The 57,671-nt window shown below is 63.2% G+C and carries 38 protein-coding genes; 27 read left to right on the top strand and 11 right to left on the bottom strand.

Annotation, left to right across the window (positions count from 1 at the left end):
* The first annotated feature begins 212 nt into the window (after positions 1-212).
* Positions 213-1,370, top strand: a complete 1,158-nt coding sequence (gene proB / locus Q1U94_RS03105) for a glutamate 5-kinase (RefSeq protein ID WP_300541837.1) — start codon at positions 213-215, stop codon at positions 1,368-1,370.
* 289 nt (positions 1,371-1,659) lie between these two features.
* Positions 1,660-2,574 carry an acyl-CoA thioesterase II gene (locus Q1U94_RS03100; protein ID WP_300541835.1) on the top strand — a complete coding sequence of 305 codons (915 nt, stop codon included), beginning with the start codon at positions 1,660-1,662 and terminating at the stop codon, positions 2,572-2,574.
* Between the two features lie 67 nt (positions 2,575-2,641).
* Here Q1U94_RS03100 and Q1U94_RS03095 read toward each other — a convergent pair whose 3' ends face one another.
* Complete coding sequence (locus tag Q1U94_RS03095; protein WP_300541833.1) at positions 2,642-3,814, bottom strand: acetyl-CoA C-acyltransferase; 1,173 nt, start codon at positions 3,812-3,814, stop codon at positions 2,642-2,644.
* A 361-nt stretch (positions 3,815-4,175) separates the two neighbouring features.
* Here Q1U94_RS03095 and Q1U94_RS03090 point away from each other — a divergent pair, with 361 nt between their 5' ends.
* The 8 genes from Q1U94_RS03090 (at position 4,176) to Q1U94_RS03055 (ending at position 15,495) form a co-directional block, all read left to right on the top strand.
* On the top strand, positions 4,176-5,486 hold the full coding sequence (locus Q1U94_RS03090; RefSeq protein WP_300541831.1) for an acyl-CoA dehydrogenase family protein: 1,311 nt from the start codon (positions 4,176-4,178) through the stop codon (positions 5,484-5,486).
* Between the two features lie 136 nt (positions 5,487-5,622).
* Positions 5,623-7,143, top strand: coding sequence for an MFS transporter (locus tag Q1U94_RS03085; protein WP_300541829.1), 1,521 nt, complete (start codon positions 5,623-5,625; stop codon positions 7,141-7,143).
* 27 nt (positions 7,144-7,170) lie between these two features.
* Positions 7,171-8,328 (top strand): thiolase domain-containing protein, encoded by a 1,158-nt coding sequence (locus Q1U94_RS03080; RefSeq protein ID WP_300541827.1) that lies wholly within the window; start codon positions 7,171-7,173, stop codon positions 8,326-8,328.
* A complete protein-coding gene (locus Q1U94_RS03075) occupies positions 8,325-8,723 on the top strand; it encodes an OB-fold domain-containing protein (RefSeq protein WP_300541825.1) in 399 nt (132 codons plus the stop codon). Before Q1U94_RS03080 ends, Q1U94_RS03075 begins: the two co-directional genes overlap by 4 nt.
* 2 nt (positions 8,724-8,725) lie before the next feature.
* Entirely contained in the window at positions 8,726-9,934 is a 1,209-nt protein-coding gene (locus Q1U94_RS03070) for an acyl-CoA dehydrogenase family protein (protein ID WP_300541824.1), read from the top strand.
* 17 nt (positions 9,935-9,951) lie between these two features.
* Complete coding sequence (locus Q1U94_RS03065) at positions 9,952-11,067, top strand: acyl-CoA dehydrogenase family protein (RefSeq protein ID WP_300541822.1); 1,116 nt, start codon at positions 9,952-9,954, stop codon at positions 11,065-11,067.
* The gene (locus Q1U94_RS03060) at positions 11,064-12,422 is read left to right on the top strand and encodes an MFS transporter (RefSeq protein ID WP_300541820.1); all 1,359 of its coding nucleotides are present in this window, start codon (positions 11,064-11,066) and stop codon (positions 12,420-12,422) included. Before Q1U94_RS03065 ends, Q1U94_RS03060 begins: the two co-directional genes overlap by 4 nt.
* Positions 12,423-12,549: 127 nt before the next feature.
* Positions 12,550-15,495, top strand: a complete 2,946-nt coding sequence (locus Q1U94_RS03055; protein WP_300541818.1) for a TonB-dependent receptor — start codon at positions 12,550-12,552, stop codon at positions 15,493-15,495.
* Positions 15,496-15,558: 63 nt separating this feature from the next.
* Here the strand turns inward: Q1U94_RS03055 and Q1U94_RS03050 are convergent, their stop codons facing one another.
* Positions 15,559-16,815 (bottom strand): TetR/AcrR family transcriptional regulator, encoded by a 1,257-nt coding sequence (locus Q1U94_RS03050; RefSeq protein WP_300541816.1) that lies wholly within the window; start codon positions 16,813-16,815, stop codon positions 15,559-15,561.
* A 263-nt stretch (positions 16,816-17,078) separates the two neighbouring features.
* Between Q1U94_RS03050 and Q1U94_RS03045 the strand changes: the two genes are divergently transcribed.
* The 5 genes from Q1U94_RS03045 to Q1U94_RS03025 are packed head-to-tail and all read left to right on the top strand — an operon-like array spanning position 17,079 to position 20,923.
* Positions 17,079-18,131: a phosphotransferase family protein gene (locus Q1U94_RS03045; protein WP_300541814.1), complete on the top strand. Its 1,053-nt coding sequence runs from the start codon at positions 17,079-17,081 to the stop codon at positions 18,129-18,131.
* A 22-nt stretch (positions 18,132-18,153) separates the two neighbouring features.
* A complete protein-coding gene (locus tag Q1U94_RS03040; RefSeq protein WP_300541812.1) occupies positions 18,154-18,915 on the top strand; it encodes an SDR family NAD(P)-dependent oxidoreductase in 762 nt (253 codons plus the stop codon).
* Positions 18,912-19,199: a DUF1330 domain-containing protein gene (locus tag Q1U94_RS03035; protein WP_300541810.1), complete on the top strand. Its 288-nt coding sequence runs from the start codon at positions 18,912-18,914 to the stop codon at positions 19,197-19,199. Before Q1U94_RS03040 ends, Q1U94_RS03035 begins: the two co-directional genes overlap by 4 nt.
* 3 nt (positions 19,200-19,202) lie before the next feature.
* Positions 19,203-20,150 (top strand): aldo/keto reductase family protein, encoded by a 948-nt coding sequence (locus Q1U94_RS03030; protein WP_300541808.1) that lies wholly within the window; start codon positions 19,203-19,205, stop codon positions 20,148-20,150.
* The gene (locus Q1U94_RS03025; protein ID WP_300541806.1) at positions 20,147-20,923 is read left to right on the top strand and encodes a thioesterase family protein; all 777 of its coding nucleotides are present in this window, start codon (positions 20,147-20,149) and stop codon (positions 20,921-20,923) included. Before Q1U94_RS03030 ends, Q1U94_RS03025 begins: the two co-directional genes overlap by 4 nt.
* A 41-nt stretch (positions 20,924-20,964) precedes the next feature.
* Here Q1U94_RS03025 and Q1U94_RS03020 read toward each other — a convergent pair whose 3' ends face one another.
* Together Q1U94_RS03020 and Q1U94_RS03015 are read right to left on the bottom strand one after the other, a co-directional pair.
* Entirely contained in the window at positions 20,965-22,110 is a 1,146-nt protein-coding gene (locus tag Q1U94_RS03020) for a DUF3089 domain-containing protein (protein WP_300541804.1), read from the bottom strand.
* Positions 22,111-22,143: 33 nt separating this feature from the next.
* Positions 22,144-23,922, bottom strand: a complete 1,779-nt coding sequence (locus Q1U94_RS03015) for a class I adenylate-forming enzyme family protein (protein ID WP_300541802.1) — start codon at positions 23,920-23,922, stop codon at positions 22,144-22,146.
* A 219-nt stretch (positions 23,923-24,141) separates the two neighbouring features.
* Between Q1U94_RS03015 and Q1U94_RS03010 the strand changes: the two genes are divergently transcribed.
* Positions 24,142-26,199, top strand: coding sequence for a 3-hydroxyacyl-CoA dehydrogenase NAD-binding domain-containing protein (locus Q1U94_RS03010; RefSeq protein ID WP_300541800.1), 2,058 nt, complete (start codon positions 24,142-24,144; stop codon positions 26,197-26,199).
* On the opposite strand, the gene Q1U94_RS03005 is transcribed toward Q1U94_RS03010, so the two are convergent.
* Both Q1U94_RS03005 and Q1U94_RS03000 read right to left on the bottom strand, forming a co-directional pair.
* Positions 26,196-27,368 (bottom strand): CaiB/BaiF CoA-transferase family protein, encoded by a 1,173-nt coding sequence (locus Q1U94_RS03005; protein WP_300541798.1) that lies wholly within the window; start codon positions 27,366-27,368, stop codon positions 26,196-26,198. The genes Q1U94_RS03010 and Q1U94_RS03005 overlap by 4 nt on opposite strands.
* Positions 27,365-27,835, bottom strand: a complete 471-nt coding sequence (locus tag Q1U94_RS03000) for a MarR family transcriptional regulator (RefSeq protein ID WP_300541796.1) — start codon at positions 27,833-27,835, stop codon at positions 27,365-27,367. Before Q1U94_RS03000 ends, Q1U94_RS03005 begins: the two co-directional genes overlap by 4 nt.
* A 352-nt stretch (positions 27,836-28,187) precedes the next feature.
* On the opposite strand from Q1U94_RS03000, the gene Q1U94_RS02995 reads away from it, so the two are divergent.
* The 3 genes from Q1U94_RS02995 (at position 28,188) to Q1U94_RS02985 (ending at position 34,814) form a co-directional block, all read left to right on the top strand.
* On the top strand, positions 28,188-30,719 hold the full coding sequence (locus Q1U94_RS02995; protein WP_300541794.1) for a TonB-dependent receptor: 2,532 nt from the start codon (positions 28,188-28,190) through the stop codon (positions 30,717-30,719).
* A gap of 96 nt (positions 30,720-30,815) precedes the next feature.
* On the top strand, positions 30,816-32,819 hold the full coding sequence (locus Q1U94_RS02990; protein WP_300541792.1) for a tetratricopeptide repeat-containing sulfotransferase family protein: 2,004 nt from the start codon (positions 30,816-30,818) through the stop codon (positions 32,817-32,819).
* A gap of 30 nt (positions 32,820-32,849) precedes the next feature.
* Complete coding sequence (locus Q1U94_RS02985; RefSeq protein ID WP_300541790.1) at positions 32,850-34,814, top strand: BCCT family transporter; 1,965 nt, start codon at positions 32,850-32,852, stop codon at positions 34,812-34,814.
* 12 nt (positions 34,815-34,826) lie between these two features.
* On the opposite strand, the gene Q1U94_RS02980 is transcribed toward Q1U94_RS02985, so the two are convergent.
* The 4 genes from Q1U94_RS02980 to Q1U94_RS02965 all read right to left on the bottom strand — a co-directional run bounded on the left by Q1U94_RS02980 (position 34,827) and on the right by Q1U94_RS02965 (position 42,639).
* Entirely contained in the window at positions 34,827-35,804 is a 978-nt protein-coding gene (locus Q1U94_RS02980; RefSeq protein ID WP_300541788.1) for a zinc transporter ZntB, read from the bottom strand.
* Entirely contained in the window at positions 35,797-36,762 is a 966-nt protein-coding gene (locus tag Q1U94_RS02975; RefSeq protein ID WP_300541786.1) for a mechanosensitive ion channel domain-containing protein, read from the bottom strand. The genes Q1U94_RS02980 and Q1U94_RS02975 overlap by 8 nt, the downstream gene beginning before the upstream one ends.
* 102 nt (positions 36,763-36,864) lie before the next feature.
* The gene (locus tag Q1U94_RS02970; protein WP_300541784.1) at positions 36,865-40,926 is read right to left on the bottom strand and encodes a translocation/assembly module TamB domain-containing protein; all 4,062 of its coding nucleotides are present in this window, start codon (positions 40,924-40,926) and stop codon (positions 36,865-36,867) included.
* 3 nt (positions 40,927-40,929) lie between these two features.
* Positions 40,930-42,639: a BamA/TamA family outer membrane protein gene (locus Q1U94_RS02965; protein WP_300541782.1), complete on the bottom strand. Its 1,710-nt coding sequence runs from the start codon at positions 42,637-42,639 to the stop codon at positions 40,930-40,932.
* Between the two features lie 189 nt (positions 42,640-42,828).
* Between Q1U94_RS02965 and zwf the strand changes: the two genes are divergently transcribed.
* The 6 genes from zwf (at position 42,829) to Q1U94_RS02935 (ending at position 51,929) form a co-directional block, all read left to right on the top strand.
* Positions 42,829-44,307 carry a glucose-6-phosphate dehydrogenase gene (zwf, locus tag Q1U94_RS02960; RefSeq protein WP_300541780.1) on the top strand — a complete coding sequence of 493 codons (1,479 nt, stop codon included), beginning with the start codon at positions 42,829-42,831 and terminating at the stop codon, positions 44,305-44,307.
* Positions 44,291-45,016, top strand: coding sequence for a 6-phosphogluconolactonase (pgl, locus tag Q1U94_RS02955; RefSeq protein ID WP_300541778.1), 726 nt, complete (start codon positions 44,291-44,293; stop codon positions 45,014-45,016). Before zwf ends, pgl begins: the two co-directional genes overlap by 17 nt.
* Before the next feature lie 25 nt (positions 45,017-45,041).
* Positions 45,042-46,898, top strand: a complete 1,857-nt coding sequence (gene edd, locus Q1U94_RS02950) for a phosphogluconate dehydratase (protein WP_300541776.1) — start codon at positions 45,042-45,044, stop codon at positions 46,896-46,898.
* Between the two features lie 440 nt (positions 46,899-47,338).
* On the top strand, positions 47,339-49,378 hold the full coding sequence (locus Q1U94_RS02945) for a TIR domain-containing protein (protein ID WP_300541774.1): 2,040 nt from the start codon (positions 47,339-47,341) through the stop codon (positions 49,376-49,378).
* 96 nt (positions 49,379-49,474) lie between these two features.
* Complete coding sequence (locus Q1U94_RS02940; RefSeq protein WP_300541772.1) at positions 49,475-50,044, top strand: hypothetical protein; 570 nt, start codon at positions 49,475-49,477, stop codon at positions 50,042-50,044.
* Between the two features lie 43 nt (positions 50,045-50,087).
* The gene (locus Q1U94_RS02935; RefSeq protein WP_300541770.1) at positions 50,088-51,929 is read left to right on the top strand and encodes an adenylate/guanylate cyclase domain-containing protein; all 1,842 of its coding nucleotides are present in this window, start codon (positions 50,088-50,090) and stop codon (positions 51,927-51,929) included.
* Here the strand turns inward: Q1U94_RS02935 and Q1U94_RS02930 are convergent.
* Positions 51,903-52,589, bottom strand: coding sequence for a Crp/Fnr family transcriptional regulator (locus Q1U94_RS02930; protein ID WP_300541768.1), 687 nt, complete (start codon positions 52,587-52,589; stop codon positions 51,903-51,905). The genes Q1U94_RS02935 and Q1U94_RS02930 overlap by 27 nt on opposite strands.
* A gap of 306 nt (positions 52,590-52,895) precedes the next feature.
* On the opposite strand from Q1U94_RS02930, the gene Q1U94_RS02925 reads away from it, so the two are divergent.
* Complete coding sequence (locus Q1U94_RS02925) at positions 52,896-54,743, top strand: alkyl sulfatase dimerization domain-containing protein (protein ID WP_300541766.1); 1,848 nt, start codon at positions 52,896-52,898, stop codon at positions 54,741-54,743.
* Positions 54,744-54,818: 75 nt separating this feature from the next.
* Positions 54,819-57,482, top strand: a complete 2,664-nt coding sequence (locus tag Q1U94_RS02920; RefSeq protein WP_300541764.1) for a M14 family metallopeptidase — start codon at positions 54,819-54,821, stop codon at positions 57,480-57,482.
* The last annotated feature ends 189 nt before the right edge of the window (positions 57,483-57,671 follow it).

Here is a 57,671-nt window from a genome sequence, read left to right as displayed (position 1 = left end):
GATATATTTCGAATTCAAATGAGTTTTGCGGTTGCGAGAAAAATCGGGATGGCAAGCAATTGTTTAGCTCTGGGCCATAAAATATGATGACCCTGCAGCATTTTTGCAGTGCAGCATCCCATTTGTGGGGTTGAAAAAATTTGAATACAAAATATTTTGCGCCCATCGAATTTTGCGGAGCAGCATGGCGCCGCGTCAAACGGGAGCCTCGTGTGAGTGACAAGAAACGCATCGTCGTGAAGATCGGGTCCAGCCTTCTGGCCAATGATGGCCGGCTCACACTGAGATACGCCTTCATGCACGGGCTCCTGGCCGATATCGCGCAACTGCGCGAGGAAGGTCATGATGTCATCCTGGCCTCCTCGGGTTCTGTCGCGCTGGGACTGAACGCCATCAATGCCTCGCCGGAGGAGGCCGGCGTTCTCGACAAGCAGGCCGCAGCCGCTTGCGGGCAGCCGCTGTTGCTGAACGCGTACAAGCAGGTCGCCCACGAGCACGGTTTCGACATCGCCCAGATCCTCGTCACGCTGGACGACCTGGAGGACCGCCGCCGCTTCCTGAATACGAAGAACACGATCCAGCGCCTGTTCGAGCGTGGCATCATGCCGATCGTGAACGAGAACGATACGATCACCACCGAGGAAATCCGGGTGGGCGACAATGACCGTCTGGCCGCCAAGGTGGCGCAGATGATTCAGGCCGACCACCTGGTCCTGCTGACCAATATCGACGGTCTTTACGATCGCAATCCGGAAGATCCGGATGCCGAATTCATCGAGACGGTCGATGATGTCAGCGAATATCTCGAAGTGACCGGCGGCACGAGCTCGCTAGGCTCCGGCGGCATGCTGACCAAGATGCGCGCCGCCAACATGGCCCAGAATGCCGGTGTGACAACCCTGATCGGCCAGGGCGAGATCGAGCGTCCGGTCTCGGCGCTGCTGAAGAATGAGCGCCGACACACCACGTGTGTCGCCAAGGGTACACCGGCCTCTTCCTGGGCTGTCTGGCTGACCAATCGCCTGCACCGGGCCGGCGGCCTGGTCCTGCGCCAGGATGCCGCGACGGCGCTGCGCGAAAGCCGCACCGGCGTCAGCCACGAGGATATCGTCAAGATCCATGGCGATTTCCAGAAGGGCGATGTGTTGCACGTCTATGGTGAGGACGGCGAAGAGCTGGCCCGCGGACTGACCAATTTTTCCTCGGACGAGACCATGGTGCTGGCTCGCCATACCGACCAGGACGTCAAGGAATTGCTCGGTTATCACGCCCGTCCCGAAATCATAAATCGGGACAACATGGTGATGCTGGAAGACAATCACCTGCCCTGGGACGCGCCGACCCAGTCGCTCAAACTGGTCGCCTCCTGAATCTCGCGCACGATCTGTGCTGAAAACTGCCGGAACCGGACGGATTCCGGCAGTTTTTCCTGTCTTGACCGTCTGTGTATTGCCGGTAGCCGGTCCGGGCGGGACACCAGATATTGGGTCCCGGGGGGCTGTCCGGCCTGCCGGGTAGTGCGAGCTTTCGGGGTATTTCACCCCGATCGATCTTGCGAAGCGCAGAGACCCTGCGTTTCGCCGTACCGCAAGCTGGAAATTTCCGGATGACCGGTCCACACTTGCCGCAACGCAACAATGTGCAGGACACGAGTGTATCATGGATGGGGCTGAACGTCCGGACGGCAAGCCGAAGAAGGACCGCCGTCCGACACCGGATGAACTGGCGCAGGGGCTGGTGCGGCTGCTCGATGTCGAGGAACTCGACGTCGATCTTTATCGCGGCCACCGCAATCCCGGCGGCAAGGGGCGCGTTTTCGGCGGCCAGGTGATTGCCCAGGCGCTGATGTCGGCTGTCGGCTCGGTGGATGACGAGCGCGTCGCGCACTCCCTGCACGCCTATTTCATGCGTCCGGGCGACGAGGACTTCCCGATCATCTACCGTGTCGAGCGCGACTATGACGGGGGCAGTTTCTCCAACCGCCGCGTTATCGCCATGCAGCGCGGCAAGCCGATCCTGAACATGACCTGTTCCTTCCAGCGCCGGGAGAAGGGGCTGGAACACCAGGCAGACATGCCCGATGTTCCGGCGCCGGAAACGCTCAAGACCGAGATCGAGCATATCCGTCAGTACGAGGACAAGCTCGATCCGCGCCTGTTCAAGTTCCTCACCCGCGAGCGCCCGATCGAGATCCGGCCGGTTGAGCCCTGGTCGCATATCGATCCGGAAAAACGCGCGCCGGTGCGCAATATCTGGTTCAGGACGTCGGGCGATATCGGCGACGACCCGTTGATGCATCGCGCCGTCCTGGCCTTCGCCTCGGACATGGCGCTGCTGTCGACCTGCATGCAGCCGCACGGCGTCAGCTGGCTCAGCGGGAACATGCAGGCGGCCAGCCTTGATCACGCCGTGTGGTTCCACGACGATGTGCGCATGGACGAATGGCTGCTGTACGCCACCGACAGCCCGTGGTCGGGCGCCGGCCGCGGCTATAATCGCGGCAGCCTGTTCACGCGCGAGGGGAAGCTGGTCGCCTCGACGGTGCAGGAAGGCCTGATCCGGCTGCGGGATTGAGTGCGGTCTCCCGCAGCGGCTTGTGGCGAGGCGATAACCCCGCCCCAAGGCTGTCGCCGATGCCGGTCTAGAGAACCTCGAAGAGCCCGGCCGCGCCCATGCCGCCGCCGACGCACATCGTCACCACGACATATTTCGCGCCCTGGCGCTTGCCCTCGATCAGGGCGTGGCCAACCATGCGGGCGCCGGACATGCCGTAGGGATGGCCGATCGAAATGGCACCGCCATTGACGTTGAGCCTGTCATTCGGGATGCCCAGCTTGTCCCGGCAGTAGAGCACCTGAACGGCGAAGGCTTCGTTGAGCTCCCACAGGCCGATATCGTCCACCTTGAGGTCGAAACGCTCGAGCAGTTTCGGCACCGCGAAGACCGGGCCGATCCCCATCTCGTCCGGCTCCGTACCCGCCACGGCCATGCCCATATAACGGCCCAGCGGGGCGAGGCCGCGCCTGGCGGCAAGTCCGGCTTCCATCACAACGCAGGCCGAGGCGCCGTCGGAGAGCTGGGAGGCATTGCCGGCGGTGATGGTGCCGCCTTCGATGACGGTATTGAGGCCCTGCAGGCCCTCCAGATTGGTCGTGGGCCGGTTGCCCTCGTCCTTTTCCAGCGTCACCTTTTCCTGGGAGGTTTCGCCGGTTTCCTTGTTCACCACGATCTTGGTCGAGGCCATGGGCGCGATCTCGTCGTCGAACTTGCCGGCCTCCTGGGCAGCGGCGGTGCGCTGCTGGGACTGCAGACCGTACTCGTCCATACGCTCGCGGGAAATGCCGTAGCGCTTGGCGACCACTTCAGCGGTCTGCAGCATCGGCATGTAGATGTCCTTGTGCATGGCCAGCAATTCCGGGTCCGGCTGCACGCGCATCTCCTTGGTCTGGACCATGGAGATGGATTCCACCCCGCCCGCGACGACCACATCCATACGGTCGACGATGACCTGTTTGGCGGCGGTGGCGATGGTCATGAGGCCCGAAGAGCATTGCCGGTCCATCGACATGCCCGCCACGGTAACCGGAAGCCCGGCGCGAAGGGCGGCGGTGCGTCCGATCGTGTGCTGCACGCCCTGCTGCAGGGCGGCACCGACGATGCAGTCCTGGATTTCCGCCGGATCGACCTTCGAGCGTTCGACGGCGGACTTGATGGCGTGGCCGGCAAGGGTCGGCGAGGGCGTGGCGTTGAAGGCGCCGCGATAGGCCTTGCCGATCGGCGTGCGGGCGGTGGAGACGATGACGGCATCACGCATGGGAGTTCTCTCGTTCTTTGGCTGAGCGGTTGGGCGATGAAGTATCCGGCGTCGACCTGCGCCGGAGCGGCAGCGGGTGTTCCATCTTCGAAGACCGGGATTGGCCGGCGCGGCGATCGTGCGTTGTTTTTGTCATGGCGCTGCGTCCGGCCGTCTGTCGCTGGAGTGGAGACAAGGTTTTAGTCGGCCCAGCAGTGCACAGGCAAGCGAAAACCGGACCGCTTCTTCAAATTTGCGCACCTCGGCAGCGAAACACGTATCTCTGTCATGCGAAAACCGTTTTTGTCCGTGCCCTTGCCGGTTTTCAAAAAACAGGTATGCTCGTACCCAAGATACGAAAAATAGCAATCAAGGCGCCCTCATGGCTTGGGATTTCGAAACCGATCCGGAATTTCAGGAAAAGCTGGACTGGATGGACGGCTTCGTCAAAGACAAGGTCGAGCCTCTGGCGCATCTCGGCTTCCATCCGGCCGACGTAAAAAATCCCAAACGCAATGCGCTGATCCGCCCGCTCCAGGCGCAAGTGAAGGAGCGCGGGCTGTGGGCCTGCCATCTTGGCCCCGAACTGGGCGGGAAGGGCTATGGACAGGTCAGGCTGGGTCTGATGAACGAGATTCTCGGCCGTTCCCCGTTCGCCCCGACCGTGTTCGGCTGCCAGGCGCCGGATACCGGCAATGCCGAGATCATCGCCCATTTCGGAACCGGGGCGCAAAAGCGGAAATATCTCAAACCGCTCCTGAATAACGAGATCGTCTCGGCCTTCTCGATGACCGAGCCCCAGGGCGGCTCCGATCCGCTCCTCTTCACATGTTCCGCTGTCGAGGATGGTGATGAATGGGTGATCAATGGCGAGAAATGGTTCTCCACCAACGCCAAATGGTCGGAATTCCTGATCGTCATGGCGGTCACCGATCCCGACGCAGAACCTTATCGCCGCATGTCCATGTTCATCGTGCCGACCGGGACGAGGGGTGTGGAGATCGTGCGCAATGTCGCTGTCTACGGCCAGCAGGACGGTTCCGAAGGCCATGTGCGCTATACCGATGTGCGCGTGCCCAAGGATCATCTTCTCGGCGAACGCGGCGGTGCCTTCGTGATATCTCAGACACGCCTGGGCGGCGGCCGTATCCACCACGCCATGCGTACGGTCGGGGCGTGCAGGCGGGCGCTCGATCTCATGTGCCGCCGTGCCGTGAGCCGGCGCACACGCGACGGGGCGATCGCCGACAAGCAGGCGGTGCAGATGCAGATCGCCGACAGTTATATCGAGCTGGAACAGTTCCGGCTCTTCGTCCTGAAAACGGCGTGGATGATCGACAAGTACCGGGACTACAAGAAGGTGCGAAAGGATATCGCGGCCATCAAGGCGCTGATGCCCAAGGTCTATCGCGACATTGCCGGCCGCGCCCTGCACCTGCACGGCTCGCTGGGCGTATCGCCGGACATGCCTTTCGCGGCCCAGGTGATCGGATCCTATGTGATGGGTATCGCCGACGGTCCGACCGAGGTGCACAAGGTCACCGTGGCGCGCCAGCACCTTCGCAACTACCGCAACGTCGCCGACCCGGATTTCCCTGACTACGCCATGCCGCAGCTCAAGGAGGCCGCGCTGGAGAAATATGGCGATATCGCCGACACGGTCCGCGATCTCGAGGAGACGCTCGGGGCGTAGGCACAATACCGGGCCGGACGCTGGGCCGGTCCGTCGCGCGTGACGCCGAAAACGGCGCACGGAACATGGGGAGGAGGGCTGCGCCGATGCCGGGGCCGTTCGCGCATGTCCGCCACACATCGTCTGTGGAGGACGCATGACAGACACAGTATCGCCGACGGCTCCGCCGCCGCTGAAACGCCGGACCAAGTTCTTCTACGGCCTGGGCTCCATGGCCTACGGCATCAAGGACGTGGCCTTCCGGGTCTTTCTCCTGTGGTACTATAACTATGTGATTGGCGCGCCGGCGGCGCTGGTCTCGGCCGCCATCATGGTGGCGCTCGTCATCGACGCGATCTCCGATCCGGTCGTCGGCCAGATCTCCGATAGCCTGCGAACGAAATGGGGCCGCCGCCATCCGCTGATGTATCTGTCGGCGATCCCGGCTTCGGCCTCCTTCCTTTTCCTGTGGTTTCCTCCGCCGGGCCTGGAAGGTGCAGGACTGTTCATCTACCTCGTCCTGCTTGCATCGGCCGTGCGCACCTTCATAACGCTCTATGAAATCCCAAGCTCGGCACTGGCGCCGGAACTGGCTACCGATTACGACGAGCGCACAGCCATCGCCAGCTATCGCTATTTCTTCGGCTATATCGGCGGGATCGGGCTTTATTTCATTGCACTTCGTTATCTCCTGCCGCCGACCGAGGCCCACCCGCACGGCGTGACCAATCCGGACGGCTACATGGCCTTCGGGATTATCGGAGCGATCATCATGATCTCCTCCGTCCTGGTATCGACGGTCGGGACGCATCACCGGATCAAATATCTGCGGCAGCTGCCCGCGCCCGAAGCGCGCAATCCGCTGCAGACGTTGATGCTGATGGGGAAGACCTTCTCCCATCGCGGCTTCCTGGCGATCCTCTCCTTCGGCGTCCTGAAATACACCGCCATCGGCATGAGTTCGGCTCTGACCCTGTATTTCGGCTCTCTCTTCTGGGAGCTCGACAGCCGCCAGCTCTCCATCCTGGCGCTCGACGCGGCGCTGGCGGCCACGCTGGCCCTCATGGTGGCGCCGCGGGTGTCGAAATTCCTGGGCAAGCGCAATGCCGCCTTCGTCCTGGCGGTCACGGCGATCCTCTTTGCTATCGCGCCCTATGTCCTGCGGCTGTTGGGCAGTTTCATTCCCAATGGCAGCCCCTGGTTGTTGCCGGCCCTGTTCGTGCTGTTGTCGATCTACGCCATGTGCGGGATCTCGTCCGCCATCCTAGTCCACGCCATGATCGGCGATGTCATAGACGACAGTTCCCTGCGCACCGGACGTCGAGCCGAGGGCCTGTTCTACGCGGCCAACTCCTTCATGCAGAAATGCTCCTCAGGCCTGGGCGTCTTCGTCGCCGGTCTTCTCCTGACGGCGGTCGGCATGCCGGAAGGTGCGCGCACGGCCGGGGTCGATCCGCAGATCGTGACCAATCTGGTCCATGCCTACATCCCGGCGATCATCGTCATGTATCTCGGCGGCGCCTGCTTCCTTTATTTCTACCGCATCGACCGCAAGAGCCACGAGGCCAACCTGGCCTCGATCCGGGCGCGCGAATCCGGTGCCATTATCGGCGCGACGGCCCAGGAGAGCGTGGATGCCCCCGCGCGTCCCGGCGAACAGCCCGGAGCGCCGTCATGACCGCCGTTTGCATACCAGGGAGTCGCCATGTCGCTGCGTAACGCCGCCTATATCGCCGGCGCGTTCGAACACCCCACCCGTCTCGCACCGGATATCTCCACGCCGCAACTGCACGCCGAGTGTGCCGCCGGGGCACTGGCCGATGCCGGCCTGTCGCTGCAGGACGTGGACGGGTATTTCTGCGCCACCGACGCGCCGGGCTTCGGGCCGATCTCGATGATCGACTATCTCGGTCTCGATGTCCGCCACGCGGATTCCACCGAGATGGGCGGGTGTACCTATATCGCCCATGTCGCCCATGCGGCCCAGGCGATCGCCGCGGGCAAGTGCAAGGTGGCGCTGATCACCTTGGCCGGCCGCCCGCGCTCGGAAAGCGTCATGCGGTTCCGCCCCGGCGCACCGGAACAGGATTTCGAACAATGGGTGGGGCTGACCAATCACACCTCCTACGGCATGTGCGCGGTGCGGCATATGCATGAATTCGGCACGACGTCGGACCAGCTGGCCTGGATCAAGGTCGCGGCCTCCCATCATGCCCAGCACAATGAAAACGCCATGCTGCCCAAAGTGGTCACGGTGGAAGAGGTGCTGGAAAGCCCGATGATCGCCGATCCGCTGCACCGGCTCGATTGCTGCGTGACGACCGATGGCGGCGGGGCGCTGGTCGTGGTGGCGCCGGAGATCGCGAAGTCGCTGAGCCGTCCGCTCGTCGCCCTGCGCGGCGCCGGCGAGGCGACAAAAGGACCGTCCGGCGGGCTGGGGCTCGACCTGACGGTGTCCGCCGCGGCGCGGTCCGGTCCGGCGGCCTTTGCCGAGGCCGGCGTGAGGCCCGCCGATATCAAATACGCCTCCGTCTATGACAGCTTCACCATCACCGTGCTGATCCAGCTGGAGGATCTCGGTTTCTGCGCCAAGGGCGGGGGCGGCAAATTCGTCGCCGACGGAAACCTGATCTCCGGTACCGGCAAATTGCCCTTCAACACCGATGGCGGCGGGCTGTGTTCCAATCATCCCATGTTCCGCGGCGGCATCACCAAGGTGATCGAGGCTGTGCGGCAATTGCGCGGAGAAGCCCACCCGGCGGTGCAGGTGCCCAATTGCGATCTCGCCGTCGCCACCGGCATCGGCGGTTCCCTCGGCGCCCGGCATGGCGCGGCCACTGTCATCCTGGAGCGGCAATCATGAGCGAGCGCACACTCACCGCACCCCGGCCCAATCCCGAAACGCAAGCCTTCTGGGACGGCGCGTCGAACGGCGTGCTCAAGATCAAGTCGTGCGGCGCGTGTTCCAGACCGCATTATTACCCCCGCGCGCACTGTCCGCATTGCGGATCGCCCGATACGGGCTGGGTGGAGACCCGGGGCGAGGGCGAGATCCATTCTGTCTCGGTGATGCGCCGTGGCGAGGGCGCGCCCTTTGCCGTGGCCTATGTGACCCTCGCCGAGGGGCCCGCAATTCTGACCAATATCGTCGACTGCGATCCCGATACGCTGGCCGTCGGCCAGAAAGTGCGCGTCGTCTTCAAGCCGACCGAAGACGGCGCGCCGCCCGTTCCCATGTTCACACCGAGTGGAGACTGATCATGGCCACTGCCGAAATGACCAATCCTGCCGATGCTCTCGAAGACTTCCGCACGGAAGCGGCCGGCTGGCTCGCCGAAAACTTCCCCAAATCCCTGGTGGGCAAGGAGAACCTGCTTGCCACCGTGGAAGGCGGAGGCGACAGCGACCCCGAGGCCGTCGCCTGGAAAAAGGCGATGGGCGAAAAGGGATGGGGCACGCCGACCTGGCCGAAGGCCTATGGCGGCGGCGGGCTCTCCTATCGCGAAGCGCGGGTGCTGCAGGAAGAGATGGGCAAGATCGGCGCCTGGAATCCGATCGGCGGCATGGGCGTGATGATGCTCGGGCCGACCTTGCTGGAATTTGCTTCGGAAGAGCAGAAGAAGATCCATATCCCGCCGATCTGCCGCGGCGAGATCCGATGGTGCCAGGGCTATTCCGAGCCGGGCGCGGGATCCGATCTCGCCAGTTTGAAGACCAAATGCGAGGACAAGGGCGATCACTGGCTGGTCAACGGCCAGAAGACCTGGACGTCGGGCGGCCAGTGGGCCGACTGGTGTTTCGCCCTCGTGCGTACTGACACGACGAGGAAACACGAAGGCATCTCCTTCATCCTGCTGGACATGAAGACGCCGGGCGTGGAGGTGAAGCCGATCCGCATGATCTCGGGTACCTCGCCCTTCTGCGAGACTTTCTTCACCGATGTGAAAGTGCCCAAGGAAAACCTGGTCGGCGAGCCAGGCCAGGGCTGGACAATCGGGAAGCGCCTCCTGCAGCACGAGCGGACCAATCTGTCCGGCGGCGGCCGCATGAGCCGGCAGCACGGGCCGTCGCTCTCGGACATGGCCAAGCGCTATGTCGGTACGGATGATGAGGGCTGCATTGCCGATACCGATCTGCGCATGCGCATCGTGCGTCACGAGATGGCGGCCCGGGCCTTCCAGGCCACGGCTCGCCGGGTGATGCTGGAGTCGAAAGGCGGAAATATCTCGCTCGCCTCTTCCATCCTGAAGAATGTCGGCGCCCGTATCACCCAGGAACGCGCCGAGCTGACCCTGGAAATCATGGGCATGAATGGGCTGGGCTGGTCCGGCGACGGATTTTCCCAGGAGGAGCTTGGCGCGACGCGCGGCTGGCTTTGGGGCAAGGCGGTGTCGATCTATGGCGGCACGACCGAGATCCAGAACAATGTCATCGCCAAGCGCATCCTCGGGATGCTGGACCATCAATAGGGCAGGGGAGACACGATATGGCCGTCCTTAATGAAGAACAGACCATGCTGCGCGACATGGCGCGCGACTGGGCCAGGACGCAATCCCCCGTCACCGCCTTCCGGAAGGTGCGCGATGCCGGCGCGGCGATCGGATTTGATCCCGGGGCCTTCGCGGCCCAGGCCGAGATGGGCTGGACCGGTGTGATTATTCCGGAAAACTATGGCGGCTCGGATTTTGGCTATCTCAGCCTCGGTCTCGTGCTGGAGGAAACCGGCCGCACCCTGACTGCCAGCCCGCTGGGGACAACGACGCTGGCCGCCGCCAGCGCGTTGATCCTCGGTGGCGACGAGGCGCAGAAACAGGCCTGGCTGCCGAGAATCGCCTCCGGCGAAGCGATCGCGGCACTCGCGGTGGATGAGGGTGCGCGTCACGACCCCCGGGCCATCGCGGCGACGGCGTACAAGTCCGGCGATGGCTGGACGCTGTCCGGCACGAAGGTCTTCGTGGCCGAAGGCGATGCAGCGCACCTGTTCGTGGTGGCCGCGCAAACCGGACAGGGTATCGGGCTCTTCCTTGTGCCCGGTGATGCGCAGGGCGTCTCTCGCGTCTCGCGCAATATGGTGGATGCGCGCAGCCATGCGGAAATCGTCTTTGACAAGGTGGTGCTTGGCGCCGATGCCCTGATCGGGCCCGAGAATGGCGCAGGCCTGCTCGACCAGGTGCTTGACCGGGCCCGGGCCGGTGTGGCCGCGGAAATGCTGGGCCTGGCGGTCCAAGCGTTCGAGGACACGCTGGACTATCTGAAGACCCGCGAACAGTTCGGCGAGATCCTTTCGCGCTTCCAGGCCTTGCAGCACCGCATGGCCAACCAGTTTACCCAGATCGAGCTGATGCGCTCCGTCGTCGAGGGGGCGCTGGAAGCCATCGATGCCGGGCGCGACGATATTGCCGAGAAGGTATCCCTGGCCAAGGCAACGGCGTGCGAGACACTGCATCTGGTCTCGCGGGAAATGATCCAGCTGCATGGCGGGATCGGCATGACCGACGAGCACCATGCCGGCTTCTACATCAAGCGGGCCCGCATCCTGGAAAACGCCTGGGGCAATGCCGCCTTCCACCGGGAGCGCTTTGCGCGCCTGGCGGGGTATTGAGCGGCGACGCGGACCGTTCCGTTCCCGCCCCGTCCGCCAACCGCGTTCGCGCGGATGGCGGCGCGGGCCGGGAGCGGGCCTATGACCGCTTTGTCGAAGGCAATCTGAAGCGTAACTACCTCGCCCATTTCACCCACGGCATGCTGGGCATGACGGGGTTTCGCCTGATCTTCGCACCGACCTTCGTGCCGGCCTATCTCCATATGCTCACCGGCTCGCCCTTCATGGTCGGGCTCGGTCAGTCGCTGATCCAGGCCGGGGCTATCGCTTCGCCGATCATGGGAGCGGCCTCCATCGAGCACCGCCGTCACGTCATGCCCGCGGCGATGACCATCGGCGTTCTGATGCGGCTGCAATTGCTGGGGCTGGCCCTGGCCGGCTGGTTCCTGACCGGGTCGCTCCTCTTGCTGGCGACCTTCGTCTTCCTGTTCCTCTTCGGCTTCTTCCTGGGCTCCCAACGGGTCGCTTTCCAGGTTGTTCTGGCCAAGGTAATCCCGACCCGTCTGCGCGGGCGTCTGCAGGCCTGGCGAAACCTGGCCGGCGGCGCGATCGCGGCCGGGCTGTCCTGGTGGGCCGGGGTTTATCTCATCGACCCGAATGTCTTTGGCAACGGCTATGCGACAACCTTCATGGTCGCCTTCCTGCTGACCAGTGCGGGCCTGCTGGCGCTCTACCTTGTCATGCGCGAGCCCGGATCCCCGACGGTGAAAGCGCAGATGCCCGTGCTGGACCGGATTCGGGAATTCCCCATCCTGCTGGCCGATCGCGACTACCGGAATTTCCTGATCGCCCTGGTTTTTGCGACCATGGGGCGGATCGCCGTGCCGTTCTGCATCATTCACGCGGGCCGGCAGATGGAAGTCGACGGTGCCGTCATCGGATTGTTTTCGCTAGCCTTCCTGGGGGCCGATACCGTGACCAATCTGATCTGGGGCACACTGGGCGACCGGTATGGCTTCCGCTTCACCTTCATCGGCACGGTGGCTGTCTGGCTGATTTCCCTTGTGGCCATGATCTTTGCCATAGCGCCCTGGCATTTCCTGCTGGCCTTCTTCGGGCTCGGCGCGGCGATGTCGGGCAATATGATGAGCGTGACAACTCTGGTCCTCGAATTTGGCCATCGCGACGACATTCCCATGCGCCTGGCCCTGTCGACGACAGCCGAGACCACGGTCGCGACCCTGGGACCCCTGCTCGGAGGGCTGGTTGCCATGGCCTTCGGGTTGATTCCGGTTTTCTCCCTGGCGATCGCGAGCCTGGCTATCGCTTTGGCTGTTCTAGTGTGGGCAGTACGCGAACCGCGGCACCTGAATTTGGTTGACGTAAAGGAGAGCCACGGCGGCATTAGCCAATAATAACTCGCAAACGTCGTTTAAGTTTCTTGACTTGATCAAACCTCATTGTTCTAATCGAATATGCGGTATGTAAAAAAACCAAACAGCCGCATCAGTCTGGGAGGAGATTATGACTGTGAAGGGACTTATGCGTGCGAGCAGCGCGCTGACAGCCCTTGCGCTGACTGCGGGCTTGGGCGCCCAGGTGTCGGCGCAAGACGACGCCCGGGGGCGTCAGGCCGAGGATGTGATCATCGTCACCGGTTCCGTAATTCAGGGGACGCCCGAGGATGCGGCGCTTCCAGTCGACGTGCTGTCGGCGGAAGAACTCGCCCGGTTGGGCAATCCCTCGCCCGTGGAACTGATCAAGGCGCTGCCGGTATCCAGCGGCGTCATTGGGGACACCAACCAGTTCGACAGCCGCTCGCAGGCGACCGAGGGCATGGCGTCGGTGAACCTGCGCGGTCTTAGCCCGCAGCGCACCCTGGTCCTGCTCAACAATCGCCGGCTGGTGCCCGCGGGCACGGGGGTTCCCTTCGTCGACGTAAACCTGTTGCCGCACGCGGCCATCGGGCGCGTCGAGATTCTCAAGGACGGCGCGGCGGCGATCTACGGCTCCGACGCCGTCGGCGGTGTGGTCAACTTCATCACGCGCTCGGATCAGGAAGGTTTCCGTATCGGGGGAGACTACACCTTCATTTCCGACAGCGATGGCGACTACACCCTGCATGGCAGTTTCGGCCATCAGACCGACAATTTCCGCATGCTGCTGGCGGCGGGCTTCCAGCACCGTTCCGAACTCCTGGCCATGGACCGCGACTATGCGGTTCGGCCCTTCGAGGAAAATCCCGAGGGCGGCTGGACCGGCGGCGGCAATCCGGCGACCTTCCTGCCGCTCGGTGTCATTCCCGGTGTGGGTGTCGCGCCGATCGGCGGTCTGCGCGCCGACCCGGACTGCGAAGTGCTCGGCGGCTATGTCACGGCGGCGGGCTGGTGCCGGACGCAATACACCGGCTTCGACGCCCTGGTGGAAGACGAGGACCGCTACCAGCTCTTCGGCCAGTTCGAACTCGACCTGTCGGACACGGTGACCTGGGATCTCAGCCTGCTCTACGGCAATGATGAAGTCCCGCGCTATCGCAGCTCGCCGACCTATCTGCTGACCCAGCCGCCGTCGGCGTCGGTGGGTGGGTCGCCCAGCGGCTTTATCGTTCCGGGCAACAATCCGGGCTTCATCCAGATGGTCACCGAAAACCCGGGCATCGTTCCGGCCGGAACCGTCGCCACCCTGTTCCCCACCCTGTTGTTCCGGCCGATGCTGGCCGGTGGCAATCCGGCACTACGGGATGCCGGAAACGAGCTGGGTTCAGGCCTGGGGCGCCGCGAGAACGAGTCGTTCCGCGTCTCTACCGGGCTGAGTTTCGACATCAGCGATACCAGCCAGTTCAACATGGCGCTGACCTATCACAAGTTCGAACGCTATTTCGACGGCAAAGATTCGTTCGGCGACCGCGTTCAGCTGGCCCTGCATGGCTATGGCGGCCCGAATTGTACGCCGTTCGCCGGCGCGCCGGGCACCGGAGGCTGCATGTGGCTGAACCCGTTCGGCAACCAGGCCCCGCGCAATCCGGTCACCGGCGTGGAGCGTCCCGGCGACGAGCCGAACCAGAACAGTGCCGAACTGATCGACTGGTTCTTCGTCCAGTCCTGGTCCTTCCCGGAAACCGAACTGTTCGTGTTCGACGCCACCCTCAGCGGCGAAACCGGTTGGGAACTGGCCGGCGGACCGGTGCTCTATGGTCTCGGCGCGCAATACCGCCAGAATACGTTCGCGGCGACCTACGGCCCCAACAACAATATTGCCGTCAATCCGTGCCGCGACACGCCGGTCAACGGCAATACGACGTGTAACCCGGCCAATGGCGCCCTGGCTTTCCTGGGCACGAATGCCGATGCGGAAGCCGATAACGACGTCTATGCCATCTTCGGCGAGCTGCAATTGCCGGTGACGGACGATTTCAACGTCCAGCTGGCCGCTCGCTACGAGGATTATGGCGGGGGCACGGGCTCGACCTTCGACCCGAAGGTCACGGCCCGCTGGCAGCTCAACGACACCTTTGCCCTGCGCGGTTCGGTGGCGACTACCTTCCGCGGCCCGCCGGCCCAGCAGCTGGCTGACCGCAATGTGACCTCGCTGCAGGTGATCGCGTCGAGCTTCCGTCCCGTGGATGTATTCGGCAATCCGAATCTGGCACCGGAAACGGCCACCAACTACTCGGTCGGCCTGTTGATCGACAACGGTCCGTTCACGGCCAGCGTCGACTATTTCCGCTACGAGATCGAGGACACGATCACGTCGGAACCGCTGTCAGGCATGGTCGCTACCATGTTTGCCGATCCTTCGAACTGCACCGACCCATCCTTTGACGGCCTGCGCGAGCGTTTCCAGTTCAATGATGGCGGTGGCGTTCCGGGGGCGGGGACCTGCGCCGTGGGGAATATCTCCCGTGTGCGTACGGGCTGGGTCAATGGCGGCAGCCTGACCAGCTCGGGCATCGACTTCATCCTGAACTACGACTTCGGCGACTTCGCCGGCGGCGACCTCAATGGCGGTATCACTGCCACCTACATGCTCGGCAACGAGCTGGGTCCGGAAACCGTCGAGGGCATTCAGGTTCAGGACGGGTTCGACGGGGTTGGATTCCTGAATTTCCAGACTACGGCCTATCCGGTGCCGGAATGGAAGGCGCGGGGCTTTCTGGAATTCACGCGCGCCAGCTTCGATGCCCGTCTGACGGTGAACTATATCGACAGCTATCGCGATCAGCGGGCCGATGCAGGCACCGGTCCGTTCGCTCCCAACCCCTACATCGCCGGAAACCCGGTCCTGATGCAGGGTGCGACGATCGACAGCCAGGTCACCACGGACATCAACCTGCGCTACCACTTCGGCGAGGCCACGACCTTCACTGTCACGGCGCTCAACATCACCGATGAGGAACCGCCGCTGGCCCGTCTGGACTACAACTACGATCCCTTCACCGGAAATCCGCTTGGCCGGATGTTCCGCGTCGGCTTCAGTTCCGAGTTCTAGGCTGACGAGTGTACTCACGAGAAAGGCCCCGACCGCCGGTCGGGGCCTCTTTTTTGTGCCGGATCAGCCGAGATAGGGCCTGGGCGGGTCCGCGAACAGGCCATAGGCGAGTGTCGAGCCGTAGAAGGCAAAGGCCTTCTCCGGCGGCACGCGCTGGATCCAGTTGCGCAGGTCGTAGGCCGAGTTGAGGGCACCCATCAGGGCCTGCGAGGCGATCAGCGGGTCGATGGCCTTGATCGAGCCTTCGGTGATGCCGTCGATCATCATGCCGGCAAAGCGGCGGGCCATGCGGTTGGAGCGCTCGATGACATCGTCGCGCAGCTCGGTCGGCAGGGCTTGCAGGGCGGTTGTGCGCAGCAGCGGGAACTCGCTGTAGAGCTGGACGTTCAGGAGTGTGGCGATAGAGGAGCAAACCTGCTGCCACTGATTGCCGCCGGCCTTGGTCGCGGCGCGCTGGACCAGCGAGACCCGGCCATAGGCGCGGCGGAAGCACTCCAGAACCAGCTCGTCCTTGGCCTCGAGATGGTGATAGAAGCTGCCCTTGGTGACATTGAGTTCCGAGGCGATCTGCTCGACCGAAGCGCCGCGATAGCCGCGTTCATTGATCAGGAAGGTGGCCGCGCGGGCAAAATTGCCGGGCATGCCTTCGATGCCGACCTTGAGCGAGGATTCGTCGATTGGCAGAAGCTTCGGCGTCCAGGCCGCGCCCTTGGGCGCGAATCCGGTCTCGAACAGTTCGATCATGCGCCCGCAGACCCGGGGATAATCGCCGGCGGAATACTGGGTGATCCAGGCCGGCAGCCAGAACATGTTCTGCACCAGGACATGGGCCCGGATCGTGCCCAGCACTTTTTCGTCCTCATTGCGCGGAGCGTCGAAGAAGGTGCGAAGCTTGCGGAAGACCTGGACATAGCGGGCCGTCAGATCGCTGTTGTACGGCTCGTTGAGGGCGCGGATGTCCGAAAGCACCGCGATCGGGCGCTCGTCGTCCGAATTGATCGAGGCCTGAAGGTCGAAGGTCAACCGGATGTAGCGTTCGATCCGCTCCTGCGGGGTCCGGCCGCGCCCGGCCTCCTCGATCAGGGCCTCGATCCGCTCCAGCGAACGCTCGAGCACGGCCGCCGCCAGCAATTCCTTGCGCTTGAAATAATAGGTGATGCTGGTCGTGTTGAGATCGACCAACTGCGCCACGTCGACAAACGTCATGCCGCGCACGCCGTGCCGGTTGATCAGGGTCGCGGCGGCGTCGAGGATCATCTCGCGCTTTTGCTGGAACCGGCGCGTCTTGGCGCTGTCCATGGCTTTGGGAGTCGCATTCATATCATTCGCTTAGCAGAGTTCGCCGGTATCGTCACGCAAACGGCGAACTGATCTGCTTCTCCTTCCGTCTATGCATCATAGCAGAAACGGTATGGAAATAAGTGGTGAATCCGATATCCAGTAATATTGCCGTTAAATCAAACGGTTTGCGGATAAGTGTGTGGCTGGAACGCGCACGATATAAACATTTACCGAATATGTAGTATGTTGTAGCGTCCCGTCGAATCCGGCCGGACCGGTGCAACGGGGGTGGAAACGAGCCTATGGATGCGGATGCTCGAACCAAGGCGCGCAGCGAAGATTTCGATATGGACCGGCTGGAAGCCTGGCTCTCCGGCGCGATCGACGGGCTGGAAGGGCCGGTCTCGCTGCACAAATTCCCCGGCGGCCAGTCCAATCCGACCTACCGGCTCGACACCGCCCGCGGGTCCTATGTGTTGCGCCGCAAGCCCTTCGGTCCCGTGCTGCCATCCGCGCATGCGGTGGACCGCGAATACCGGCTGATCTCGGCTCTGCATCCCACCGGCTTCCCTGTCGCCCGGCCCTGTGCACTGTGCAAGGACGACAGTGTGATCGGCTCCATGTTCTATGTGATGGAATTCGTCGCTGGCCGTTCGCTGGCCGATGGCACGCTGCCGGAGGAAACGCCCGAAGCCCGCCGCTCGATGTATACGCAGCTCACGCAGACCCTTGCACGGCTGCACACTATAGAACCGGCCTCCGTCGGCCTTGCCGGCTATGGCCGGCCGGGGAATTATTTCGAACGCCAGGTCGGGCGCTGGACCAAGCAGTACAGGGCCTCGCAGACCGAGGCTATCCCGCAGGTCGAAAACCTGATCGACTATCTGCCGCGCACCGTGCCGGAGCAGACGCGGACGGCGATCATTCACGGCGATTACCGCATCGACAATGCCCTGTTCGAACCCGAAGGCCCGCGCATTCTGGCCGTGCTGGACTGGGAATTGTCGACCCTGGGCGACCCGCTGGCCGATTTCACCTACCTCGCCATGCAATGGGCGCTGCCGGCGGGAGGCGGAGGGTCCGGCCTGCTGGGTGTCGATTTCGCGGCCACCGGAATTCCCGGTCTTGATGAGACGGTCGGGCTCTATTGCGAACTGACCGGGCGCGACACGCTGCCCGGCCTGGACTGGTACTTCGCCTACAACCTGTTCCGGCTGGTGGGCATTCTTCAGGGTATCCGGAAACGCATCATCGACGGCAATGCCTCCAGCGACAAGGCGGAGGCGGCGGCCGCGCGCGTTGTGCCGCTGGCCGAAGCGGCCTGGGATTTCGCCCGCAAGGCGGGCGCGAAATAGCCAAGACAAGGAGAGGCGCGACATGTCCCTGTTCAGCCTGGAAGGGCGCACCGCCATCATTACCGGGTCCTCGCGGGGGATCGGCCGGGCGATCGCCGAGGAATATGCCGCCCATGGCGCCAATGTCGTGATCTCGAGCCGCAAGGCCCCGGCCTGCGAAGAGGTGGCCGAGACGATCAATGCGAAAGGCGCGGGCAAGGCGATCGCCATTCCGGCTTCGATCTCGGAGAAGGAGGAGCTGCAGGCGCTGGTGTCCAGGACAAGCGAACGCCTGGGTCCGGCCGACATCTGTGTGTGCAATGCCGCATCCAACCCCTATTACGGGCCGATCGGCGGTATTTCCGACGACCAGTTCCGCAAGATCCTGGACAACAACATCCTGTCCAATCACTGGCTGATGCAGATGGTTCTGCCCGACATGATCGAGCGCAGGCGGGGTGCGCTGATCGTGGTCTCCTCGATCGGCGGCCTGCGCGGCTCGCCGACGATCGGGGCCTACAACATCTCCAAGGCGGCCGACTTCCAGCTCGCCCGCAACTACGCCGTGGAGTACGGCCAGCACAATGTGCGCACCAATTGCATTGCGCCGGGCCTCATCCGCACCGATTTTGCCCGTGCACTGTGGGAAAACCCGGATGCTGAAAAGGCCTTCAACACCAGCCACCCGATGCGGCGCATGGGTGAGCCGCGCGATCTCGCCGGTGCGGCGGTTTTCCTGGCCTCCGATGCCGGAGCCTATGTCAACGGCCAGATGATCGTGGTCGATGGAGGATCGACGATATGACCGTCTATGTGATCGCCCAGGTCGAGTTTACCGACGAGACCCGCTATCGCGTCTACCAGAAGGCAGCCACGAAACTCTTCATGGAGCGCGGTATCCGCGTGCTCGCCGCCGACGAGGCGCCCGTGGTGCTGGGCGGGGACTGGTCGGGTGACAAGGTGGTGGTGCTGGCCTTCGAAAGCGCGCAGGAGGCCCGGGACTTCCTTGAAGGGCCCGAATACCGTGCCATATCGGCGGACAGGGAGGCAGGTGCCAAAACCGTCTCATTGATGATCAGGGGGTTGTGATCCATGCAATACCGGCAACTCGGTTCCAGCGACCTGAAGGTCTCGGAGATCGCCCTGGGCACCTGGCTCACCTTCGGCGTGGGCATCGAGCGTGAGAAAGCCGTCGCCAGCCTGGATGCGGCCTTCGACCTGGGCATCAATTTCATCGACACGGCGAATGTCTATGGCACGGGTGCGGCGGAAAGCCTGCTTGGCGCGGCCCTGAAGGACCGGCCGCGCGGCAGCTACATTCTGGGCACCAAGGTCTTTTTCCCGATGGAGGGGGGCGAGTACGGACTGTCGAAGGAGCAGATCGAGAAACAGCTCGATGCCTCGCTGAAACGCCTGAACACCGACTATGTCGATCTCTATCAGTGCCACCGCTACGACAAGAACACGCCGCTGGAAGAGACTATGGCGGCGCTGACTGCGGCGGTGAAGTCCGGCAAGGTGCGCTATATCGGGTTTTCCGAATGGTCGCCGCAGCACATCCAGGACGCGCTGGATCTGGCAGGGGTGGAGAAATTCATCTCCAGCCAGCCGCAATATTCACTGCTCTGGCGGCGCCCGGAAGGCAAGGTCATTCCGCTGTGTGCCGCCAACGGCATTTCCCAGGTGGTCTGGTCACCGCTGGCCCAGGGTGTGCTGAGCGGCAAATACCTGCCCGGGCAGGCGCCCCCGGCCGACAGCCGTGCGGCGCACGAGACCATGGGCGAACGCATCAACCACTGGACGCGGCCCGAAGTGATCGAGGCCGTGCACCGCATGCAGCCGCTGGCCGAGGAGGCCGGTGTGTCGATGGCGCAGTTCGCGCTGGCCTGGGTGTTGCGCGAGCCGAATGTGGCCGCCGCCATCGTCGGTGTCAGCCGGCCGGAACAATTGGCGGCCAATGCCGCGGCCTCCGGTCTGTCGATCGACCCGGCCCTGTTTGAAAAGGCGGAAGCCATAGCCTCGGAGATCCCGCCAGAGTGAGCCTTGTTGATATCCTGAAATCGGCCGAATGGGGGGAGAACACCCTCGCGGCGACCCTCCCCGATACCTGGATGCAGGGCCGTACCGCCTATGGCGGGCTCAGTGCGGCGCTGGCGCTGGAAGCAGCCATGCGCTGCGAGCCGGACCTGCCACCGCTTCGATCGGCGCAGATCGCCTTTATCGGTCCGCTGGCCGGCGAAGTGCAGGCCGAAACGCGCCTTTTGCGCCGGGGCCGCACGGCCGCCTATATCGAGGTCGAGGTGTTCGGAGGTGGAAAGCTGGGCCTTAAAGCCCTGTTCGTCTTCATGCTGGAGCTCGAGTCGAGCATCGACTATGCCGACGAGGCGCTGCCGGATGCGCCGCCCTATGCCGAGGCGGCGCCGGCCATGAACCATCCGGATCCGAAATTCTTCACCAACAATCTGGAATATCGCCATGCCTTGCCGGTCGGTGAGCGTGATACACCGGACTTCCTGCGCTGGGTGCGGCTGAAGCAGCGCGACGGCCTGCATCCCATGGTCGAGCTGATGGCCGTCGGCGACGCCCTGCCGCCGGCCGCCATGGCCCTGTTCGATGGCCCCGGTCCGATCAGTTCCATGACCTGGATGGTGAATCTCCTGATGCCTCAGCCCGCTACGTCCGACGGCTGGTGGCTCTCCCGCACCACGGCGGACTACGCCCGGGGCGGCTCGTCGAGCCAGAAAATGGCCCTGTGGAATGCCGATGGCAAACCGGTGCTCACGGGCATGCAGAGCGTCGCGATCTTCAAATAGGGCAGGGCTTTTCCTTACCAACGCACGTCGGGGAGAGCGGGCTAATCCCCGTAGGCTGCGGCTTGGCTTTCGACCAGGCCGATCAGCTCCGCCTGGGCGATGCCCACATCCAGCAGGTGCAGGCCCCAGTCGGGGAGGGTTTCACCATTGCTGACCACATCGCCCACAATGTCGTCGGTGCGCGGATCGGACGGATCGCCATGGACGGTCACGGAGAAGTAGTGGCCGGCATCGTCATGGATGCACTGGCCGGTCAAAAGCCCGGGCACGCGGACATAATCCGTTTCCACCTCGGGGCCGCCCTCCACCCAGGGTCCAGCCTCGGCGGACGATGTGAAGGCGCCGCGCGTGGCCAGATAGGCGCCGAGTGGGGCGTCCGAATTACCGGCGAGATCGGCCGGATTGGTGCACATCACGTCCAGACCGTCCTCGGCAACCTTGCCGAAGCGGGAATTCTCCGGCGGCGGGGCATCGGCGCGGAAGGTGACATACCCGATGACGCACCCCGTCTGGTCCGGGCCTTCGCAGGTCGGAATATGTTGGAAGGAACCGCCGGCAGTCTCGCCCTCGGGAGTAGTGAGATTGTAGCCGATCAGCATGGCCGAGAGCATGCGCTCCTGGACCGGCTGGCCGTCCACGACCCGCGCGACGAGCTGTTCCAGCATGCGTGCACCCTGGGAGTGGCCGATCAGCACGAAGGGGCGCCCGTCATTGTCACGATCCAGATAGTGCTGGAAGGCCGCCTGGACATCGAGATAGGCCAGGGCGCCGTTCTGCGGCAAGATCTGGCCTTCACCGGTCATCATGGCGCGCAGAGCCGTCAACGTGATCTGCCGGTACATCGGTGCAAAGGTGCGGCAGACCGAGCCGAAGCGGGCAAACTGGGCTGCGATGACCCGGTATTCCTCGTCGTTGGCAGCCAAGTCGCTGTTGACGCCCGGATCATTGGAAACCGTGGGATAGACATAAAAGCAATCTACCGCCGGATCCTCGGCCGCGACGAATGTCTCCGTTTCCGTCGATCCGTCGGCATGAACAATCGTGGTGTCGAGGTCGATATCGCAGGCATCTTCCCGCCCGGGCCGGCACAACCAGTTTTCCGCCGCGTCATAGTCTGGCGGCGTATATTCGCCTGGTTGGGCGAGGCCGCTCATGCCGGCCAGTATCAGAGTCGCGATCATGCTCATGACAGTCTTTCCCTCTTCCCGTGATGCGGCCGGTCAGGCCGTCTGTCTGTCGTCGGTCCATTCGGCGAATAGCGGTTTCAGTTCGTTCTTGAGGATCTTGCCGTTGGCATTGCGCGGCAGCGTGTCGTCGGAAAACAGGATTTTCACAGGCACTTTGAAGGCGGCAAGGTGCTGCCGTACCCAGTCCCGCAGTTCGGCTTCGGTAGCATTCCGGCTGGGCGCCAGGTGCACGACGGCCGCTGGCTGTTCGCCCAGCGTGCGGTGCGGAATGCCGATCAGGGCGGCATCTGTAACGGCCGGATGATCGTAGAGAATATTCTCCACCTCGCTGGAATAGATGTTCTCGCCGCCCCGGATGATGATGTCCTTGGCGCGGTCGACGATGTAGCAAAAACCCTCGTCGTCCAGTCGAGCGAGATCCCCGGTCCGGATCCACCCATCCATGAAAGTTTCGGCGGTGGCTTTCGGATTGTTCCAGTATTCTGCAACGATTTGAGGCCCTTTGGCCCAAAGCTCGCCCACCTCTCCGGCCGGCAGTTCCCGGCTCCCGTCCGGGCTCATGATCTTCAGATCGGAAACCGGAACCGGCGGGCCGCAACTGTCCGGCCGATTGAGATAATCCTCGGAAGAATGGCTGGTCACCGTTGCCGAGGTCTCGGTCATGCCCCAGCCATTGCCCGGAAGGGCGCCGAACACCGAATGGATCTTGCGTACCAGGTCCGGCGCCGACGGTGCACCGCCATAGGCAATCGCCTCCAGCGAGGACAGGTCGTACCGTTCCCGGTCGGGATGCTCGATCAGTTGCCAGGCGATGGTGGGAACGCCGCCGGTGACGTTGACCCGTTCCCTCTCAATGATCTGGAACGCTTTAACCGGGTCCCATTTGTGCATGAAAACCATGGTGTTGCCGGCAAAGACGGCGCCCATCAGGCCTGCATTGCAGGCGGTTACATGGAATAGCGGAATCACGGTCAGCATGGTCTTTGGCGTCGGCGCGGGCGGCAGCTCGCCGCGCCGTGCAAACGAGCGCGCCGCGCCATAGGCCGAGGACAGGATATTGGTGAGAATGTTGCGATGGGTTCCGAGCGCGCCCTTGGGATGACCCGTTGTGCCCGAGGTGTAGAAGATGGTTGCCGGATCCTCGGGCTGGATATCGATCTCCGGCAGGTCGGTGTCGCGCAAGGCGCTGTAATGCCTGGGATCGCCGATAATGTCTTCAAGGCGGTGGGCCGGGGCGGCCAGAGGGGTTTCCGACCGGCAGACCAGGGCATGTTCTAGCGAGGACAGCGTATCGAGGGACGGGCCGATGCGTTCCCAGCGTTCGGCGTCGCAAACGACGGCCCGGGCACCGGAATCCTTGAGCGCATAGGCCAGTTCCGGAGCGGTCCACCAGGCATTCAAGGGCACGACGATGGCGCCCAGGCTGGTCACAGCAAAGAACACCACCGGCCATTCCGGCAGATTGCGCATGGTCAGTGCGACGCGGTCGCCCTTGCGAATTCCCCGCGCCTGCAGATCGGCTGCGAGTGCCGCCGTGGCCCGGAGCCAGTCTTCATACGAGACCCGCTCGTCTTCATAGATGGTAAAAAGGCGGTCGCCATGGCTGCGCGCATGGCGCGCCAGATCCGGAAGGCTGGGCAGGGCGTTCTTCCACACACGTGTGGGAACACCCCTGATGTCAACCGTCTCCATCTCGAAACGTGCACCGGGTGCGCACAGCGCGGCCTGGATCTGGTCCAGCGACGCCTTGGGCCAGCCTTCGGGCAATTGGTATGCCACCGCCGCGTCCGGCGCCTTGCTTGTCTCTTCCATCCCCGGCAATCCTGTTTTCGGTTTGCGATTTTCTTTGTTCGTTGAACGATAGTGTTGATCCGCAAGGGGCACAAGGCATAAGCTTACCGCCCGCTCGGGCGCGATTGTTGCCAGTGATATAGAATACAGGGTATGCATCTCTGCGGGGCCGGTCCGGGCCATGGAAACAAGATATGACTGGGCTCGAACGAGCCGCAAACGGGACAAGGAGATAAGGGGATGTCCGTGATCACGAGCCGCAAGGATGGCGAGGTTCTCGTCGTTACGTCCAACAATCCGCCGGTCAACGCGCTGGGTCAGGCCGTGCGGGCCGGCCTCGCCGATGCCATGGCGGCGGCGGCCGCGGACGATGCGATCAAGGCGGTGGTGATTGCCTGCGAGGGCCGGACTTTCTTTGCCGGTGCCGACATCACCGAATTCGGAAAGCCGCCGGTCGGCCCCTCCCTGCCTGAAGTCATCGACATGATCGAAGCCAGTGCAAAACCGGTCGTTGCGGCCATTCATGGCACCGCCCTGGGGGGCGGTCTGGAGGTCGCGCTGGGTTGTCACTACCGGCTCGCCGTCGCCTCGGCCAAGCTGGGCCTGCCCGAAGTCAAGCTGGGCATCCTCCCCGGCGCGGGCGGTACTCAGCGGCTTCCCCGCGTTGTGGGGGTCGCTGAGGCGCTGCCGATGATCGTCACCGGCAACCCGATCCCGGCCGCCAGGGCCGAGAAGATCGGACTGGTCGACAAGCTGGTTGCCGAGGACGGCCTGGTCGAATCCGGCATCGCGCATGCGCGTGCGGTTATCGGCAATGCCGAACACCCTGTGTCGTCCAGGCGCACCGACCGGATCGGCGAGATCGCCTCGGACTCCGATTTCTTCGATGAGTTCCGCAAGGCCCAGATGCGCCGGCTGAAGGGGTTCGAGGCTCCGGAGGCGTGCATCGAAGCCGTCAAGGCGGCGATCGATCTGCCCTTTGAGGACGGTGTGAAGAAGGAACGCGAGCTCTTCTCCCGCCTGGTGTCGGGCTCCCAGTCCAAAGCCCTGCGCCATGTCTTCTTTGCCGAGCGGGCGGCGGCCAAGATCGACGACATCCCGAAGGACACGCCGGTATTGCCGGTCAGGAAGGTTGGGATTCTCGGTGCCGGCACGATGGGTGGCGGTATCGCGATGAATTTCCTGACCGCGGGCTATCCCGTCACCATTGTGGAGCGTGAGCAGGAAGCGCTGGACCGCGGTGTTTCGATTGTCCGCAAGAACTACGAGCGCTCCGCCGCCAAGGGCCGCTTTACCGATGCCCAGGTGAGGACCGCGATGAACCTGCTCACCCCCACACTCGATTACAATGACCTGGCCGATTGCGACCTTGTTATCGAGGCCGTGTTCGAGAACATGGATGTGAAGAAGGAGGTCTTCCGCACCCTGGACGGGATCGTGAAGGACGGGGCCATCCTCGCCTCCAACACCTCCTATCTCAATATCGACGAAATGGCGGCCGCGACGAGGCGGCCCGGTTCGGTATTGGGGCTGCACTTCTTTTCGCCGGCCAATGTCATGCGTCTGCTCGAGATCGTGCGGGCCGAGAAGACCGACCCCGCCGTCCTGAAGACCGCCATGGACCTGTCCAAGAAGATCGGCAAGGTCGCTGTCGTGGCCGGCGTGTGTTTCGGCTTCATCGGCAATCGTATGCTGTCGCCCCGCCAGCGTGCCGCCCAGTCCATCATCCTGCAGGGCGCCAAGCCCTGGGACGTGGACAAGGCGCTGACCGATTTCGGGATGCCCATGGGCCCCTTCCAGATGTCCGATCTGGCCGGGCTGGACCTGGGCTGGGACAAGGCCAATTCGAAGGGCGAGACCATTCGCGACGTCTTGTGCGAGCGCGATCGCCGCGGCCAGAAGACGGGCAAGGGCTATTACGATTACGACGAGAACCGCCGTCCCACGCCGTCGAAGGAGGTGGAGGCCGTGATCGCCGAGTTTGCGGCGAGGTCCGGCCTGGAGCAGCGCCAGTTCTCCCCGCAGGAAATCCGCGAGCGGCTGCTCTTCCCGATGATCAATGAGGGGGCGAAAATCCTCGAGGAGGGCATGGCTCAGCGCGCGTCCGATATCGATACGGTCTGGATCAACGGCTATGGCTGGCCGGCCTATACGGGCGGCCCGATGTTCTGGGCGGATACGATCGGCCTGGACAAGGTGGTCGAGGGCCTGAAGGTGCACGCCAGATCGGCGGGTGCCGAGCCCGACATATCCAGGCTGCTGGAAGACAGGGCCGCGAAGGGCGAAACCTTCAACTAGGCCCCGTTTTCGCCGGGGCGGGCGTCCAGCTCTGCCAGGATCTCCGCGGTGTGCTCGCCCAGGCCGGGCGACCGCCCGGTCTCTCCGACCGTGGCTCCCGACATGCGGATCGGAGAGCGGATGCCGGGAATGCCGTCGCGGTCGATGGTCAGGCCGCGATGGACGGCTTGCGGATCGGCCAGGGCTTCCTCGACCGTATTGATCGGACCGGCGGGAATGCCTTCGGCTTCGAGTGCGGCGAGCCAGCGGGCGCGGGTTTCCCGCCGCAGCACGCCGGCAATGCGCGGGGCCAGCGCTTCCCGGTTTTCAACCCGTTGCGCATTGGTGCGGTTGGCCGCGAGCTCGCTTTCGTCCAGGGCCAGCAACCGGGCCAGACGCTCGAACTGGGCGTCGTTGCCGCAGGCAATGATGATATGGCCATCGGCGCAGGGGAATTCCTGGTAGGGCACGATCGAAGGGTGGGCATTGCCGATGCGTCTCGGCGTCGTTCCCGTGGCAAGGAAATTCATTGCCTGATTTCCCAGAACGCCGATCATCGAGTCCAGAAGGGCCATGTCGATGTGCTGCCCCTTGCCTGTGCGTTCGCGCTGGGCGAGAGCCGCCTGGACGGCGATGGTTCCGTAAAGTCCGGTGAACACGTCGGCAAAGGCGACGCCGAGGCGCTGTGGCGGGCCGTCGGGTTCACCCGTCAGGTCCATAACCCCGCTCATCGCCTGGATGGCCAGGTCATAGCCGGCGCGCCTGGCATAGGGTCCGTCCTGGCCAAAGCCCGTGACCGAACAGTAGACGAGACGCGGATTGCGGGCTGCCACGCTGTCATAGTCCAGCCCGTAGCGGGCCAGCCCGCCGAGCTTGAAATTCTCGATGACCACATCGGCACGGTCGATCAAACGCTTCACCGTGTCCAGATCGCCCGGGTTGCGGAAATCGGCCACCATGGACCGCTTGCCGCGATTGCAGGAGTGGTAGTAGGCCGCCGCTCGCCCGCTGGGATGCTCGATCCAGGGCGGGCCCCAGCTGCGTGTATCGTCGCCCGACGGGCTTTCCACCTTGATCACGTCGGCGCCGAGATCGGCGAGCGTCTGGCCGATCCAGGGGCCGGCCAGGATCCGGGCCAGCTCCATGACGCGCAGGCCGGCGAGCGGGCCGGCCTTCCCGGTCGTTGTCATCGCCCGATCTCGCCGCTGTCGAGGAATGGCGCGGCGTCGAGTTCCTCCGCATCCATCAGCTCGGCGATGCGCTGAAGCGAGGCGATCAGCATGTTCTGTTCCCAGGGCTGGAGCTTTCGGAATGAGCGCAGGAAACCGGCCTGCAGCAATTCCGGAGAATTGTCGCTCGCCTGTTCGCCCCTTGCGGTCAGCCGGGCCAGGACGACGCGCTTGTCGGTCTCGCTCTTCACCCTTTCGACCAGGCCTGCCTGGGTCAGCCGGTCGAGAATGGATGTGATTGTCGCCTGGCTCAGGGAGACCCGGCGCGCAATAGCGCTTGGCGAAAGCTCGCCGGACTTGCGCAGGGTATCGATCACGACGAGCTGGGGCGCGGTGAGGCCGGTCGCCTTGACCAGTCGTTTCGACTGCAGATCGATGGCGCGCGTAATCCGGCGCAGGGCAATGAGAATTTCGTCGTGATCGCTCATTCTTCCAACCGTCGCGAAGGGCCGTTCGTTCGTTTATCGCTGCTTGCCCGGCATTCCAACACCTCCGGGCGAATTCGGTGCGATCTCGTTAGAGTGCATCGGATTACCACGAGTGAGCATTAATCGTACCGAAAACATGAATTGTCTCCGGAGTGTCACATCCATGTAACGGTTTCCGAAAAGTGCGGCAAAATCAACAGGAAGCGTGATGAGTTTCTTTAAGGGGGCAAAGCATTCCACTCAGGGTTAAAAATTTCAATTCAAAGCATGTATGGCCTTTCGGCCGCCGACCCATTAAACCGCAGCTCAATCCAGTTATTTCTGACAAAACAAGAGGGGCTGCTACCGCGTCATGCTGAAGCAACGTGCACTCACTACTACGATCCTGTCCGCCGCCGCGCTGTCCATCGCCGGCACCGCTCATGCCCAGGTCGACGTCATCACCGTCACGGCGACCAAGCGGGAGAGCTCCACTCAGGACATTCCGGTCGCTGTCAACGCGATGAACGAGCAGACGCTCGAAGAACTCGGTGTTGATGTCTTCACCGACTATCTCCAGCAGCTTCCCGGCGTCACCGCCGGCGGCAGCGGCCCGGGCCAGGCGACGATCTATATCCGCGGCCTCGCCTCGACCACGCCGAACCTGACGACGGCCGGCGTGGCGGGCCTGGCCCCGAATGTGGCGCTCTATCTCGATGAGCAGCCGGTCTCCCAGCCGGGACGTAATCTCGATGTCTACGCGGCCGACCTGGCGCGGGTCGAGGTGTTGCCGGGACCGCAGGGCACGCTCTACGGGGCCAGCTCGCAGGCCGGTACCGTCCGCCTGATCACCAACAAGCCGGACCCGACGGGCTTTGCCGCCTATTCCAACTTCGCCGTTTCCTTCACCGAGAACGGCGAAATGAGCAACAGTGTCGAGGCGGTCGTGAACATGCCCGTCGCGGACAATTTCGCGCTGCGCGGCGTGGTCTATGTCGACAATCAGGGCGGCTATATCGACAATGTGCCGGGCACGCGTGATGCGTCCGAGTCGGCGCGTTTCCGTCCGGAAGGCACGATGCGGGCCAATGGCGTGCCGGTGAGCGCCCAGCGCGCCGGTTTCCAGTCCACGGCCGATCTTTCGGGCGTCAACTTCCTCGAGGCGAACAATTCCGACCTGCTCGAGAAGGACTTCAACGACACGACCTATTCCGGTTTCCGTGTCAGCGCGCTGTACGACTTCAATACCGACTGGTCCCTGACCGTCATGCACATGCAGCAGCAGCTGGATTCGGAAGGTGTGTTCTTCGTCGATCCGGAGCTCGGCGATCTTGAGATCCAGCGCTTCGAGGAAGACGAGATCGAAGACTATTTCCACAACACCAGCTGGACGCTGGAGGGCCGTCTCGGTGCCCTGGAAGTGGTCTATACCGGGGCCTATACGGATCGCGAGACCGACCAGCGTGTCGATTATTCCGACTATCTCTTCGTCGGCCAGTATCTGCCCTACTATATTTGCGATGGCTCCGTGACCTATCCGGGCGCGGCCGATCCCTCGGGTACGTGCCAGGCGCCGAATCTGTTTGTGGACTCCGACACGCGCACGGAAGTCTTTACCCAGGAACTGCGCTTCAACACGCCGGTGGACCGTCGCTGGCGCGCGACGTTCGGCGGGTTCTACTCGGACATGCAGGTCGCCGAGCTCAACGATTTCACCTATCCGGGCTCGATGATGGCCGTCGCCTTCAACGGCAATGTCGGCTTTGGTCCGAACTACCCGCTGACCAACACGGCGGTGACGGGTGAGGTCGGCAATGCGTCGCCGGGCTATTTCTCCGATCCGGGGCCGTTCCCGCCGGGCGTGATCTTCCGCAATGACGTGCTGCGCACAGACGAGCAGTACGGCTTTTTCGGCGAGACGACCTTCGATCTTACCGAGCAATTCTCGATTACCCTGGGCGCCCGTTATTACGATATCGAGGTCGACCTGAAGGGCAGCGCGAACTCGTCCTTCTTCAATTTCGGCCAGACGACCGATGCCCAGGCCTTCGGTACGAATATTTCCGCGCAGTACGCGCCCAACAATCCGGGCGGCAATCCGGATGCGGCGCGCACCGACGGTTTCATTTTCAAGGGCACGCTGGAATGGCGCCCGACCGATACGGCGCTGTTCTATGCGACCGTGTCTGAAGGCTTCCGTCCGGGTCTTCTGAACCGTCCGGGTGGTGCTGCCGGCCCCGGCGGCTACACCGTGCCGTTCGCGCTTGATACCGACGATGTGACCAATTACGAGATCGGCTGGAAGACCGACCTGTTCGACAACCAGCTGCGTTTCAACGGCAATGCCTTCCTCGTCGAGATCGAGCGGCTGCAGACGACGATCTTTGACCCGTCGATCACCAACCTTTTCTTCTCGGATAACGCCGCGAACGCGGAAATCCAGGGTCTGGAAGGTGAGTTCACCTGGGCTCCGGCGGATATCGAAGGTCTTACGGTGGCCGGCGCCTTTTCTCTGCTCGACACCGAGATCACCGAGGTCATCACGCCGACAAACGACGTGCTCGTGGGATCGGAACTCGCCTTCGCTCCGAGCATGCAGGCCAATATCCGGGCCCGCTACGAGTGGTCGCTGGAGAACGGTCTCCTGGCGCACGTAATGCCGCAGATCGTTTATACCGACGACAGCGTCTCCGACGTCGTCGAGATCAACAAGGCGCCGGTGGACGGCTATACCACGCTGTCCTTCACGACCGGTCTGACCAGCGATCAATGGTCCGTCGAGCTGTTCGCCAACAACATCACTGATGAGCGTGGCGAGCTGTCGAACAATTTCGTGTTTGACCGAGAGCGCGTGACGATCATCCGCCCGCGCACGATCGGCGTGCGGGTTGGGGTGCAGTACTAGCCCCTGACAACACGGCCAAGCGTGGCCCAATATGGAAAGCGTCCCCACGCCGGGGACGCTTTCTTGCGTTCTTCGACCGGTGAGGAGTTAGCCCGCGTGTCACAGGATCCGGACTTGACCGTCCAGGCGCTGAAGACGGCGCAGACGCAGATGTATGAAGGCCGGTTCGACGCCGCGCTGGAAACCGTGCGTCCGATCCTCGACGGGAATCCGGATCATACTGACGCGCTCTATGTCAGTGCGGTTTGCGCCCGCTATCTCAAGCAATGGGATGAGGCCCAGGCCCACCTTGCGCGGATCAGGCGTACAGCACCGGAATTCGGCCGGGCGCATCAGGAAGAAGGTCATCTCCTGCGCGATCGTGGCGAGACGGCCCGGGCCCTTCTGGCTTATCAGCGCGCCTGCCAGTTCAACCCGGCCCTTCTGGCCAGCTGGCGGGCCCAGGCGGAGCTACTGGCGGCCGAGGGCCGGCAGGCGGAAGCCCGCCAGGCGCGCGGGCAGGCCGATCGCATTGCCGCCCTGCCCCAGGAACTCGTTGCGGTCACCCACCTGCTCTATGAGGGCAAGCTCCTGAAGGCGGAACAGTTGTGCCGCGCCTTCCTGCAGAAGACACCGCACCATATCGAGGCCATGCGGCTGCTCGCAGAGATCGGAACGCGTTTCGGCGTGCTCGAGGATGCGGACTTTCTGCTGGAAAGTGCCATCGAGTTCGAGCCTGACAATACCCAGCTGCGTCTCGATTATATCCAGGTTCTGCGCAAGCGGCAGAAGTTCGAGGCCGCCCTGGAACAGGCGCGCCACCTCTACGAGTCCGACCCCGCAAATCCGATCTTCCAGTCCCACTTCGCCATCGAGAGCATGCAGACGGGCGAATACGAGCGGGCACTGGAACTCTTCGACACTATCCTGGCACACCTGCCGGAGGATCCGGCCACGCTGACCTCCCGCGGTCACGCCCTCAAGACGATGGGGCGCCATGACGAAGCCGTTGCCTCCTACCGCAAGGCCTTCGCCGTCAAGCCCGATCATGGCGATGCCTACTACGCGCTCGCCAACCTCAAGACCTATGTCTTCACGGACGGTGAAATCGCGGCAATGCGGGAACAGGAAGCGAGCGCGGACCTGTCCTTTCAGAACCGGATCCATCTCTGCTTTGCATTGGGCAAGGCGTTCGAGGACCGGGGCGAGTATGACGCCGCGTTCGAGTATTATGAGCGTGGCAACGACTTGAAACGCGTGCAAACCCGCTACACGTCCGAACAGATGGCTGAGGAGCTGCAAGCCCAGGCGAGTGTGTGCACGGCCGACCTGTTCGAGAAACAGGGCGGCAAGGGATGCGAGGCGCCCGATCCGATCTTTATCGTCGGTCTCCCCCGGGCGGGATCAACCTTGCTGGAGCAGATCCTGGCGTCGCACAGCCAGGTCGATGGCACGCTGGAACTGCCCAACATTCTGGCGTTGTCGCACCGGCTGCGCGGGCGCAAACGGGTTTCCGACAAGACCCATTATCCGCGTGTGCTCTTTGACCTGACGGCCGAGCAGCTCAGGACGCTGGGCGAGGACTACATCGAGAATACGCGCATCCACCGCCAGGGTGCACCCTTCTTCACCGACAAGATGCCGAACAATTTCCGGCATATCGGCCTGATCAAGCTGATCCTGCCCGATGCCAAGATCATCGATGCCCGGCGCGAACCGATGGCCTGCTGTTTCTCCGGCTTCAAACAGCTTTTCGCCGAGGGTCAGGAGTTCACCTACGGTCTTGACGAGATCGGCCGCTACTATCGCGGCTATGTTGAACTGATGGATCATTGGAACGCAGTGTTGCCGGGACAGATCCTGCGCGTGCACTACGAGGATGTCGTGGCGGATCTGGAAACCCAGGTCCGCCGCATTCTCGATTTCTGCGGCCTGGAGTTCGAACAGGCCTGTCTCGATTTTCACACGACCGAGCGCGCCGTGCGGACCGCGAGCTCCGAACAGGTGCGCCAACCCATCTACCAGAGCGGCGTCGAGCAGTGGCGCCATTTCGAAGACCATCTCGATCCGCTCAAACAGGCGCTCGGCCCGGCGCTTGAAACCTATCGTTCCGGAGCCTGAACCCAGCCGCGAAAGCGAGGATATGATCCCATGAGAAAGATCGAACCCGCCGTCTTCTTCCCTGCTGCCATTCTGGTGGCGGTCGGGGTTGCCTACGCTGTGTTCGCCAGCGATCAGGCGGAAGATGTCTTCACGGCTGCGCGCATGGCTATCACGGATACGACCGGCTGGCTCTATTCCGTGGGCGTCGGCTTCTTTCTCATCGCGCTGATTGTTGTCGCATTTTCCGATTGGGGCCGGATCAAGCTGGGCCCCGATGATGCCGAGCCGGAATACGGTTTTGCGCCCTGGTTTGCCATGCTGTTCTCGGCCGGCATGGGTATCGGCCTGATGTTCTTCGGGGTCGCTGAACCGCTGACCCACTATCTTACCCCGCCTGACGGCGATCCGGAGACGCTGGAAGCGGCGCGTCAGGCGATTGTCCTGACCTTCTTCCACTGGGGCGTTCATGCCTGGGGCATTTATGTCGTCGTGGGGCTCAGCCTGGCCTATTTCACCTATCGTCACGGCCTGCCGCTGACGATCCGCTCGGCGCTCTACCCGCTGATCGGCGACCGGATCTACGGGCCCGTCGGCCACTTCGTGGATACGGTTGCAGTGCTGGGTACATTGTTCGGCGTGGCCACTTCGCTGGGCTTTGGCGTCACCCAGATCAATGCGGGCCTGAACACGCTGTTCGACATTCCCATAGAGACGAACGTCCAGCTGATCCTGATCGCGGTGATCACGGCCATGGCGACGCTGTCCGTGGTCGCAGGGCTTGACGCGGGCATCAAACGCCTGTCGGAGTGGAATCTCTATCTCGCCATTGCCCTGATCATTTTCGTTCTGCTGACCGGACCGACCCTCTTCCTGATCAGCGCTTTTGTGCAGAATATCGGCAATTATCTCGATCAGCTCGCTACACTGACCTTCAACATGGACGCCTATGGCGACGGGGTCTGGGTATCCGACTGGACCTTGTTTTACTGGGGATGGTGGATTTCCTGGTCGCCCTTCGTCGGCATGTTCATTGCCCGCATCTCGCGTGGCCGCACGATACGCGAATTCATCTTCGGTGTGCTGTTGGGGCCGACCCTGTTCACCTTCTTCTGGATGACGGTCTATGGCGACAGTGCACTGCGCCTGGCGCTGGCGGGCGTCGCCGAACCCATGCTGGACACCATCCGCAACGGTACCAGCGAGCTGGCGCTGTTCGCCTTCCTGGAACACTTGCCGCTAACCTCGATTACATCGGTAGCCGCCATTGTCCTGGTGGCGACCTTCTTCGTGACGTCGTCGGATTCCGGCTCGCTTGTGAAGTCGACCCTGGCTTCAGGTGGTTCGCTGACGCCGCCTGTGTCCCAGCGCCTCTTCTGGGCGCTGCTGGAAGGCGTGGTGGCGGCCGTCCTGCTCGTTGTGGGCGGCCTGGCGGCGCTGCAGTCGGCAACGATAGCGGCGGCCCTGCCATTCACCCTGATCATCATGCTCGCATTCGCGGGCCTGATGCGGGCGTGGTCGATCGAGACGGCGCGCCGTGCCGGGGTAAAGACGGCAGCCCAGCTGCCGGTCGAAGGCGCTGCCATTCCCTGGCGTGCCCGGCTGCGCATGATGTTCTCACGGCCCACGGGCCGCGAGGTTGACGCGTATATCGAGAAAACCGTCATTCCGGCCCTGAACGAGGTCGCCGAAGAACTCAAGACCTACGGTTACGAGGTCGAGCTGGACCATGCCAAGGGCAAGGCCTCGATGCGCGTGCACGACGAGGACAAGCCGGAATTCATCTTCCGCGTGGAGCGCCGCCTCTACGACGCTCCCTATTTCTCGACCCCCGATCTCGAAATCGAGGACGACAAGGAAAAGACCGAGGAGGAATTTGCCCGCGCCGAAGTCATCCTTACGGACGGCAGTCAGCACTACTGTGTCTACGGCTTCTCGAAGGTTCAGGTGATCCGTGAGTTGCTGCGCAATTTCGAACGCCACCTGCAGTGGCTCTACCATATCGCCTACACATAGGCGGGGAAATGACTAGAGCCATTTCATCCAGCGGAAAACGAGGACCTGCATCACGCCGATTCCGGTGAGGACGCCGACAAAGAGCCAGAAGGCGCTGGCCAGGTTGGCGCCGGGTATGCCTCCGACATTGATGCCCAGAAGGCCGGTCAGAAAGCCGAGCGGCAGGAAGATCGCGGCGATGAGCGACAGGATATAGAGGTTCTTATTCATCCGGTCGGCCAGTGAATTGGCCAGTTCGTCCTTGACGATCTGCGCCCGCTCTCGAATCGCGTCCAGGTCTTCGAGATAGCGGGTGATACGGTCGAGATTCTCTTGCAGGCGGCGCTTGGCCGGCGGGTCCAGCCAGACGAAATCCATCGTGCGCAATTGTGCGATCACATCGCGCTGGGGCGCGAAATAGCGCCGGAAGATGATAGCCTGCCGGCGCAACGTGTTGATGGCTTGCCGGTTTTCGATCGACGGCGTTTCCATCACTTCTTCCTCGATATCGTCGAGCGCGGTGTGCAGGCCCGTCATTACCGGTTCCATGCGTTCGAACAGACGGGCCGAGAGCATGGCAATGAAATCGCCCGAATGTTTCGGTCCCGTGCCGGCGGCCAACCGGTCCTGGACGTCGCGCACACCCTTGAGCTGCCGCAGCTGCACAGACACGATGCGATGGGCATCGATCCAGAGCCGTATGGAGACCATGTCTTCCGGCTGGGCATCCTCGTTCAGATTGACCCCGCGCAGGATCATCAGTGCGCCTTGATCGAGCTCCACTATGCGCGGTCGTGTCTCCTCGGCGAGCAAGGCGTCGACGATCAGCGGGTCCAGATAGTCGAGCTCGCTGGAAATCCAGTCGCGCGCGCCGGGATGACGGCCGTCAAGATGTATCCAGGCGAGGTCCTCATGCTTGATATGCGCGGCGATATCCGTGTCGGAAAGGGGCTTGCCCCGGCCGTCGCCCACAATCGCCGCCGCGTAGAGAATGCCCGTTTTCTCAGGCATTGCGAGCCTCGCCCGACTTGATATGGAGATCGCGCTGCGGGAAGGGGATTTCGATGCCGTGCTCGCGGAATTTCCGCCAGATCGCGAACATCACGTCGCTCTGCGGCGCCCAACGTCCGTCCACTACATTGCCGACCCAGAACAGGAGCGTGAAGTCGACCGAGCTCTCGCCAAAATTGAGAAGGAAGCACAGGGGTTCCGGCTCCTCGATACAGCGTGGATGCTCGCGCGCAGCTTCCAGGATGAGGGCCTGGGCCTTTTCGAGATCAGACTTGTACGACACACCGATATTGACCTGGATCCGCGCTTTCGTGGTGGACAGAGTCCAATTGGTGACCCGGTTGGTGATGAAATCCTCGTTTGGAATCAGGATTTCCTTGCCATCGAAAGTTTCGATCAGCGTGTAGCGGGCCGAGGAGCGGCGCACGAAACCGGTTGTGCCGTCTGGCAGTTCGATGAGATCGTCCTGCTCGACCGAGCGCTCCAGTAACAGGATCAGGCCGGAGATGAAATTCGAGGCGATCTTCTGCAGGCCGACACCGATCCCTATGCCCAGCGCGCCGCCGAATACGGCGAGTGTTGTCAGGTCCAGTCCGATCATGTCCAGAGCGATCAGCCCGGCCAGGAAATATATGCCAATCTGGAAAAACTTGGTGACCAGGATGCGCGTCGTCGGCCTCATCCGGCTCAGACCGGCGATGCGCTTGTCGACGACGTCGACGATGATCGCGGTGGTCCAGAATACCAGAGCCAGCACCAGAAGGGCGCGCAGGGCCGTGTAGGCGCTGATCCGGATATTGCCCATCTGGAAGGTCAGGGCTTCGGTGCCGAGATACCGTTGTACAATTTCGAACTGTCCGCTCAGCCCGGCCACGACCGTGCCCAGCAGGGTCAGAAAGACGAGCCAGCGCGCCCAGGCGCCCGTCGGCTTCACGATCTTGAGCAGGAAGGACTTCATGCGGGTGCAGGGTCTCCAGTGGGCGATCGGTACAACCCCTTGCGTACTCTGCGTCTTGTTGGCTGGCAAGCGCCGGGCCGGGCAGGCTAAATCCTGCTGAATCTAGTAGTCCCGCCGCCAGCGTATGGCGATCTCCGCGTCGGTATCGGCCGAGAGGCGCGAAAGCACAGATAGGTCCGGGGTCAACTGCCATTCGACCAGGGCCTGACTCAATGCCGAGACGCCGGTACTGCCGACCTCGACATAAACGCTCTCGCCGAAACGCCGGCCTCCGGTAACGGCCAGATTCCCGGCGGCGTCGGTCGATACGTCCAGCCGGTCGATCCCGGCCAGGTCACGCAACTGGCCGACCACGCCGAGCAGGCTTTGCCCTGACAATTGTGCCGCCAGTTGAGCGGCTTCGAACGCGCCGAGTTCGCTGACCGATTCGTCGAACAGAAGGCGTGAAAGAATTTCGTCCTCCGGCAGGGCAGGTTCACTCGACAGCGTAACCGTAGGCGAGCGGACCGGTCCGGCGATATTGGCAGTTGCCGAGAAGCCTGTGCGTGCGTGCGACGCTGTAAGGTCGATGCGCGCATCGGCGGGTGTGCCGTCAAAGCGGACTTCGCCGTCATCCAGACTGAAGCGGCGATTCAGGACAAAGGCGGTGCCGCCGGCCAGATTTGCCGTGCCGGCGAGATTGGGCTTGCCGGTCGGTCCCGTGACACGCAGGTCGGCGCCCCACTCCGACGAGAAACTGCGGGAAGTGACATAAATATTCCGCTCTGCCTCGATCCCATAGTCCAGCCGAACGGGCAGGATTGTGCGCGAATAGGCGGTCCGGTTCTTCGGCAGGTTGATTTCGCGCACGTCGATCTCCGGGATCGAGGCTGCGCCGTTGAGCGTAGGTGAGGCTCGCACCTGATCGATCCGGGCCTGACCGGCGACCAGTAGGCCGCGCCCGTCCAGTGTCAGGTCGACATGGCCCGTTCCCTGCGCAGTCAGGTCGGGCCGATGCACGGCGAGGAAGCGCTCGAACTCGAAACGGGCCTCACCCCGCGCGCCTTCGGTGGGCAGGCGTAGCTGGCCGGAGCCGGAAACGCGGCCATCGCGCCCGTCGGTCGCCGAGAAACTCGTCAGGTCGATCCCATTGTCATCGAACCGGGCTGTCAGGTCGATCTGCCGGATTGTGCTGCCGATCGCAGCGGCGGTCAGATGCCCGTCTCCAACCCGCACCTGGCCGGCCAGCACCGGCGATCCCCGCACCCCGCCGAGATCCACTTCGGCGTCGACCTCCCCGGCGTGGAGCACGGTTTCTGACGGCAGGACCAGCGCCGCAATCGGGGCCAGCGCGCCCGATGCATCAAGGCGCCCCGAGATGGCAGAGCCGTCTGCTCCGGCCAAACCTGTGAGTGTGCGTGTCGCGCCATCGCGCGTAAGCCATCCCGACGCTGTCAGGCCTCCACCGGAAAGCCGGGTTTCGAGCCGGGCCTCTTGCGGGGTCAGGGCCAGATCGGTGTCCAGGGTCAGCGGTGCCATGTCGTCGACGCTCAGCGAAACGAGATCGTTTGCGGACAGGGTGGCATTGCCCTGCCAGCTTTCGTCGCCGCGGCGCAGGGTGGCGTTACCTGAGAGTGTGCCGGCCGCTGGTGGCAGGGCGGCGATATCGCCGATCGCACTTACCGGCAGCGTATCGATTACCAAGTCGATTGTCGGGGCGGCGCCAGTATCGTCATAGATCAGATCGACTCGGCCCTCACCCAGAACGATAGCTGTGTCCAGGCGGGCCTGGCCGTTTGCGACGGTCAGGCGGGCCGGTTCCGGTGTGACGACATCGTGAATGCTCCAACGGCCTGCGGGCCTGAGGGTGAGGTCGAGGCCGCCAGCCTCGGGCAGTGCAAGCCGGCCCTGTGCGGTGACGTCGAAGGGACTGCGCAGCCGGCCATCGGCAGACAACGCGACTTCAAGTTCGCGCAATGGGCCGGCCAGGATGAGCTGGGCGTCGTTCAGGTGCCCGCCGGGGAAGGCATGGCCTGTCAAATGAAACCGGGCTTCGAGCGTCCCGTCGAGTGGCGCGCCCGCTGGTGCCGAGAGCCGCAATGTCACTTCAGCCCGGTCGCCGAGCGCGACATCCAGTGCGGCATCCAGCCTGCCGTCATTGCTGGCGGCCGATCCCGACAGGGCGAACGGGCTGAGCCGGCCGTCATCCAGATCGATGTTCCAGCTGCCGGGCGTCCAGGCCGCGGTGCCGCTCAGGTGCACAGGCTTGGCGTTTCGCGATGCTTCGAGTAGCCAGTCCGCAGCCAGCGCACCGTCCGCCCAGACTGTCTCGACGGCGAGACGCGGATTCGACACTTGCAGAGGCCCGGCGGCGAACGTATCGCTCGTCGTGGCGGTCCGCAGGACGATCCGGTTCCCGCTGGATTCAGCGCGAAAGGCAGTGGCAAGGGCGCTGTCGATCTCCAGCATCTCCACCGGTATCCGCCCCGACACAGCGAGATCGCCCTCAAGGCTCCAGTCATCGCCATCCAGCTGGCCGCTGGCCGACAGGTCCAGCCCGTTCGAACGGGCCGAAACGTCTGCAAGGCGCCATCCGGATTGCGTGCGTGCAAGTCGGGCCTGTCCAGACAGACCCGACAATAGATCGGAAGCCGTGGTGTTCCAGTGTGCATCGCGGGCGTCCAGCGTGACGTCCGCAACGTCTTGCGCAGCGATGGCGACTGAGCCCCGGACTGGTCCGGAGGCAAGGCCTGTCAGGCGGCTCACATCGGTAATGGCGATTTCGGCGGTGATTTCGGGTCCGGGATCCCCGAACGGATACCGGCCTGTCGCATCGAGGTGAGCGTGGCCGCTATCGATAGCCAGCCGGTCGACCTGTAGTATTCGCTCGCGCCCCAGCCAACTGCCGTCAAAGGCGAGCCCCGTCCGCTCGGCAAGCAGGGCGTCGATGGGCACTCGCCTGGTCTGCGCGTTCTCAAGAACGAGACTTGTCTCGATACGGACTACACCGTTCGACCGGGAAAGCGATACCGGTCCGGACGCTCGCCGTGCGGTTAGGAGACCGGTTGCCAGGCCCGAGGCGTCGACTTGTCCGTCCAGCTGCCACGTGCCGTCGCTTCTTGCGGCCTGTCCCGACCAGTAGGCGCCGGTCGCGGCTACCTCACCACGAGACAGCGCGACTATTGTGTCGGCCTCCGCATAGGCATCGATCGCCCAGGCAGTATCGCCAGCCGGCTCGGCTTCGATCCATCCGCCGGCGGCATGAACGCGGATGCGGCCGAGTTGTGGAGCGGGATCGCGGGGACCTTCGGCGCGGAAGTCAGCCTGCGTGGCCAGGTTCCGGTACGCCTCAGGCAACAGGTCCCAGCGATCCAGCCCGGCCAACCCCTCTGCCAGCCAGCCAGCAGGTGTCCATTGAGCCCGTACGCGAGCAACCGTTTCACCGTTGGCCGCAAGTACAATATGACCTGTTCCCGATTGACGGTCGCCGGCCACCTGCCCATACGCGTGAATCTCCCGGTCCGGCAGGCGCAAGAAGTTGGCCAACGGCCCGTCCGGCTGGCCGTTGGCCTGCAGCTGTCCCGTCACGGTTTCGCCCGTCAGGGAAAATTCAGCCGACAGGCGGTCCCCGGGCGTGTCCAGCCGGACCAGGTCAAACCGCCCGGATGCGCGGCCGTCGGCAAGGACATTCGCAGCGGCTTCGACACGAAGCCGGGCGGGCTGGCCGAGTACGCCATCGGCCAGTGCGAGCTCGGCTATGTTCATTTCGCCCAGGAACAGCGGCGGCAGCTCCGGCGTACCGCCGGAATTGACGGCCCGCGCCGGCGAAGCCGGCGGCCGGTGCATCGTCACATGTGCGACCGTGATCCGTTCCACATGATAGGGCGGGAAGACCGCGCTGCGGCTGCGCCAGTCGACCGTAATGTCTTCTGCGGTGAGCCAGATGCCGTCGTTGTCGGCAAACGTGATCCGATCGATCCGGAAGCGCGACAGGGGATCGCCGCGAATTCCGTCAATTGCCAAAGTGTGACCGGTGATCGAACGCCCGTCGAGGGCGGCATCGAGTGCCCAGCGTCCCGGGGCACTGCCGGCGGCGATGCGGAGGCCCGCCAGCAGGACCAGTCCGGTGCCCAGCACGATACCGCTCCAGCGAAGGATCAGGACTATGCGTTGCCGGCGGCTCATGAATCAGAATGCCTGACCGAGGCTGAAATAGATTTGCACCGGATCCTCGCCATCGCGCCGGTCCAGCGGCGTGGCAATGTCGATGCGAACAGGCGCGAAGTCGAAATAATAGCGCACGCCCATGCCGACAGCGCTTCGCATGTTGGAAATGTCCGGTTGGCTGTCTTCGCCCGCCGTCGCTGAATCCAGGAAGCCGACCGCGCCCCAGCGTTCATTGACGCGCCAACGCAGTTCGACGCTTGTCTCGACAACCGACGTTCCACCGAAGGGGGTGCCGTCCAGCGCAGGCGGGCTCAGCAATTGATAGTCGAACCCGCGGGCTGATCCTCCGCCGCCAGCATAGAAGCGCTGGTCGGCCGGCATGGAAGACGCGGATGTTCCAAGCACCGAGCCGAGGCGGAGTCGGGTCGCGGCCACCAGGTTTTCGCCGAGACGCCGGTATCCGCTGCCCCGCAGTTCAAGACGCACATATTGGCAATTGCAATCGCCCAGTGTCGTGGCCGGCGTCAGCTGGACCGTTCCGCGCATGCCTCGATCAGGGTCAAGAGGGTCGTTGCGGGAATCGTAGCCGGCGACCAGGTCTAGTGCGGCCGTAACCACGTCTCTCTGGCCCAGGGAATCGATAACGCTGGACCAATCCAGCCGGACGCCCGCGCCATAGTGGCGACGGCCATCCTGCCGCGTGATTTCTGCGCCGATCTCTGCCTGATCCTGTTCGTAGGCGTCGGTATCTTCATGCTTGAGTTCACTGTGAACGAACAGGGTCTGCTCGAAACGCCGCCAGTGCGGCCGTGAGATCTCTGCGCGCAGGGACTGGTTCAGCGTTGCCAGATTACCGGTCAGGGTCAGCGTCTCATCACCGCCGAACAGATTTCGCCGGGTCCAGCGGGCATTGCCCCCGCCGCCGTCGCTGGTGGAATAGCTCAGGCCTGTCTCGATGGAGTGCCGCGGAGCCGCGGTCAGTGCCACATCGACGGGCCGGTTCCCGTCTTCGCCGACCGGACCAAGCGATATCCGGGCCGACCGGACGCTCTCCAAGGCATCGAGCCGCCGCTGGAAGGCAAGCATTTCCTCGCGATCGGCCGGGGCGCCAGTTGTGAATGGCGACATCCGGGCGATAAATTGCGGCCGCCAGGGCGCTGTGTCCCCAACGATTTCGCCATAGGTGGACCAGGGGCCGGGATTGAAGCGGAATGTGATATTGCCCGAATGTGTTGCATGGTCGACGATGACCTCGCGCTCTCCGATCGTCGCGTCCGGCCAACCGGTACCGTGCAGCGCAAGGAGGCCGCGAGCCTCGGCAGCAATCACGGCCCGGGCCTGGAGGGGCTGGTCCGCAGACATCGCAAGGGCCGCGCCGGCGACCTCACGTGCCCGTGTATCCTCGCCGGCCTCGGTTGCGATGGACGCGATGTGGAATTGGGGGCCCGGTTCGATCCGGACGACAGGATGGCGCCCGGCCCTCAGGCCTGGCGTGACGCTGGCGCCGTAGTAGCCGCGTGCGCGCAGGAGCCGGCGCGCCCGGCCAGCGGCGGTGCGTGCCTGGCGCAGTGAACTGGATGTACCATTGGCTTGCGCCGATCGCTCGCCAATCGCTGTTTCCAGGGCGGCGCGAAGCTCGGCGTCGTCTACGCCTTCAATGGCCGCCAACGGTTGGGCGAAGGCTGGATCGCATACGAGCAAGGCCAATGCAGGAAGGAGTATGGATCTCACGCCGGTCGACCTCGAGTTTCCCCTGTTTCTATAAGAGCCGATGAACGATGTCCTCCCCTGTTTTGTGCCCGCACGCCGCTGCGTGCTGTTTCTTGGCTTCCCTGATTGCCGGAAAGGGGTATGTTAGGGGTAACATTATCGCTATATATAGGGCATGAGCGTTTTGAAGCTTTCGATTGGATCGTAGGTATGGCCGAACTCGTACCCGTTGAACCGTTTGATATTGTTGTGTTTGGCGCCACCGGTGATCTCGCGCTCCGCAAACTCATCCCGGCCCTGTTCCACCGCTGGTGCGACGGTCAGATCACCGACGATTCCCGGATCGTGGCCGCTTCGCGCGAACCGATGGCGCAAGAAGCGTTTCGCGAGCTGGCGTCCACCCACATATTCGACAATGGCAACGTGACCGATGCGCGGCGCAAGGCTTGGGCCGCGTTTTCCGAACGGCTGAACTATGTCGATCTCGATGCCAGCGGCGAGGGCGAAGGCTGGGCGAGGCTCAAGGATGCTCTCGATCCGGACGATGACAAGATCCGGCTCTACTATCTGGCGCTACCACCGTCGATCTACGGATCGGTGTGTGCCGGTCTGGCGCGGCAAGGGCTGAATACGCCCAACGCCCGCATCGTATTGGAAAAGCCGATCGGATCGAACTATCACACGGCCCGTGCGATCAACGACAAGGTCGGAGAAGTGTTCAATGAGAACAACATCTTCCGGATCGACCACTATCTCGGAAAGGAAACCGTACAGAATCTGTTGATCCTGCGCTTTGCCAACTATCTGTTCGAGCCGATGTGGAATGCCAATGGCATCGACCATGTCCAGATAACGGTTGCAGAGACCCTGGGGGCGGGCAAGCGGGCGAGCTATTATGATCGTTCCGGCGCCCTGCGCGACATGGTTCAGAACCATCTGCTTCAACTCGCCTGCCTGGTTGCCATGGAGCCGCCGGAATCGCTCGAAGCGGATTCGGTGCGCACCGAAAAGCTGAAAGTGCTCAAGGCACTGCGTCCGGTTACACCTGCCAGCGTCGCAAATGATGTCGTGCGCGGCCAGTATCAGGCCGGGGCGATTGGCGGTGAAACCGTGCCCGGCTATGCCGAAGAGGTCGGTACGGATACGGAGACGGAGACCTTCGTTGCTATCCGGGCCCAGGTCGACAATTGGCGTTGGGCAGGGGTGCCGTTCTACATGCGCACGGGCAAGCGCATGGCGTCACGGCGTTCGGAGATCATCGTCCAATTCAAGCAGATTCCGCACGATATCGTCGGCGCCGCAAAGGGCGCGTTACATCCCAATCGCCTGGTAATCCGGCTGCAGCCCGACGAGGGCGTCAAGCTGATGCTGATGACCAAGGACCCGGGCCCCGGCGGTCTCCGCTTGCGTTATGTACCGCTGAACCTGTCCTACGCGGAGCATTTCGAGGCGAACTACCCCGATGCCTACGAACGGCTGCTGATGGCTGTGGTGCGCGGCAATCTCTCGCTGTTCATGCGTCGTGACGAGGTCGAGGCCGCCTGGCGCTGGGTCGACGGGATCATTCATGCCTGGGACGAGAGTCAGGCAAAGCTCTATGGCTATCAAGCCGGCACGGACGGACCTACGCCCTCCGCCCTGATGTTGGCCCGCGAAGACCGGGAGTGGTTCGATGCCATCTCTTACTGATACCGCCATGCCGATGACGGTACATGCCGATGCGGACGCGATGGCGAGCCGCCTGTGCGCGACCATCCGCGACGATCTCGCCCGTGCCATCGCGCAGCGGGGCAGGGCCGTTTTGGCCGTTTCCGGCGGCTCCACGCCCGCAGGCCTGTATCGGGAGTTGTCGGGTTCTGATCTAGACTGGTCGCGCGTCAGCGTCGTTCTGGTCGATGAGCGCTGGGTCGATCCGGGCGAGGCGGGCTCGAATGAAACCTTCGTCCGCGAGACCCTGCTGGCGGGACCGGCGGCCGCCGCCGGCTTCTTCGGTCTCAAAACCCCCGAAGCATCGCCCCTTGATGCGGTGGAGGAGGTGGAGGCACGCCTTGCAGGGTTGGATGTGCCCGACGTGGTCGTGTTGGGCATGGGACCTGATGGACACACGGCGTCGTGGTTCCCCCGCGCCCAGGGACTGGACCGGGCGCTCAGCCGGAACGGCGCCAGGGTTGCCGCCGTGCAGGCTGCCCAGACAGATGTTACGGGCCCCCATGTCCAGCGCATGACACTCACCCTGGGTGCCATTGCTCAAGCCAAGCGCATCATCTTGATGATTGCCGGAGCGGCCAAGCGCGACACGTTGGAGCGGGCACTGACCGAGGGACCCGAGGCCGATCTACCGGTCCGGGCCATCCTGCGAGATGCCGCCATGCCACTGGAAATTCACTGGACGGACTGACCCTGAACGCAACGGAAGGCGAACCATGGCTCAAAGCCTCAACCCCACAATTGCCGCCGTAACCGAACGGATCCGCGAGCGCAGTGCCCGAAGCCGCTCTGCCTACATCGCGCAGATGCGCGGCGCGCGCGAAGACGGGCGGAACCGTTCCGTCCTGTCTTGCGGAAACCTGGCTCACGGCTTTGCCGCGTGTCCGGGGGCAGACAAACGCGCACTGAAGGATGGCAACTCGGTCAATATCGGGATTGTGACAGCCTACAATGACATGCTTTCGGCGCATCAGCCTTTCGAGCGCTTTCCAGCCATCATCAAACAGGCTCTCAACGATGTCGGAGCGGTGGGCCAGGTTGCCGGCGGTGTGCCGGCCATGTGCGACGGTGTCACCCAGGGGCAACCCGGTATGGAGCTTTCCCTGTTCAGCCGGGATGCCATCGCCATGGGTACGGCGATCGCCCTGTCGCACAACATGTTCGACGCGGCCCTTTGCCTGGGGGTGTGTGACAAGATTGTGCCCGGGCTCTTGATCGGGGCGTTGCGCTTCGGGCATCTGCCCGTGATTTTTGTACCGGCAGGGCCGATGCGGTCGGGCCTGCCGAACCCGGAAAAGGCAAAGGTCCGCCAGCTGTACGCCGAGGGCAAGGTGGGACGCGACGCACTGCTGGACGCGGAAAGCAAATCCTACCATTCACCGGGAACCTGCACCTTCTACGGGACGGCGAACTCCAATCAGATGCTCATGGAAATCATGGGCCTGCACCTGCCGGGCGCCGCTTTCTTCAATCCGGACGATCCGCTACGCGACGCGCTGACCCGGGCCGCTGCCCGGCGCGCAGCGGAGATCACGGCCGGGGGTGAAAACTATATTCCGCTGGCCGATATCGTCGATGAACGCTCGATCGTGAATGCGATCGTGGGGCTTCATGCCACGGGCGGTTCGACCAATCACACCATTCACATTGTGGCTATTGCCCGGGCGGCCGGAATCTACATCGACTGGGACGATTTCGACGAACTCGCTTCGGCGACGCCGCTGCTGTGCCGCGTTTATCCCAACGGTCCCGCTGATGTGAACCATTTCCACGCCGCCGGCGGGCTCGGATTCGTTATTCGAGAGCTTCTCGACGCGGGCCTGCTGCACGAGGATGTCCAGACGGTGATGGGGCAGGGGCTGCGCCGGTACGCAGCCGAGCCCTTCGAAGGCGAAGACGGCGTGATGTGGCGGCATGCTGTCGCCGAAAGCGCCAATCTCGACATCGTTCGTCCGGTCTCCGAACCCTTTGCCCGGGATGGCGGCCTTAAAGTGCTCGACGGCAATCTTGGCCGTTCGGTGATCAAGGTGTCGGCCGTCAAGCCCGAGCACCGGACTGTCGAAGCGCGGGCCCTCGTGTTCGAAAGTCAGGAAGATTTTCTCGACCGCTTCAAGACCGGAGAATTGGAGCGGGACTTTGTGGCAGTGTTGCGCTTCCAGGGACCGCGGGCAAACGGCATGCCGGAACTGCACAAACTGACCCCGGCACTGGGTTCGCTCCAGGACCGGGGATTCAGGGTGGCCCTGGTCACTGACGGACGTATGTCGGGAGCGTCAGGCAAGGTGCCGGCGGCAATCCATGTCAGCCCGGAAGCGGCACTGGGCGGACCGATCGCCCAAGTGCGCGATGGTGACCGGATTGTGCTGGATGCGGCCTCGGGAAGGCTCACGGTCGAAGTGGATGATTTCGGCGACCGGCCTTTGACGCAAGCTCCACCTATCGCCCAGATCGGTATGGGTCGCGAGTTGTTTACCGGTTTCCGCCAGCTGGCTGGCCCTGCGGAGGAGGGCGGTTTGACCATCCCGGGCCTGGCCGGCGTTTCCGAAACGGCGCTGCCGTCGGTTCCCGCATGATCCAGCGTTGACACGCCGGGGCGCGGGCCGTGGCCTTGAAGCGTATCGATCAACGACAAGGCGCGCAATTACAGCGGGTGTGATCCCTATCACAGCGCTGACGGTCTTGACCTGTTAGAAAACCAAAGCTGCTCACTGCGAGCGGTCCCAAACACCTCCCCTGGGGAGGGCATACTGCGTCGGGGATGTGGTCAGGCGCAATACCTTGCCCAATGCGAAGCCCCAACTTCGCCTTGCGTTTCAACCCTCCCCGACCTTGCCCTCCCTCCACTGCCGCGACCCATGCTCTCCAGATTGGCCTCGCAGGTAGCATGACAGGTGACGACCCAGCGCAAATCTGTTGATAGCCGGCGTCGGCGGTCTCTTGGCGTCGCTGTGTAAGGTTGCATGGCCCCGGCATTGGCCCGATGATTGGCCCGTTTGGGGAAACCGGGGTGATCATGACCGCGAGCGGCCGCTATCGGGCTTTCATCAGTTACAGCCATGACGATCAGGGAAGGGCGCGCCGGCTGCACCGGGCGCTCGAGACTTATCGCGTGCCGTCCCGTCTGGTCGGCCAGGTAACCGGAAAGGGCGAAGTCCCCCGGCGCCTGTCCCCGATTTTCCGGGATCGCGAGGACCTTCCGGCATCCGGCGATCTGTCGGCTTCGGTGCGTGAGGCGCTGGGGAACTCGCAGACCCTGATCGTTCTGTGTTCTCCGGCCGCGGCAAGGTCGCGCTGGGTGAACGAGGAGATCCGTGTCTTTCGCGAGATCAACCCCGATGGCGATATCCTTGCCGCGGTCGTCGCCGGCGAACCGGGCGCGGAGGCGGCCGGCATGGCGTCCGACCTGGAATGTTTCCCGCCCAACCTGCGGACGTCCGGAGACGGTGTACCGGAACCTGTCGCGGCCGATTTCCGCCCGCGTGGCGACGGACGCCGCATGGCGCTGCTCAAACTGGTCGCCGGTCTTCTGGATCTGGGGCTCGATCAGCTTATCCAGCGGGACTTGCAACGCCGGCAAAGGCGTGTGACGGCGATCACAGGCAGTTCGATTGCCCTGTCGCTTATCATGGCCACCCTGACGCTGTTTGCGATTTCGGCCCAATCCGAAGCTGAACGGCGCAAGGCCGAGGCAGAGGATTTGATCGAATTCATGCTCAGCGATCTGCGTTTGAAACTGGAACCCGTTGGCCGACTGGATGTTCTTGACGCTGTCGGAGAGAAGGTCATCGAATACTATGACGATCAGAATCCGCGCCAGATGTCGCCGGACGATCTGGGGCGCCGGGCCAGGGCATTCCACCTCCTCGGCGAGATCGACAGCGCCGAAGGTGATCTGGACAATGCCTATCGTCACTTCGTAACGGCATATGAGGCCACCAGCCGCATCCTGGCCGTGGAGCCGACTTCTCCGGCGCGGATCTACGAACACTCCCAAAGCGCCTATTGGGCCGGTTACTTCGCCTGGCGGCGCTCCGACCTGGAAACAGCCGAAGCCAGGTTCGTCGAGTATCGCGACCTGTCCGAGCAATTGCTCGGGAACGATCCGGATAATCTGGAATGGCAGGCCGAGGCGGCGTATGCCCACTCAAATCTCGGCACGCTCTATGTCGGTCAGGGACGGTTCGAGGTGGCGCGCGACGAGTTCCGTCAGGCCCTGGACCTGTTTGTTCGGATAGCGGAACAGTCGGGCGCATCCGAGCAGGCCTGGATCGATGTCGCAGACGCCTATGCCTGGATGGCGCACGTATCCGAGCCCCTGGACGGGCGTGAAGTCGCGATGCGTTTCGTTCGTGACCAGATTCGTGTCTACGAGGCTGAACTGGCCGATTCGGACAACTGGAGTGTTCGGCGGAGCGCCATGTCGGCGGAGTATAGCCTGGCGCGGCTTTATATGGCCGCTGGTTCGCAAAGCCGGCCCGAGGGTATCGCGGCAGCGTTGGACATACTGACGGCGGCCTCGCACGAGGCCGATGCCCTGATCGAGCACGATCCTGCAAATCTGGAATGGCGGCTCCTGGGCATTCGCCAGCGGATCTGGCTGGCTGAGGCCAATCTGCTCAGCGGCAATGTCGATGGTGCGCGACAGGCATATCTGGACGCGACTGCCTTCATGGCCCATTCGGCCTGGGCGGCTGTCGAAGGGTTGCGATTTGAAGATACGCGGCTTCATGCAGCGCTGGTCGAGGCGCGGATATTCATGGCGATGGGCGACAATGACTCGGCCCGGTTGTCCCTAGAGCATCTCTTGGTGTCGCTGAGCCAGGTCGAGGACTGGTCCGGACGCCTCACCAAGGGGATTTATCTCTACGCCGCTGCGACCAATACCTTCGCGGAGCTGCTGGAGCGGCAGGGCGAAGGCCCGGAGGCGGCGCGCGTCCGGGAAACCATGGTGAACCGGCTGGAACCGGTCATGCACCGGGTGCCTGCCGACGCCCGGGCTCAATACCGCCAGGCGTTGGCGATGCTGGAAAGCGAGCGTTTGAGCGCCGAGTAGTGTGTATGCGCAGGGCCTCGTGCTTGAGGCGGTTTATTGGGGGCAAAAGAGGGGATAGCTATGCCCAGCATAGACAAGGACATCTTCGACGGGACAGTGATCCAGCCGGAACTGGAAGCAGAATGCGGATTTGCGCCGACCCGAACGCAGCTCGCTCTTGTGGCGAAAGCCACCGACGGATTTGTCGTGGTTCACGGAAGCGATGCTGATCGCGAGACGTTCGACGATTCCGACATCTCATCCATCTTCGTCACGTTCGCTGACGTGGTCTCTCAATATCCCAATGCGGACACGTCCACGCTGCGAACGGCGGTCATGGCCGCACTTAGCGGTCTTTGGACGCCGTGCAGCACGGTGAGCACCTGTCCTTTCGACGAAGAGGTGACGGCACCGGCCCGCCTCATCTTTCATGTCCACGTTCCCGGTTGGGGATTCGAGCCCGCCCGCATCAAGTTCAAATCCGTTTTCCCCGAAGGAGAATTCTGCGGCCTGGACTGGCTTATACTCAACGGTGCCAGCTGTGCGCCGTACAGTTTCAAGATCGACACACGGTGTGAAACTGCCGGCAGCTATGAATTCGCGTTGTTCATTCAGGCGTCCCAGGATGCGGGCAACCAGGCGACACGGGTCATTATCGACCCCAAAATCGAACTCACTCCGCCCTGATAATCCCTGATACGTTGTCCGTGCAGTGGTTGGTGGAGTGCGTATGGGACAGCGTGACCGTATTGCGAAACGTTTCAAGCGAGGCGATCTGGCTCGATCCTACGATCTGTGTCTGGAGGCATTGCAGGAAGATCCACACGATCTCTGGCTCCAGGACCGGGCCGTGCTTTGTTTGATCCGATCCGGCGCGCTTGAACGGGCGGAAGCGGACTACCGGCGTTTCCGCCTGTCCGAGGCTCGGCACAACGAGGACTGTCTGGCGCTGGGCGCGCGCTTGCTGAAAGCGATTGCCTTTGAAGCAGAGGTGGCCGGATTCGCAGCGAAGGCACGGGAATCGGCAGAAAAATATGCGCATGTATTCGACCAGACAGGCGGCCACTATCCAGGTATCAATGCCGCGACCATGTACTGTCTGTCCGGGGATATGGCACGCGCAACCGACCTGGCGCGCCAGGCCCTTGCGGCCAGCCGGCAGGCAAGGGCCGGCGATCCGGAAGCTGCCTACTATCGAAGGGCGACCGAGGCGGAGGCCTATCTTCTCCTGGGCGAGCCAGGCGCCGCAAATCTGGCCCTGCGCGCCGCAATCGCTTCTGATCGAGAGAATTTCATCGCGCATGCCACGACCCTGCGGCAATTGCGCATTGTGGCTGCGGCGCTGGGGGTATCGGACTCCTGGCTGGCAAGCCTTGAACCGCCGCGTCCCGCCCATTTTGCCGGTCACATCTTCCGTACCGGAACCGGCAAGGGCGCTGTGTCGAGGCGCCGCGAAACCGAGCTGAGAAAGGCCGTTGCCGACGTGCTGCAGCGGGAAAACATCGGATCGGTCTACGGCGCGATGGCGGCCGGTGCTGATATTGTAATCGCGGAGGTCGCGTTGGGGGCGGGGTGTCCGCTGACGGTTGTCCTGCCTGTGCCGGTTGCCGTTTTCATGGAGACCTCCGTCCGGCCGTTCGGTGCGGCTTGGGTTCGCCGTTACGAGGCTTGCCTCGAACGGGCGACCGATATTGTCGAGGTTACTACCGACAGGCAGATTGTCTCGGAGCTCAATCTCAATCATGCCAGTGCGGTTGCCATGGGCCTGGCGAAGATCCGTGCCGACGTTCTTGCGACCCGTCCTGTTCAGTTGCTCGCCTATGACGGCCGGACAACCGGTGCTGCACGCTTTGGGACAGCACGCGATGCCGAGATGTGGCGCCAGACGGGTTCTCCGCAATGTGTGATCCCTTTCGATCGCCCCGACGGCACTGTCACTTGCTCGCAACAGCCGCAGCCGGTCGCACGGAGCGAGTTCGAGCCCGCGATGCGGGCCATGCTGTTTCTCGATGTCCGCGGATCGTCCGCGGTGCCAGACGACCGGATTCCCTGCTTCGTGCGCGAAGTGCTCGGCCGGTTGGCCGGCACATGCGATCAGCTGGAAAGCCCGCCGCTTTATGCCGACAGCTGGGGCGACGGACTGTTCTTCGCGTTTGATGATGTCGATCAGGCGGCACGGGCCGCAGTGACCTTGCGGCGTGAATTTTCCGGGATCGACTTGGAAGCGGCCGGTCTGCCTCCGTCGCTCGGACTGCGAATTGCCGGGCATTGCGGTCCCGTACATGAGGGCGTGGACCCGGTACAGCAGCGCCGGGTCCCGTTTGGCGGTCAGGTCGCAATCGCCTCCCGGATCGAGCGGGTGACCGTGCCGGGGTCGATCTTTGTCAGCGAGATCTTCGCGGCGCGCTTGGCGATGTCCAAAAAGCCGGAATTTCGGTGCGAATATGTCGGCCTCACGGAGATTGATCCGCTGCTGCCGGCGATGCCCCTCTATACCTTGCGAGCCGTTGCGCCGGGATCGCTCACGGCGCGCGCCGATGCCGTATCAACCCGATCCGAGCATCCGGTTTAGCAAGTCGGGATCGACCAGCTCGAACGAACGATCGCTGCGCTTGAGCAGGCCTCGCCGTTCAAGGTCGTTGACCGTTCGCGACGTGGTTTCGCGAGTAGTGTTCACCCGTCTCGCCAACTCCGTCATCGACGGTGCAATCCGGATCGTCCGGCTGGTCGAGTGCGTTGCGGAGGGTTCGGACATGCGTAGCAGTTCGGCGTATATGCGGCCCGGTGCCGAGAGCGCTGAGAGTTCGAACATGCGCTGCGTTGTGTGATGAATGCGGGCGGCGAGAATCTTTGCGAGCGCCAGCCCGAACGCGCCGTGATTGCGCATCAGGTCAAAGAATTGGGGTCCGGTGATGACTGCTACGCGGCAATCGGTTTCCGTGACGATCTCCGAGGTGCGGCGCTTTCCGGTCAAGGCCGCCAACTCGCCGAAGATCGCACCGGCGCCGAACCAGTCGAGCCAGATTTCCTGACCGCCCTCGGAGAGGAGAACCACGCGCGCCGAACCCTCGAGCAGTACATAGACGTGATCATCCTCATCGTCCTGAGAGATGATCGTGGTGTTCGCATCGACATGCCGGATTTCAGCGGTGGACATCAATGCATCCCGCGCTTCGGGCTCCATAATGTCCAGCGCATCCAGGGCCATGTTCCACGCCTCATCCGGCTCCATGAGCGTTCCCTCGTACAACCAGTTGCGTCGATCCGATAATTATCAACAGTCGCCGGGAACACCAAGTCACGGCCTAGCATCTTGTCGTTGCGCCGGGCATCATCGTCAATTCCGGGCGCACGCGCTAGTGCGCAGGATCAATGATCTCGGGGGAAGGCGATGGCTTGGCTGCGTTTTTCGGGAGTGGCCGCAGGCGCGATGCTGTCTGTGTTGGTAGCGTGCTCGCCCGTTCCCGGTCCGTCCGCGTCCGGTGAAGCCGGTGCCGATCCACACGGGGCCTGGCCGGCTCAACGAACGACCGCCGAGATGAACGGCGCCGTGGCTGAATGGCTGGAAGGCCTGGAGCCGGACGACGAGGATTTGGCACAGCGAGGCCTTCTGGCTCGGGACGATCTTGTCGACATACGGACACAGGACGGGCAAACGGTGTGGAACACAGCCGCTTTCGCCTTTCTCGACAGTGCGCCGCCCGACAGCGTCAATCCCAGCTTGTGGCGGCAGGCCCGGCTCAATGCGGTTCACGGCTTGTTCGAAGTGGTGCCGGGCATCTACCAGGTGCGGGGCTACGACCTGGCCAATATGTCCATTGTTGAAGGTGAAAACGGCCGGATCGTGATCGACCCGTTGACGTCCGTCGAGACGGCTCGGGCGGCGCTCGATCTGGTCGAGCGCGAATTGGGCCCCCGGCCGGTTTCCGCCGTAATTTTTACCCACAGCCATATCGACCATTTCGGCGGTGTAGCTGCGATCGAGGAGGCGACGGGGGAGGGCGCGGCGCCGGTGATCGCCCCAGCAGGATTTCTCAATGCTGCGGTCAGCGAAAACGTGATGGCCGGAGTCGTGATGGGCCGGCGTGCGCGATTCATGTATGGCGGGCCTTTGCCGCGTACAGCGCGCGGGCATGTGGACTCGGGCCTGGGCAAGCATCCGGCCCTGGGAACCCATACAATCGCCGAGCCCGATATCCTGATCGACCGGTCGGGCCAGATCCTGGAAATCGATGGTGTGCGTATGGAGTTCCAGTATGCGCCGGAAACCGAGGCTCCCGCGGAACTGACGGTCTTTTTCCCTGACTTCGAGGCATGGTGCGGGGCCGAACTCGTCTCCCGCACCATGCACAATCTCTACACCCTGCGTGGTGCGCAGGTGCGCGATGCGCTGGCATGGTCAGCCGCGATCGAGGACGCCCGGCGAATGTTCGCCGGACGTACCAACGTCATCTTCAACAGCCATCACTGGCCGGTCTGGGGGCGCGCCGAGGCCGAAGCCTTCCTGGTCGCTCAACGCGATGTCTACAAATACATTCATGACCAGACGCTACGCTTGGCGGCGCAAGGGCTCGGACCGGACGAAATCGCCGAAGAGATCGCACTGCCGGATACCTTGGGCGAGGTTTTCGCGGTGCGCGGCTACTACGGAACACTGAAACACAATGCGCGCGCCGTCTATCAGAGGTATTTTGGCTGGTATGACGGGGTTCCCGCTCATCTCGACCCGCTACCGCGCATCCAAGCTGCGCAGCGGTATGTCGGGGCCATCGGTGGCATCGAGGCGACTGTGGAACAGGCTGAGGCCGCCTTCGCGACCGGGGACTATCGATGGGCAGCCGAGTTGGCCCAGCACGCTGTGTTCGCCGAACCGGACCATGGCGGTGCCCGTGACGTGCTGGCCCGGTCATACGAGCAGCTGGGCTATGGAGCGGAGTCCGCACCCTGGCGAGACGTATATCTGACGGGTGCCCATGAATTGCGACACGGAATCGCTGCCTCGGATACGGTCGGTGCCGGAGCGGAGATACTCGATGCCATTCCGCTCGACATGTTCTTTGCGGCGCTGGCGACTAGACTGGACGGATTGCGGGCGGCTCGCGCCGACCGGGTGTTCAATTTCGTCTTCACCGATGTTGGGGAGACGCACGTGATCGTGATCTCGAACGGCGTTATGCACCACCGGCGCGGCAACGCGGCCGACGATGCGGACGCGACTGTGAGCCTGACGCGGAATTTCTGGACCCGGTTGATGCGGCAGGAGGCGGGCCTGCTCGACATGCTGGGTTCCGAGGACTTCTCCGTGGACGGAGACCGACGGGCCCTCTACGGCTTCTTCGGCATGCTGGAACAGCCCGATTCCGATTTCCCCGTCGTAACGCCCTGATTTTTGCGACGATCGGGCTTTGGCTCCATATCCGAAACCTGATTTAGTGGGGTTCGAGTGAATTCGGGGGTTTCGATGATACGAATGATAGTTGCCGCCGTGCTGGCAATCATGGCCGGTCCGGGTGCGGGTGTCGCCCAGACGTCTCCTTTCGAGGCGGATTATGATCCCGCCATTCCGAGCGCAATGTCCGAATTCGGCTATGCTTTCGGCGACGAGATTACGCCTCCCGGTACCGCGGTCGATTATCTCTATACCCTGGCTGAGGCCGCACCGGACCGGATGCGTGTGGTCGAATACGCGCGCAGTTGGGAAGGCCGTCCCCTGGTCTATGCCGTGATAGCGCGGCCGGACGTGATCGACCGGCTCGACGCGATCCGGGCGGACCTCCAGCAACTGGCCGATCCGGCCGCCCTGTCGGCGGACGCTGTAGATGGTCTGATCGCCGGTCTTCCGGCGGTGGTCTGGCTGTCTTATGGGGTGCACGGCGACGAGATTTCGTCGACCGATGCCGGCCTGCGCACGGCCTATCACCTGCTCGCTGCGCAGGGCGACCCGATGGTCGAGACAATTTTCGACAACACGATTGTCGTCGTAGATCCGACGCAGAATCCAGACGGCCGTAATCGTTTCGTGCAATCCTTCCGGGCCGCGCGCGGCCTGGAGCCAAGCGACAATCGTTATACCGCCGAACACGACCAGCCTTGGCCTGGCGGGCGCTATAATCATTATCTCTTTGACTTGAACCGCGATTGGTTTGCCCGGACCCAGCCGGAAACCCGCGGGCGGGTTGATGCCATTCTCGAATGGCGGCCGGTCGTCGTAGTCGACGCGCACGAGATGAGCGGCGACTCGACGTATTTCTTTGCGCCGTCAGCCGAGCCCTTCAATCCGCTCATCGTGGGGAGCCAGCGCGACGCACAGGCGCTGATCGGACGCAATCATGGTGCCTGGTTCGACAGGCTGGGCTACGACTATTTCACCCGCGAGGTCTATGACGCCTTTTATCCCGGATATGGCGATATGTGGCCGACCCTGCAGGGCGCCATCGCCATGACCTATGAACAGGCGTCGGCGCGGGGCCTCGAATGGCGGCGGCGGGACGGGTCGTTGCTGACTTATGGTGACGGGGTTGACCATCACTTTGTCGCCAGTCTTTCGACAGTCCAAGTCGTAGCAGAAAACCGTGAACGTTTCCTGCGCGACTTCGTCGCTTTCCGCCGTTCGGCCGCGCTGAGCGATGACGCCCCTCAGGCCGTCCTGCTGGATATCGCCTCCAATCGCTGGAGCGCCGAGCGCATGGCCCGCAATCTCGCCGCCCAGGATATCGAAGTCGGACGTGTGGCGCCGGGGAGTTCGGCCTGTGGAGCCCGCTTCGAGGACGGCGCCTTCCTGGTCCGTTTCGACCAGGCTTCGGGTCGGCTGGCGCGAACCCTGCTGGAAGCAACGACCGATTTGCCGGCCGAGTTCATGACCGAGCAGGAACGTCGCCGCAGCGAAGGGCTGGGGCATGAATTGTACGATGTTACAGCTTGGTCCCTGCCTCTCATGAACAATGTGACGCCGACCTATTGCCGTCGTGCGCCTTCGCTCAACACGGCGCCTGTCAATGCTGAAATGCCGATCACGCGTGTCACCAGCGAGCGTGGAGCCCAGTGGGGATATGCGATTCCCTGGACCGACGCGGGACAGGCGCAATTGGTGGCAGCCTTGGCGCAGGACGGCGTGCCGATGCGCACGAGCGACATCGGGTTTCGGATCGGTGATCGTGATTTCCCGCGCGGCAGCGTCGTTGTGCCCCGCCATTCCGCACCGGCGGATCTCGACAGTCTGATCACGCGGCTCGCCGCTGAAATTGGGGCCCATTTCGAAGGCATGGAGACGAGCTGGGTGGATGAGGGGCCGAATCCGGGCTCCGACAATTTCCGCACTCTTCATGAACCTCGCGTCGTAATGCTCTGGGACGACGGCGTTTCCCCGCTTTCGGCCGGCCCGACGCGCTATGTTCTCGAACGCCGCTACGGCATTCCGGTGGCCGTGATCCGTACCGGAACGATCGGTTATGCGGACCTGAGCGGTTACGATGTGCTGATCTTGCCCGAGCAGGGCAGGGGCAATCTGTCTTCGGCTCTGGGTGGTTCCGGCACGTCGGCGATCCAGCGGTTCGCGCGGGGTGGAGGTGTCGTGATCGGGTTGGGCTCGGCTACCCGCTGGCTGGCCGACAGTGACGTGTCCATGATCCCGGCCCAGCGCGAGCGCGCCGCCGAATCTCCTCGGGAAAGTGGAGGATCGGGCGGAAGCGTTGTCGATGGCAGCGTCGTGACCAATCGGGAGGAATTGCGTTCCCTGGAGGCGGAGGCTGGTGCCTTGCCGGATTCCTCGCCAGGTGCGCTGGTTCGTGTCGATGCCAATCCCGATGCCTGGATGTCGGCCGGCTATGATGACGGCGCCTTTGCCCTGGTAACGGGGTCGGACATCTATGCGCCGGTCTCCATAGACGAGGCGGATACGGCTCTGCGTTTTGCTGCACGGGATGAACTCCTGGCCGGTGGCTATCTCTGGGACGAGTATGCTGACCAGCTGGCCTTCAAGCCTTTCGTCCTGTCTCAGTCTTACGGGGCGGGTCAGGTGGTCGCCTTTACCCAGTCGCCCACGACGCGGGCCTATTTGGAAGGTCTGGACCTGTTGTTGCTCAACGCAGTCCTTCTCGGCCCACCCCGCTCCCGCGCCTTCCGTTAAAGTCTGGAAAATATGAAAAATTTCTCCTTCTGGGCTTGACCTCGAAGGGGAACGCACGGCCCTCGGTTGACCGAGTTGACCGAGTTGACCGAGTTGACCGAGTTGACCGAGTTGACCGAGTTGACCGAGTTGACCGAGTTGACCGAGTTGACCGAGTTGACCGAGTTGACCGAGTTGACCGAGTTGACC

Source organism: Maricaulis sp., assembly GCF_030149515.1.
In the GTDB taxonomy this organism is placed as follows: Bacteria; Pseudomonadota; Alphaproteobacteria; order Caulobacterales; family Maricaulaceae; genus Maricaulis.
This window is presented reverse-complemented; position numbering and strand designations above follow the sequence as displayed.

Coding starts and splice junctions, on each gene's coding strand:
- Q1U94_RS03100 (WP_300541835.1), top strand. CDS start 1,660: ATGGATGGGGCTGAACGTCCGGACGGCAAGCCGAAGAAGGACCGCCGT.
- Q1U94_RS03095 (WP_300541833.1), bottom strand. CDS start 3,814: ATGCGTGATGCCGTCATCGTCTCCACCGCCCGCACGCCGATCGGCAAG.
- Q1U94_RS03090 (WP_300541831.1), top strand. CDS start 4,176: ATGGCTTGGGATTTCGAAACCGATCCGGAATTTCAGGAAAAGCTGGAC.
- Q1U94_RS03085 (WP_300541829.1), top strand. CDS start 5,623: ATGACAGACACAGTATCGCCGACGGCTCCGCCGCCGCTGAAACGCCGG.
- Q1U94_RS03080 (WP_300541827.1), top strand. CDS start 7,171: ATGTCGCTGCGTAACGCCGCCTATATCGCCGGCGCGTTCGAACACCCC.
- Q1U94_RS03075 (WP_300541825.1), top strand. CDS start 8,325: ATGAGCGAGCGCACACTCACCGCACCCCGGCCCAATCCCGAAACGCAA.
- Q1U94_RS03070 (WP_300541824.1), top strand. CDS start 8,726: ATGGCCACTGCCGAAATGACCAATCCTGCCGATGCTCTCGAAGACTTC.
- Q1U94_RS03065 (WP_300541822.1), top strand. CDS start 9,952: ATGGCCGTCCTTAATGAAGAACAGACCATGCTGCGCGACATGGCGCGC.
- Q1U94_RS03055 (WP_300541818.1), top strand. CDS start 12,550: ATGCGTGCGAGCAGCGCGCTGACAGCCCTTGCGCTGACTGCGGGCTTG.
- Q1U94_RS03050 (WP_300541816.1), bottom strand. CDS start 16,815: ATGAATGCGACTCCCAAAGCCATGGACAGCGCCAAGACGCGCCGGTTC.
- Q1U94_RS03045 (WP_300541814.1), top strand. CDS start 17,079: ATGGATGCGGATGCTCGAACCAAGGCGCGCAGCGAAGATTTCGATATG.
- Q1U94_RS03040 (WP_300541812.1), top strand. CDS start 18,154: ATGTCCCTGTTCAGCCTGGAAGGGCGCACCGCCATCATTACCGGGTCC.
- Q1U94_RS03035 (WP_300541810.1), top strand. CDS start 18,912: ATGACCGTCTATGTGATCGCCCAGGTCGAGTTTACCGACGAGACCCGC.
- Q1U94_RS03030 (WP_300541808.1), top strand. CDS start 19,203: ATGCAATACCGGCAACTCGGTTCCAGCGACCTGAAGGTCTCGGAGATC.
- Q1U94_RS03020 (WP_300541804.1), bottom strand. CDS start 22,110: ATGAGCATGATCGCGACTCTGATACTGGCCGGCATGAGCGGCCTCGCC.
- Q1U94_RS03015 (WP_300541802.1), bottom strand. CDS start 23,922: ATGGAAGAGACAAGCAAGGCGCCGGACGCGGCGGTGGCATACCAATTG.
- Q1U94_RS03010 (WP_300541800.1), top strand. CDS start 24,142: ATGTCCGTGATCACGAGCCGCAAGGATGGCGAGGTTCTCGTCGTTACG.
- Q1U94_RS03005 (WP_300541798.1), bottom strand. CDS start 27,368: ATGACAACGACCGGGAAGGCCGGCCCGCTCGCCGGCCTGCGCGTCATG.
- Q1U94_RS03000 (WP_300541796.1), bottom strand. CDS start 27,835: ATGAGCGATCACGACGAAATTCTCATTGCCCTGCGCCGGATTACGCGC.
- Q1U94_RS02995 (WP_300541794.1), top strand. CDS start 28,188: ATGCTGAAGCAACGTGCACTCACTACTACGATCCTGTCCGCCGCCGCG.
- Q1U94_RS02985 (WP_300541790.1), top strand. CDS start 32,850: ATGAGAAAGATCGAACCCGCCGTCTTCTTCCCTGCTGCCATTCTGGTG.
- Q1U94_RS02980 (WP_300541788.1), bottom strand. CDS start 35,804: ATGCCTGAGAAAACGGGCATTCTCTACGCGGCGGCGATTGTGGGCGAC.
- Q1U94_RS02975 (WP_300541786.1), bottom strand. CDS start 36,762: ATGAAGTCCTTCCTGCTCAAGATCGTGAAGCCGACGGGCGCCTGGGCG.
- Q1U94_RS02970 (WP_300541784.1), bottom strand. CDS start 40,926: ATGAGCCGCCGGCAACGCATAGTCCTGATCCTTCGCTGGAGCGGTATC.
- zwf (WP_300541780.1), top strand. CDS start 42,829: ATGGCCGAACTCGTACCCGTTGAACCGTTTGATATTGTTGTGTTTGGC.
- pgl (WP_300541778.1), top strand. CDS start 44,291: ATGCCATCTCTTACTGATACCGCCATGCCGATGACGGTACATGCCGAT.
- edd (WP_300541776.1), top strand. CDS start 45,042: ATGGCTCAAAGCCTCAACCCCACAATTGCCGCCGTAACCGAACGGATC.
- Q1U94_RS02945 (WP_300541774.1), top strand. CDS start 47,339: ATGACCGCGAGCGGCCGCTATCGGGCTTTCATCAGTTACAGCCATGAC.
- Q1U94_RS02935 (WP_300541770.1), top strand. CDS start 50,088: ATGGGACAGCGTGACCGTATTGCGAAACGTTTCAAGCGAGGCGATCTG.
- Q1U94_RS02930 (WP_300541768.1), bottom strand. CDS start 52,589: ATGGAGCCGGATGAGGCGTGGAACATGGCCCTGGATGCGCTGGACATT.
- Q1U94_RS02925 (WP_300541766.1), top strand. CDS start 52,896: ATGAACGGCGCCGTGGCTGAATGGCTGGAAGGCCTGGAGCCGGACGAC.
- Q1U94_RS02920 (WP_300541764.1), top strand. CDS start 54,819: ATGATACGAATGATAGTTGCCGCCGTGCTGGCAATCATGGCCGGTCCG.